The sequence below is a fragment of the Nostoc sp. genome (genome assembly GCF_036917375.1).
Classification (GTDB): domain Bacteria; phylum Cyanobacteriota; class Cyanobacteriia; order Cyanobacteriales; family Nostocaceae; genus Nostoc.
The window spans coordinates 1-57,671 of record NZ_JBALDN010000062.1; the positions used below are offsets into that span (position 1 = coordinate 1).

The window sequence follows — 57,671 nt, forward strand, 5'->3', positions numbered from 1 at the left end:
TGGTTCTTCTCTCACCTTCTGTCAAAAGGGGGCCTGTGTTCAATCAGACCTCCTCTTTTTTCTTTGATTTCGACGATTTAGTCTAAACTCCAGTTTGTTGAATTGAGCGGTAGATAAACCCAACAAAGTCTCGATAATGTTGAGTTAAGAAACGAAATCCAACCTACGTTAGTATAATTTTTAGTCTTAGCTAAACTGTATTGGAGCGTATTGGACTCTAGCTAATTTTCCAGCAGCGAATAAAATAAGACAGCAACATATCCTGCGAGGAAAATTTCATGAAAAATTATCGCTTTTTAAATAAGATTACTATAGCTATGATTGTAGCTGTCCTTTCTTTTTCCTGTAAATCTTCTGTTAGTAAAAATGCAGAACAGGCAAAAGCAACTGAGAAACCGAAGCCACAATCAAATCTTATCTATGGCGATTTAATTATCAAGGAGCAATCAGATTATCTGATGATTCCTGTTAGTCTTGCAGAGCAGTATGAAGATAAAGGAGTTGATTTAAACCTTTCACGCTCTTATGAAAAAGAAAGAAATAATCAATTGTATAACATCATCTTTTATCAAAAGCAAAGTGGTGAAGCTCATCTTTTATTAAATAAAAAAGCCATTATCGCTTCTTTCGATTTATTAGAAGTAAAAGCGGCAAACAAGCCCACTACAAGAGTTTGGTTATATAAAATCATTGACCAAGATACAAATATAGATAAAAAACTTAATATTGAAGATGCTACTATTGGCTATCTTTCTGATTTATCAGGTAAGAACCTCCAGCAAATTACCCCAAATAATACTCGAATCATCAGTTGGGTTGTTGTTCCAGGCCAAAATGCAATTTTTCTAAAAATTCTTAAAGACTCGGATAATGATAAAAAGTTTACAAAAGAAGACAAAACAAATTTTGTGAGGGTTAACCTCGATAAAATCGGTATGGGAACTGAGATTATTAGTGACCAAATAGAGCAAGAAATTAAATCTTACGTTTTTAAATAAGTTTGTTCGTAGTAAGCAGCTGAAGCCGCTTACTACAAACCTTTAATTATTCATGTTTACTTAGACAAAACCCAATCGCGCAAAAGTTGGTTTACTTTATCGGGTACTTCATCGTGGGGACAATGACCTGCTGTTAAGAAATGCTCTGTCAATCCAGGACAATATTGACGAAACTTTGGAGAACGTTCTCTAGTATTCATCCAAGGATCGGCTTCTCCCCACAACATCAATAAAGGACAAGTTAATTGTTTTAGTAGTACATCAACTTTTTCCCCTTGAGGACTGCTAAAAACTGAAACAAATACATCCAATGCACCCGCATCAAAAGCAGGACGAGAAATTTCTTCTACCAATTGGTCTGTAACTGCACTTTTATCAAGATATACCTTTTCTAAAGTTTGGCGAATTACCCAACGTTGTCGCACATATTGAAATAACAGAAACTGAGCTAAAGGTTGTTGAAACATCCATTTAACTGAGTCACCCAGTAATTTTTCTAAAGAAGAGGGTTGTTTGGGTGGCTGAATTTCGCTTTGCAAAGCTTCCGGTTCAGATGTCGGCTGGCTTTCGCTAAAAGGCCCGGCACTATTGAGCAACACTAATCCAGCCGCACTGTCAGGACGTTGGGCTGCAACACATAAACAAGCATAACCACCAAGAGAATTACCGGCTAATACTGCTTTTTGACCAATCACTTCGCTGATAAAATCATGGAGTTGGTCGCGCCATAAGTCGCCACTATACTGCAATTTTGGTTTTGCCGATCGCCCGAATCCCAAAAGATCGATCGCAAATACTTCAAAATCTTGACACAATCCTGTGATATTCTTGCGCCAGTGGTCTGTAGAAGCACCAAATCCATGTACCAAAAGCAAAGGCGGACGTTGCGTTTGTTTCTCTCCCGCACGCACATAGTAAATCTTGTGCCCGCGCCACTGCCAATATTTGCCAGGAATTGGAGTTGTAGAGGAGGCTGTAGTTGCCTGCATGATTTAAAGAAATGTTAAGGAGCTTTTAATAATTGTAGGCTAGGTGAGGGGATTGGGGCAGGGGAGCAGGGGGGCAGGGGAGAATAACTACTTACTAATGACAAATGACTAAAAAAATTACAGGCAAAACTAAGCTACTAGGGGTAATTGGGCATCCGGTGGAACATTCGCTGTCGCCAGTGATACATAATGCAGCGATCGCACAATTAGGATTAGATTACATTTATCTGCCTTTTCCGATTGAACCACAGAATTTAGAGGTGGCGATCGCAGGTTTTGCTGCTGTTGGGGTTGTTGGCTTTAGTGTGACAATACCTCATAAACAGGCAATCATTCCCTTACTCTCAGAAATTACACCCCTGGCTCAAACTATTGGAGCCGTGAATACTGTTAGCCGCCAAAATAACCAATGGGTAGGCACAAATACAGATATAGAAGGATTTATTGCTCCTTTGCAGACAACATATAAACAAGATTGGAGTCAGAAAATAGCGGTAATTTTAGGCAATGGTGGTGCAGCTAGAGCAGTTGTCGCAGGTTGTACTCAGTTAGGTTTTGCCCAAATTCATGTTGTTGGGCGCAATATGCAGAGATTACAAGAATTCCGCAATAGTTGGAGCAATTCAGCCCTTGCTGATAAATTCCAGGTTCATCAATGGGAGGAATTACCAAAGCTCATTCCTCAAGCAAATCTGCTGGTAAATACAACTCCGATTGGGATGTATCCCAAAGTCGATGAATCGCCTTTGAGTGTAGAAGAAATCGCAAATTTACCAACGGGTGCGATCGCTTACGACTTAATATATATTCCTAAACCAACGCAATTTCTTCAGCAGGCTGAAAAACAAGGCGCAATTGCGATCGATGGATTAGAAATGCTAGTTCAACAAGGGGTAGCAGCATTAAAAATCTGGTTGCAGCAGGAAACTTTGCCTGTAGAAGTAATGCGCCAAGCATTACAAAATCACCTGGGTTTGGGGAAATGAAACTTCTATAAGACTCCTACTTGATTTTTTAATAAAATTACAATTCAGCTTTATTTCTTCTTCCCTATTCCCTGTCTTTATGAGTAATTCAGGATTGAAAAAGGTAGGACGCAGAAGGAGTAATTCACTAGACCTCTTGGCATTTGTGCTTTTTGCATTCTTGGGGAAAAGGGTAAAGGTTAAAGGGACAATACAAAACCTTTTCCTCTTCCCCCTTTTCCCGACTTATGCAAGAAGTCTACTTTATAGGTTCAACCCCTCCTTTACAACAGGATGCTTATTTCGTTATGTAATTGATTCCTTATAAATCTCATTAGGAAATACCGTATCTACGGACGTGTAATTACTTGTTCAGCAAATCAAGAAAGTATAAAAAATCTAGTATATTTTCGCCTATCAATTCAGCATTAGCCCTAATAGGATGTAGCGGAATACATATCACTCGCCAGATTAACAGGTGCGTTCTGAGCTAAATGACCATTAAGAAACCTTTGCTAATCAAGCAACCGGAAGTTGGAAAGCTCATCCGTGAACTTCGTAGCATAACTGGTCTTACCCAAGAACTGTTTGCAGCATCTTTAGGTATAACTTACTCGACGGTAAACCGTTGGGAGAAAGGACATGCCAAGCCTTCATCTCTAGCTATGCAAAAGATTGAGGGGATGTTAAAGGAGATGGGTGAGCTGGGGCAGAAAGTGTCGGTGAAGTATTTGTCGAATTAGAAAGCAGCCAGAGAGGCAAATTAATTGAAGTTTCTTTCCCCCAATTAACAGGTTATCGCTACGACATAACCCCAAACAATTCAATTCTAATTTTAGCGATGTTTGCAGATATGCATATTTTGCGGATTACTCAACCTTTGAGTTTGAGTTTACCGTAGCCGATATTTTCTGCACTTTTAAAGGCGAGTTTAGCTTAAAAACGCGCAAAAACTCCCAAAATTCTTTTCTTAATTGAAGGCCAATATTTTTCAGTCAACCTTATCTAGGACTGTATAATGTTTGATTACTCTACCCCCGCTTTAGCTACATATCTTAATATTTCTTCGCCAAGAGCAGCTTGCACTAATGGCAGTAAAGTTGCGGTCATCAATACTGAAGGTGTATGGGAAGTAGAAAGTAATGGAACAAAAAAACTAATCCCAAACTCTAATTACGATGCTCGTGACATTGTAGCAATTGACGGCAAAACTTATGTCTTAGCTGTTCCAACAGGACTAGTAAAAATCAAAACTGACGGAACTAGGCAAAAAATAGTTAGCAATACAGCTAATTCAAAGACACGAGTAAAATTTTTGCAAGATTGGATTATTTACCAGTCTGCAAATACTCTATCAATTTATGACAAAAACCTCAACTTTAAAGCCAAACAGAGTTATGGCGTAACTGAGGTAATGGATTTTGAGTATAAAAACGGGTATCTCTACACTAGTGGCTACCAGCAACAAAAGAGGTTAGGTATTCCCGTCCAGGTAGCTTTTCTTTACCGAATGGTTTTCGACGGAGCAAAAATATTTGCTTTGGCAAATTTAGCAGGAAATAACCAAGGTAAGCTTTGGGGCTACAATTCTGCCGATCTTGCTCACGACATGGCAGACACAAGACTTAACCGATTGCATATTGTTGAAGACAAGCTTTATGTCCTCGGTTCAGTTTATGGGGGTAACTCAATCTACAGGTGGAATGGCAAAGACTTATTAACAAAGACTTTGATTACCACAGACAGCTATACCAATGCTGCACAAACCCGTGATGAGACAAAGGTTTATATAGGAACTGTTAATCTGACTAATTTTACTGTGGAGCGCGGACAGCTAAGTATTCCAAGAAAACCTACAACTGCGGGGATGGGAGACGGCAGTAGCAATTTCCCTAAAACTATTTACTCAGATGGGAGTAAAATTTTTGTGGGTTCCTCTGCTGCTTATGCGATCGCCAATAGAGATAATCAAACCTTCATGGGTAAACCCATCTCTCCTTACCGTGGAGATGCATCTCTTTTAGTTGTCTCCAAAAACCTAATGACTCGCCAGGCTTGGGTAACACCGGGAAATGGTGAAGTATTGCTATTTACTGATAAGTTTGCAGTAATCAAAACAGATAATAAAATCAATGACTTGGCTACAAATGTAGGAACTGCCCAACAATTACCAACAAATACTTATTTCGTTAAGTTTTAATTGAGCAACTAGATTGTAGAGAATCTCGTTTATCAATTCTTTCTTGCAGAAAACTGCCAGCCAATACAGTTTAGATAAACTCAAAACCCGGATGTAGAGATGCGATTTATCGCGTCTGGAAAGAGCAATTATCTACACCAATAACCCTTAAACCAAGCGTATTGAACTATAAGCAAGATTAATTATTAGTTTTGTTCGCGTAAAATATACGCGAACAAGTTACTTTTTTTATCCAAAGTATAATACGTATTTTACATAACTATAATATGCATAGCAAGCTTGTTAAGCTGAAAGTTATGCCCTGTCTCATCTAACTCTTATTCGATGCAGGATATATTATTTTAACCATTGAGGACAAGTATAGTTCTTGTCCTTTATTTTTTTGAGAAAGCTTTCGCCACAGGTTGCATTTTATTCAAGGTAATATCAATAAATTTTAATACCCTCTTGTTTTTTGGCACAATCTATGCAAATCTCATAAATGTATAGTACGGTAAATCGATGCACTTATCGTATTTTGTCAGAAAATTAGGTGGGTTAGCCAATAAACTCAAAATTTAGTGTCAAGTAAACTTTTTAGGAGATGTAATCGTGAGTACATATCAATCTGAGTCAGGCAATAGTTCGACTTCGCAAATGAATTTAGAGATTGATGTTCTAGTCATAAGCAGTGGTGCATCAGCAACTTGGAATGCTGCTGCTCAAGGGATAAGAGTGATATTCGTAGATAAAGGTTACTGCGGTACGAGTGCAGCAACAGCACTTTCTGGTACGGTTGCTTCGTAGATGACGAAGGGCGTCCTAATCGTCGCGCTATAAGAAGCTCATGATTATATACGCTTGATGCGGAAAAAGATTAGCAGAGCAGGCATGAAAAGACTTGACCATAGTCCAGCCTTAGAACCGCTGGTAGACACAGAAGGTTTAGTAGCAGGTTGATTCCTGACCCTGGATTTACATTTAATTTTGAGTAGAGAAATTGCTGATGATAATGCTCATGCGATTGCCTTCTTTTAACGAAGCATTGACCTTACAGGAAGCGATCCCATCGACAATATCTGTAATTAAAAGTTACTTAACGATGCACAAGTTAGAGATTTTATTAACAAGCAGTATTAAGAGCGAATACTACCTGTATTTTAGAGATAGCGAAAGAATGAAGAATGACAAATTTGTTACTTCGTCTTTCCTAAATTAGGAGTTACTAAACTTAAAACTGAACATTCGTGGAGGTAAAATCATGTTTTCTGGAAAAATTGAAAAAGAATTATTTGATGGAGAAATTTGGTCAATTTGGCAAACAACTAAATTACCAGATCATCTACAGTTATTAGTGGATCAAGAACTAGGAAAACGCGATATCTGGGAATTGCAGTCTCAAAAGCCTGACAATCAGCCTATTTATCCAAAGCTCTATGATGACTCTAGTCATTCAACAAATATTTAACAAAATAGGCAGTTCTTGCGTAGGGCAGGATAGCGTAGCGGTAGCGAGTCCGCGAGCGTCGGCTAGAGGAATACTACCCTACTCAAGAACTACTCTAGTAAATTACCGGCTGAAAGTAAGGGTTTAAGTTCCCTATCAAAATCTTCTCTTATTCCCACTCTTAAGCAAACTGGCTATGCAGTAAGACTATTATTATTAGTTCACTTTGGGCGATAAGATGGCACTCCGTTGCTTAATTTTCACTATGCTAAATTGAGTTCTGTGCGACTGGTAGAGAGATAAACGGGTTTAATCCACCAAATTTTGAATTTGCGGAGAGACTATAAAGTAAAGTGGTGGGTCTAAATTATCCAATGATTGCATTCTGAATTTTGACTTCTCTATTTAATTAATGCAAAATCGAATTCATGCTGTAAATCCCTCCCTAATTTATTTTACTTAGCAAGAGAAGGAATCAATATTAATGGCACATCTATTTGAACCATTCAAAATTCGTGAAGTTACCTTTCGCAACCGCATCGCCGTTTCACCGATGTGTCAATATTCCAGTACAAATGGATATGCTAATGATTGGCACGTTATTCATCTAGCTTCTCGCGCAGTTGGCGGTGCAGGTATAGTGTTCACAGAGGCGGCAGCTGTAGAGCCGCGTGGACGCATTAGCCCGCAAGATTTGGGAATTTGGTCAGATTCACACATCGAAACTTTAGCCAAGACTGTGGCATTAATTCATAACTTTGGTGCTGTTGCAGGTATTCAACTAGCTCATGCAGGTAGAAAAGCCAGCACTGCCAAACCGAGTAAGGGAGGGAAAGCACTAGATGAATCTCAGGAAGGTTGGCGTCCCTTAGTTTCGAGTAGTGCGATCGCTTTTAGCAAAGATAGCCCAATTCCAGAAGCTCTTAGTCTTGAGGGAATTCAAGAAATTATTGACGCCTTTGCTCAAGCTGCCAAACGTTCTCTACAAGCTGGTTTCAAGGTAGTGGAAATCCATGCTGCCCACGGTTATCTACTGCACCAATTTCTCTCACCCCTTTCTAACCACCGTCAAGATGATTATGGTGGCAGCTTTGAAAACCGGACTCGTCTGCTTAGAGAGGTAGTTCAAGCAGTCCGAGAGTTTTGGCCTCAAACACATCCACTCTGGGTACGCATCTCCGCCACCGATTGGGTAGACAATGGCTGGGACATTGAGCAAAGTATTGCTTTAAGCGACAAACTCAAGTCTCTAGGAGTCGATCTGATCGACAATTCATCAGGCGGTATCATACCGGGCGTTCATATCCCAATTAAACCTGGTTATCAGACTGAGTTTGCCGAACGCATCCGCCGCGAAGCTAATATTCATACAGGAGCCGTGGGCTTAATTACATCCCCCGAACAAGCTGACGAAATTATTCGTACAGAAGTCGCTGATATAGTGCTGTTAGGACGCGAACTACTCCGCAATCCTTACTGGCCACATCTTGCAGCCAAACAACTGGGACACGATAAACTCTGGCCTGTTCAATACGATCGCGCTTGGCTGTAGTCTTTTCTCGTTGTCATGCTCTGTAGATTGGTGACAACTTAAAGCGATGTCTACGACAATATACACCTACGCCAAAATGCCAAGCAGGGTGGGGACATAAGTCTAAAATGCTTCGGTGTCTGGATTTGGGTTGATATTTAACAAGGCCCAAATCCCGAATTAAAAAAAGCATGAGTACGAAAAAAACTTAAACCTAGACTCGCTAAGATGTACACATACAGCAGTTTTCTTTTGCATGAGGTACAAAGTCACTGGTTTTGAGGCAGGAGGAGAAGGCAGGAGACAGGAGGAAAAGACATTTTCATTGTTCCTTGTGAGCGCAGCTCATAAAGTCTCTTGCATAAATCCAAAAGAAGAACCCCACCCCGCCAAAGCTACGCTTTGTCTCCCCTCCCCGCTTGCCAGGGCTGATTCATTCCCCAAAGAGCTTTAAAAATCAAGGGTTATAGCGATTAAAAATTAGTTATTTTGTTACTGGCGTGCCGATGAAACCAACTATTTTACTGAGATTTCAGTGCTTAAATGTTCATTTCTTCGTCACGCTTACTGACATTTTTCTTGCTAACCATCTTGACAAATCCTGTTTGAAATGGAATGAATCAGCCCTGCTCTGATAGGTGTAGGTTTATTACGTAGGTGTGAGTATTCACAACTAAAAACGAGAAAATCAAGCATGAAGCTAGGTGTGTATTCAGAACTAAAATGCTGAAAAACAAGCATCTCAAAGAGTGGTCATGCATAGTTTCAAAGCAGATGCCACATTTATCAATGCCTCAAGCGATCGGGTTGGCAACGTGGAGCTTTGGCATGGTGAGGGTTATGGTTAGCGTTCGCCCTTGGCGTTGGCGCAGCCATCGCAGTTTCAACCCTATGGATGGTCATACTAGGTGGTGAAGCTGAAAATCAATCACCTCTTCCAGACTTGGAACAGGCTCAACTGCGACAATATTAACCTTACAACTATATCAACAAGCAAAAACTCTATAGATGCTTGAATACTAAAGATAGCCATCTATGGTATAGAAATGTATAGAATCTTGTAAAGATATAAAATATAGTCGTTAAATGCACACATTTCTCGCTTCTTCCTCAATGCAGCTGTCTGTACCACCAAATCACTTTCAGCCTATGAAGATTGTCGCACTGGGGGACAGCTTAATTTATGGATTCGGCGACCCGGAAAAAGGAGGCTGGATTGAGCAACTAAGGCGATGGTGGATGTTGCCGGATAGTGCCGGTCATATTCTTTATAATTTAGGGGTAAGAGGCGATCGCACCCAACAAGTAGCCCAAAGGCTGGAAGTTGAATTTCGCCACCGGGGTGAACTGCGAAATCGCGTTCCTGATTTGATTATTTTATCAGTAGGGGTGAATGACTCAGCCCGGTTGGCGCGTCCCGATGGTCGAAGTTACACAGATTTTACATTGTTTGAAAAGGAAATTGCGTCTTTGCTAGATTTAGCACAGCAACTTTGTCCTGTGTTATTTGTGGGCATGGTGCCAGTGGATGAAGCCAAAATGCCATTTTTAGATTGTTTTTACTATAATCATGCTGACCAGTACCGCTACAAAGAAGCAACTCGAATTGCTTGCAGCAAACGGCAGATTCCCTATTTGGATATTTTTGAACAATGGATGGAACGCGGTGAAAGTTGGCGACTCAAACGCTTGAGTGAAGATGGACTTCATCCCAATACGCTAGGTTATCAAGCTTTGTTAGAAGATGTAATCAATTGGGATGCCATACCTTCAATGAGCTTTGCCAATGCAGCTTACCATTCTAAATTTGATTATCACCTTAAACCATCCTAATAATAATAGTAATAGATGTGTTGGTGCTTTGGGGCTAGCTGATCTTCTCGTATTTGCCATCCTTACAAAAAGCACCACAATCTTGCTGACTTTTTAATGAAAGCGAATTAAAATCTATTTATAAAAACTCTAATTTTTCTATATTATTCATAACTCCTAACTCAGCACTCCTATGACACCAACTTTATTTGGTCGCTGGCAAACTCGATTATTATTACTGGCAACTGTCGGCTTACTCGTATCTTTGCCATTTGCAATGGGTTGGATTGGCCCTGGTTCTAACTCGGTTTATTTTTGGATACTTGCTTATGTCGCCATCTTTGGTTTAGGTTGGGATGTACTTTATGACTATCTACAAAAATCCCGTTGGGATAGAGATTGGCCCGCAGCTTATCAACTCTTAGCTGGTATATGGGAATTAATATTTATATTTTGTGGAGTTAAGCTATTTGGCTTCTTGCCAATACCTTTACCGAAAGAAGAACTTTCGCCAGGAGCTTTTTTATTACACTATAGTATCGTGTGGCTAGCAGTTTTTATTAGTTCCCAAAGCCTGATGCGAATTATCTTTCCTCGTTGGCGTTTCCGGGGCGGAGAGTGGTTGTAAAATTTTAAATCGAAACTAATTTAATCAAAAATTCTAGTAATTTTTAGTAATTCAACCGTAGGTAGGGACGTACATTTGTGCGTCCCTACAGTCGATTGTGCCTCAAATAGATAAAAAATGCTAGAAATCGCAAATTAACAAATCATAAAAAATCAGATATGGCGGTTTTAGTTTGGATGCAATATGTTGTATTGACGTACAGTTGTGTGCGTTCTTAAGAACAAGATAACTTTGGAAACCAAAGCAACGTATTGCTTGTTGTATCTCATCAAACTACAAACAGCTATCTTATGTTTACAAAATTGGCATTTGTGCTGATGTAATAATCATATATGAGTAAACAGGACAAACTTTAGAGTCTGGAGAGATTCTTCAATGCAGAGACGTAAATTAAGGAAGTGCAATGTCAAATTTTGATCTGGTTATTCGGCTATTTCTACAACTCACAGTTATTTTAGCAACTTGTCGCATTGTCACGATTATAGGACGCCGCTATCTTGGTCAAACCGATGTTGTTTGCGAAATGATCGCAGGTGTAATGCTAGGGCCATCACTTTTAGGATTAATTGCACCAGATTTTCAGCAATGGCTATTTCCTAAGCTTCCCATCATCACTGCTGTCGGACTCAAAATACCCAATCCATCGATGTCGATTTTATATGCTATTAGCCAGATTGGGTTAGTAATTTATATGTTTTTGATTGGTTTAGAGTTTAATACCAAACTCTTAAAACATCATATTAAAAGTGCAAGTTTGCTATCTGCGGCTGGGATTATCACTCCTTTTATTTTAGGAGCGATCGCATCTTTTTGGTTTTATCACAATGGCGATTTCTTTCAACCAAAAGTTATGCCTTGGTCAGCCGCTTTGTATCTGGGTGCGTCGATGACAATTACGGCTTTCCCGATGTTAGCTCGTATTCTTTACGAACGCGGTCTTACACAAACTCGCTTCGGTACTTTGGCTTTAGGTGCAGCATCAGTAGATGATGCAGTTGCTTGGTGTTTGCTGGCGATTGTGCTTGCTAGCGTGAAAAATTCTCTGAGCATAGCCATATTAGCAATTGGTGGTGGCATTTGCTATGTGCTATTTGCGATTTTTCTCGGACAACCTCTACTCAAAGCATTCACACGCATGACAAAACGCGAAGGTGTGAACAGACAAACCCTGACTTTAATGTTGATAATTTTGATGTTTTGTGCATGGTTTACCGATGTTACAGGTATCTATGCAATATTTGGTGCTTTTGTGTTGGGAGCAGTGACACCACGCGGAGAATTCGCCCAACAAATTCGCCAATATACTGAGTTTTTAACTACTTCTTTTTTGTTACCGATATTTTTTGTCTTCTCTGGATTAAACACTCAAATTGGATTGGTAAACACACCTACTTTGTGGGGAGTGACGCTATTAATTATTGCGATCGCAATTCTTGGCAAAGGTGTTGCTTGTATGTTGGCTGCAAAATTAGCGGGGGAAAATTGGCGCGAATCTGCAACTATCGGCGCTCTGATGAATGCTCGTGGTTTGATGGAGTTAATCATCCTCAACATTGGTCTAGAACAAGGTATAATTACCCCAACTTTATTCACTATAATGGTTATTATGGCGGTCATTACTACTCTTATGGCATCACCACTAATTGCCTTTTTATTGCACGGTACAAGCTATGAGAAATCTTCTATTTAAGCAAATTTAAATATTAGATTAATTAAGTATCTAGTACTTTACCAAGCTAGTTTTGAGAGTTTTTAGTAAGCGCTTTCGTCCTGAGAAAATGAAGGACTAAAATCCTTACTACGAACTTGCTTACCCATAACGGCTGCAACTGCATCGTAACAATAATTAATATAACAACGAAGCACAAATTCCTCTTAGTTATATTTAACAAGCTTGACATTTTGCAGTCTTTTAAAGAATTATCTTAGGAAAACCAGATAGTTAATTTTGAGGAAACCATGCACATAGTTATTCTCGTTCTGGTTGAGGTGCTGATTGTTATTGGGCTTTCACGGCTAGTAGGGCTAGCATTCCGTTCCATTAAGCAACCGCTAGTAATTGGTGAGATTGTCGCCGGAATTATGCTTGGACCATCTTTATTTGGTTTAGTTGCTCCCCATCTAGCAGTTAGCTTGTTTCCACCAGAAACTTTTCCTTTTCTGAATGTTTTGTCTCAGGTGGGACTAATATTTTTCATGTTTCTGATTGGGCTAGAACTAAATCCCAAATATCTTGGAGGGCAATTAGAAGTAGCAGTTTTAACTTCTCATGTCAGCATTTTGGTGCCGTTTTCTTTAGGAACATTGCTAGCGGTGATACTTTATCCCCTAGTTTCTAATGCAAGTGTATCATTCACCGCCTTTGCTTTATTTTTGGGGGCGGCGATGTCGATTACTGCCTTCCCAGTGTTGGCGCGAATCATTACTGAAAACAATCTGCAAGGAACGCGTTTAGGAACGTTGGCGTTAACTTGTGCAGCAGTGGATGATGTCACAGCTTGGTGTCTATTAGCAGTAGCGATCGCAGTTGCTCGAACTGGTGACTTTGCTGATGCTGTACCCACAATTATCACCAGCATAGTTTACATCGGCTTGATGTTGACAGTCGGTCGTTGGTTCCTTCAACGCCTTGCCAAACACTACCTCCGTGCAGGAAGACTCAGCCAATTACTGCTAGCTGGGATTTATATGGGCGTGGTTGCATCGGCACTTATCACCGAACTAATTGGGATTCACTTAATTTTTGGTGCATTTTTGCTGGGAGCAGCCATGCCCAAAAATGAAGATTTAGTGCGGGAATTGGCAGTAAAAACAGAAGATTTTGTCCTAATTTTTTTGTTGCCCATATTTTTTGCCTACAGTGGTTTAAAAACGCAGATTGGCTTGCTCAACCGTCCCGAATTGTGGCTTTTGTGTGCGTTGGTTTTAGCTGTGGCGATCGCAGGCAAATATGTTGGTACTTATGTAGCAGCGCGTGTCAGTGGCATTAGTAAACGGGAAGCCTCGGCACTCGGTTGGTTAATGAATACTCGCGGTTTAACCGAACTGATAGTGCTAAACATTGGTTTAGAGTTAAAGGTAATTTCCCCCTTAATATTTACCATGCTGGTAATTATGGCATTGGTAACTACCTTCATGACCTCGCCACTGCTGGAATGGACATATCCGAAAAAGCTGATCAGGTTAGATGTTATGGAACCGGAGTTGGAAGCAGAAACAGGTATAGACACCTCTACTGGAAGTGAAACTTCCCCTCATCCTTTCCGAATTTTGGTGCCAGTGGCTAATCCAAATACCCAAAAAGGTTTAGTACAGTTGGCAGTAGCGTTGGCGCAGCCCGCCGTAGGTATCGCTCTCAATTACCGCTATCCTGCCATTGTTAATCCTCTTAGCCTGATTGAATTTCAAGAAGACTATGCCTTTGAAAGTACCCCAGTTGAAGCAGACCGATTAATCACCCAGCGTCGCCAACAGCTACAAGAGTTAATTAATACTCTCGAACCGCCAGAAACTCGTTCTTGTGTGCATCCGATCGTTCGCATATCTAGCAATGTTGCCCGCGAAACAGCACAGATTGCCACATTAGAACAAGCTGATTTAATTCTCGTGGGTTGGCATCGGCCAGCTTTTAGTAGTAATCGTTTAGGTGGACGAGTCGGACAAATGCTTACCACCGCACCAGTTGATGTAGCAGTGTTTGTAGATAAAGGCAAAGAGCAATTAGAAAGTTTATTAGTACCTTATTCTGCCAATATCCATGATGATTTAGCACTAATACTAGCTTTAAGACTACTAATCAATCGTGAAACTTGTATCTTGCAGATATTACAAATCGTAGCAAATCAGGCTAAGGAAGAATTGAATTACGAACTAAATACGATGATGGAGCAATTGCCCACCAGTGTACGCGATCGCATTGAAATCAAAATTATTGAAGCTCCAGAACCAATCCAAGCCGTAATTCAAGCCTCAGAAGGTGTTGATCTAACTATTGCCGGCACTAGCCGCGCTTGGGGGATCGAGCGCCAAACCCTGGGAAGATATACAGATCAACTAGCTATCCAATGTCGTTCTTCCCTGCTGATTACCCGCCGCTACAGCCAAGTCACCGCTCACCTTGCCTCTATGCTTCCTGATGTTAGCAGTCAAGAGCCAACATTGAGGAATTGAGAACATGAATCATTTCAACTTCAAATCTTTAAGTTTTTACGGAGTAGCAATAATTTCAGTGCTACTGTTGTTTAAAACTGTCACTGTTTACGGAGAAAACAAACTCAAGGCTCCTCCGCCAGTTAACGGTCGCTATCGTCTAACCCTAGCGGATAATTTGCCTAACTGTGAAAAATCGGATACTCTGACGTTAAACATTGAGCAGTCAGGTATTTACTTAAATGCCTCTGTATTACCGGCAAACGCTAACGCCGACACTGACGAAAAGCACTCTCTGGCAGGCATCTTCAAAAATCAACAATTAAATTTATCTGGGAAAGTTGGTAAATCAATCCTTTGTAATATTCCTCACCCCCAAAACGATCCTCTAACCTCAGTCACAATTCAAATGCAACTTGTAGATAAAGGTAATATGACAGGTCAATTAACCGTACAGGGCATTCCACAAGCTCTAAGATTTACTGCTGTGCCCCAAAAAGCTAATTGAATTGAGGAGTGGGAAAAAACGCGATTCATGGCGTTTGTAGAGACGCGATTCATCGCGTCTACGGGATTGAAAGCGCGAAGTAAACAGCAGTGTGAGTGCATTGTATGGGTTTTATGGAGCAAATAACAGAATGGATCGGAGACTAAAGACTAAGCAATATTACCAATGGGGCAAGCAGTTATTTAGCATCAGTATATTAAGTTTTTATGCAGCGATCGCCCTTGAAACTTTCACTACTGCTGCTACACCAGGGGCAAAGCTAAATAATTGGCGTTTTTCTCCCAAGACACAGCAACTCGAAATCAATCTCTCAGCAGGCACAACCCCTCGTTATTTCTACTTAGCACAACCCTCTCGTCTGGTTGTAGATTTACCGAATACTAAGTTGGGCAAAGTTACCACGCAACAAAATTATTCAGGAGCAATCAAAAGCATTCGTATTTCTCAGCTAAACGCAAACGATACACGTATTGTCTTAGATTTAGCAACAGGGACTGTTTTTAATCCCAAAAAGGTACAACTGCAACCCGTTTCCCGAAAAAACTCCACTCGCTGGGTATTCCGTCCGGTTTTTTCTAGTAAAACTACTGCCGTAAAATCAGGAAATTCCCCTCCTTCAGCTAAGAAACAACCTCAAACACCCCAAAAGCCACCTAGTAAACAACCCGTAACCGCTACTAATCAACAATCCCCCTTACTTACAGTTCCGCCCCCATCCAATGAACTGCCCTCAACAATTACTACTAACTCAGGGCAGCCTTTTGTCACCGTACCTGCTTTAAATCAAAATACATCCTCTCAACAACCTGCTTTGAGTCTTCCCCCTCCTTCTTTCCCAAATCAACCCAGTAATTTAAATAACATTCCTTCTTTAGGGGTGTCGGAATTTCCTATTCCAACAATCCCCAACGATTCCGAACCCCAGGTAATCGAGTTTGGTCAACCTTTACCCAAAACTAAATAAAAATTGGGAATTGGGTATGGAGAAGAGGCAGAGGGGCAGAGGGGCAGCACTTCGGCTACGCTCAGTGACCGAGGGGCAGAGGGGAAAGACTTACTGCCACTTCTCCCCTACTCAATACTTGTCGGGTTTTGGGGAAAAAGGACTCATGTTAAAGGGGAAAAATCTTATATATCAAGCCTTCCAATCCTTTTACCTTTACCCTTTACCCCTTACCCTTTGCCCTACAATGCCAAGAAGTCTAATGAATTACCTTTTTCCAACTAACTCCTTCACCTTGTTGATGATGCCGACTGGATCGATACCTTGATATGGGTACTGTTCCCACAAACCGCCGCAACCTTCTTTGTAAGTTCCAAGATGGGCATATTTGGGAGTCAACCCCCGCTCTAGCAGCCAGGAACCGAAACGGCTGCCTAAGCCAGTGCGACGGTTGAAGGGTTCTACTACCAGCACAAAAGGAGCATTACCAACTTTGGTAATTATTTCTTCATCAATGGTGTTTAAAGTTGGTTTGTTAATTAAACCAACGTCTAACCCTTCTTGTTTCAAACGCTCTACAGCATCAACGGCACGGTAGAGAGCATCGCCAAAACTGATAATGTAACCTTGCGTCCCTTCTCGTATAACTTCATCTTTACCAGGAACAAATTTATAGCCACTTCCAAAGAAGTCATTGCCGTTGCTGTCCTGAATATTGGGCACTTTGGAACGGGTAGAGAAAATAAACCGCAGTCCAGGGTCAAAAAACACAGCTTCTACACAAGCTATCATTTGATTATTATCTGCCGGGAAGTACAACTGTGTTGGGTAGCCATCATCCAAGCCATTGTCGGCAAACATATTATTTATACCAAAGTGGCAGCTGTTATCTGCCATGTCATCTATACCCGCATGGGAAAAATGACACAGAACATTGGAATAGTTTAGCCTTGCCATCGTGATTTCTGAGATACACATTTCTAAGAAGGCGCTGAAGGTCGCAAAAATACCTTGCTTACCCTCGTCCATCCCGAATCCAGCCGCAGCAGAGAAGTTGCTCCGTTCCATAATGCCGGAGGAAATAAATATTTCTGGGTATGTTTCATGAATTTTCTTCAAACCGCAGGAGCCTTCTAAGTCGCTATCAATGACCTTGACTTTTTCTTTACGCTCCGTCTCACTCAGGCGACTGAGGACACCTACCACGGCTTCCCCAAACACACTGCGGTTAGCGCCCCATTTGTCACCGGAACCCAAAAATGTATATGTTTGTTTGGGTTTCTCAATACTTTTAAGGTATTCGACAGCCGCAGTTTGTCCGCGAGATTCTAGATACTTAAGTGCTAAATCTACAGAAATTACATCATGGCCATGAATGGAACCTTCTAAACCTTCAATACCAGGACACATCGGGCGTTTATTGATAATAGCGATCGCTCCGGGAGTATTTACAGCTTCGCAAATACGATGGTATAAATCGTCTAAGTCTTCCCCGTCTCCCTGAAGTACTTTTAACCCGTGCCCTTCTAAGGTTTTGGCGACACTAAAACCAGGTAAATATTTAGAAGGATGTCCAGCGATCGTGACATCATTATCATCAATAATCAGCTTGACGTTGAGATGTTGAGCAACAGCCAAGCGAGCAGCTTCAGCATCATTGCCTTCTTGCTGCGAACCATCAGAACCGAGACAGAAAACAGCCTTGCCTGGATTCGCCATTGCCACACCATTGATGTAAGGCCAAATATGACCCAGGCGGCCAGAACTAAATTTCACACCAGGAGTTAGTTTTAGTTCCGGGTGTCCCGGTAAATTAGAATGTGCTTGCCGATAACGTAAAAGTTGCTCGGCAGGTAAGTCACCATGCAACGTTGCCATTAGATATTGGGTGGCGACTCGATGTCCTGCCTCATCAAAGAAAATCGGTACAAATTGCTCCGATGCTCCCCGGAAAAAGGCATCGAGGATCATTACCTCTGGTACTGTATCGTATGGCCCGCCAGTATGGCCGCCGACTCCGCTAGCCGCGCCAGTCGCCGTAAAAAAGACGATCGCATCCCGGCAGAGTTGAATATTCGCTTTTAGAGTCTCTCGCTGTTGGGCGGTAAGGCTGGAATTTGCTGGATTGAGCGCTAAAAATTGGTAAGCACCGAGATCGATCGGAAATTGGGTATTAATAGTAGTCATGGTTTATTGATTGAATAAAAAACAATTTGAACAGATAGGATGCGCGATCGCACTACAAAAAAATTGTTAAAACCCTGATTGGGCAACAATTATCCAAGCTCAAGTTAACCACTTGGAACCGTTGTGGAACCGTGTGATTTCATCAAATGCCAAAATCAATACATGCAATTGTGCATGAATGTGCTTGAATTCAATTGAAGTTACGGATTACCGTACAAGAACTTGCATATCAATAAGTATAAACTCACAAACACGCAATTTCAAGTCCAAAAACGCAATTTCAGGAAAATTAATTATGCTAACTGCTGAACGACGACAATTCATCTTAGAAATTCTGCGTCGTGATAAAAAGGTACTTTCGACAGAACTTAGTGCTGTTCTCAAAGTTTCTGAGGATACGATTCGCCGGGATTTGCGAGAACTAGCAGAAACGGGACTATTGCAACGCGTTCATGGGGGAGCGCTCCTCAAATCTCCAGCCACCGCCAGTTATGCCGATCGCCAAAAGCAAGCGCCAAAAGAAAAGGAAGCGATCGCTCGGACAGCAGCAAAATTAGTTTGTACGGGACAGGTGGTGATTTTAGATGGAGGTACAACAACTCTCCAAGTAACCCGTCATTTACCTCTAGATTTGCACGCAACAGTGATCACAAATAGTCCGCCAATAGCAGTTGCTTTAGCAGAACATCCCCATATAGAAGTTGTGATGTTAGGTGGACAACTCTACAAAAAAGCCTTGGTGAACGTGGGTACTGTCACTATTGAGACATTACGGATGATTCGTGCAGATTTGTGCATGTTGGGAGTTTGCAGTTTGCATCCAGAAGTTGGAATTAGCGTACCTAACCTAGACGAAGCCCACGTAAAACGAGCGATGATTGCTGGATCGGCTGAGGTAGTAGGATTAGTGACAGCAGAAAAATTAGACACGGCTGCTCCTTATCTAGTGGAGTCTATTCATGCCCTGACTTACCTAGTAACTGCACCCACAGTATCTAATAATATGCTGAGTGCCTACAAAGCTTTAGGTTTGACCATTATACGTGACGAGTACGAATGATCTGATTTTGAAGATGCGATCGCTGGGGAGCAGGGGAGGAATACTGCTCGGTTAAAGGGAAAAGGGTAAGGGGAAAAGGATTGGAAGGCTTGATGATATATAAGGTTTTTTCCCTTTTAACATGAGTCCCTTTCCCCCAAAACCCGACAAGTATTGAGTAGGCGAGATGTAACAGTAAATTTTTCCCCTCTGCCCCTCTGTCACTGAGCGTAGCCGAAGTGCTGCCCCTCTGCCTCTTATACCCAATACCCAAATCTAAAATCTATCCGTTTCCTGAGGTGTTCCAACTGCTCCCGGTTGAGCCGTGAAGAAGTTTTGAGCAGCTTCATTCTGATATATACATCTAATATCAGGTTTGTCACTGTCCAAATTACCTGTAAAACCAAAGGTGTTCAGGCGATTTTTGCACTCATTTACCTGCTCAGATGTCACCAACTTGCGGTTCTCTAAAAGCGCCCAGTTATTTTGCCGGATCACACATCCAGGACGCATACTAGGCTGGGCAACATAGACATTGAAGGGGTTGAGAGTGACGAACAGTCTAGCGTCCATCACCATCGCGCTGGCTCCGTACTGCACGCAAATTTCAGGATTCGGTGCTTTGGTGTCTATAAATTCACGGGAAGCTACATTTGATGGAGCCAATGTAGTTGTAGAACTAAAAGCAATGCCAATCCCAATTCCCAAAATCAACACCCCTCCCATAATTGCGATGGTGGTGAAGTTAAATAGAGGGGATTGGAAAATAGAGGGTTTAGAAGTAGTAGCCGATCTACCAGTAGATTTACGTCTCATTGTTGCTTAATCACCTTCACGCCGATTTGGGAGGGAGTAGTCTAAAGTTTTTTCTCCCTCTTTCAGTATGCCTATTCTTGACTGTAATTGCCTGTGATTTTCTCTGCGATATTCTTGTTTAATGAGAAAAATACTAGTTTATCCAGATATTGGGACAAAATTTTAATACTTTTAATTGTTATCAGATATGGCTAATTTACTTTTCACAATTGATCCAGTCAGAATGCTTAAACTATCTAACTTTTGTTGTTAATTTTCAATTTTTCGGATGAAATATTTTTGTTACCCCTAGTAATTGATGTGTAAAACAATGTAAATTAAGATTTAATGAAATTTTAATAATTAATTGAAAACAAGTGACATCTCAAAGAGCGCTACCTTCGGGCAAGAGGTTCAAAACTTCGCAACTTCAAATCTTCCTGGCTGATAGTCTGACTATTTTTTGGGGAGATTGGCTAGATTTACGCGTGAGAATTTTACCAGTTGCGGCATCAGGCTTAATATCGCCACTGATATATATTTTAGCTTTTGGCTTGGGTTTAGGTAGTTCCATCAAACCCGGTTCGGGAATTAGTGGTAACTATAACAACTATTTGGAATTTATATTACCGGGAATGGTGGCGCTGTCGTCGATGACAGTTAGCTTTGCTGGAACGACATTTTCAATTTGTGGAGACAGACTATTTACTAAAACCTTTGAAGAATTGTTGTTAACTCCCATAAATCCCTTAGCGCTGTACATCGGTAAAATGCTGGCGGGAGTCGTGCGGGGTTTGATGACTTCCGGTTCCGTGATTTTGGTAGCGCTGCTGTTTAGTGGAAACTGGAATTTTCTCAACCCACTGTTTTTACTGTTAGTGGTGCTCAATTGTGCGGTATTTGCTGGATTAGGGGTGATTGTAGGGTTGAGTGTGCGATCGCTCGAATCAGTGGGACTTTACAATAACTTTATCATTATCCCCATGTCGTTCTTAGGAGCGACTTTCTTTGACCCTGCTACATTACCAGCGGCTCTTAAAGTTTTAGTTTACCTGCTGCCACTAACCTACGCCAGTATTGGATTGCGTGCAGTTGCCCATTTACCCTTGTCTCAGTTTCCTTGGTACAGCATACCGATTTTGTTGGCGATCGCGATCGCTCTTTCTCTCTGGGGTGGTTATAAGTTTGCTCATCAGCAAGATTAAAGCGTTGATTACAACCTGTGCTTTAACTGTTGAATTTTCTGTAAAACTTTTTCCCGATGCTGCGTTAGCTCGATCCATCGGGGTAGGCGACTGGCAAGACTGCCATTGTGCCAGCCTAATGACTCATCTGGCAAACGTTCTCGCAACCTCGATCGAACATAGCTTTCCAGGAAGTTCAAATGTGCCTCATTATAAGCCCATAGCACCTGACCGCAACAAGAGATTTGTAGCCACAGGGGTAAGCCAAAAAAATGGTCTAATATTCCATAGCGAGAATTTTTTTTATTCCTGTAATTGTTCTGCCACAGTACCAATGCGGCTTTTCGATTGCCATCTTTTGACTGTTGTTTTGTATAGCTACAGTGCTGACAGGTAATTCTTTTGATGGAACTGAGACTTGATTGCTCAGAGCTTAGAGTCAATACCTTGGCAAGGCGATTGCATCGGGGACAACATACTAAAATTTCTTGCTCAAAATCAGTAAGCCGTTTGCCATAGTCTCTAAATCTTATAACCATTTCATCTCAACCCTGCTACGTAGCGTCCCGCTAAGACAGCAATGAACCAATTATTTATGTTTCACATATTGTCTAATCTGTCAATGCATAAGTTATAATTTGGATTTTTTATAAAGATTGCGTGAAATTACTAGTTATCATGATAAAGCATTACAAGAATTGCTTTATAAATCAACCTATGAGTAGATATCAACTCAGTGAGCAAGCACACATTAACCACTATTTATCTAGCAGATAGATAGCGGTTGAAAAGCGAGTTTTTGCTGTTTGATTTAAACCATGCGGTGTAGCATTCTGCGAATCAATATCAAAAGGACACAAATATGACTAGAATTGCCACAAAAATAGCCTTGTCTGTTCTAGGAACAGCAGGAATTAGTTTTTTGTCTTGGACACCAGCAAGAGCCGTCATTTTTGTAGAACCCATTGTGACGACTAAAAATCAAGCCATACTCGATATAAAAAAACCAAGAACCCTTAAAGACTATCTACCAGGGCAAGTAATAGAATATGGTGTTCCAGATGTAGCTAATAACTTTCTAAATGCCACCGGGAAAGATATAAATAGCTTGGTCTTTGATTTAAAAACTCTGTCCTATAGTAATCCGAATTCGACTCCACCATTTGATAATGAAAAAGTGGAATGGGGAGATGTTAATGGAGATGGGAAGATTGGTAACTCTGTTAATCCCGATCTCAAGGATATTTTTAAAGACATTACCATTGCTGGTAGTACTGTCACTTTTAGTGGTGGCGTCATCCCAAACGGAACCTTGTTTTACAATCCATTCGCTACCCTGCCTAATCTAGCGCCAGGTGCTGGAATCATTCCACCAATTCCAGCAGAGCAAGAAGATAAAGATGGGCCGATCAGAGTCGCTGCTTATTACACCGCTGTTCCTGAATCAACTAACCTTTTGGGCGTACTGGTTTTCGGTGCTTTAGGCGTAGCTTTAAAATTAAAGCGATCGCTCTGTTAAGGGGACTAGGGAAGAAGCAGGGGAGCAATACTGCTCGGTTAAAGGGAAAAGGGTAAGGGGAAAAGGATTGAAAGGCTTGATATATAAGGCTTTTTCCCCTTTAACATGAGTCTCTTTCCCCCAAAACCCGACAAGTATCGAGTAGGAGAGATGTGGCAGTAAGTTTTTCCCTCTGCACCTCGGTCACTGAGCGTAGCCGAAGTGCTGCCCCTCCGCACCTCTGCCTCTTGTGCCCCATACCCTCATTCTGTAATTAACTCACGATACACTGTCATTGTTTCCTGATGGACGCGGGCAACACTCAGCCTGTCTAGGTTTTTCTTTGCCCGGTGTTTCCACTCTTGCAGCATCTTGGCATTACTCAGTAATTGCACTAAAACCCCAGCTAAAGCATGACTATCTTTTGCTGGTACTAAAAGACCTGCTCGCCCGTTGTCTAAAGCTTCAGGAATCCCGTCTACCTGAGTGCCGACGATCGCAGTTCCAGTTTCCCTAGCTTCCGAAAGTACCAAAGGGCAAGGGTCGCGGTGAGAAGCCAGCACAAATATGTCACAAGATATTAGATAGCGTTGAGGTTCTGGTTGGAAGCCTTCAAAATGAATGCGTTCTTTTACAGAAGTTGCTTGTGCCTGCGCCTCAAATAGCTGTTTATCAGGGCCATTTCCTACCAAATAAAGATGGACTTGGGGAAAATCTGAGGCAACTTTTTCAAAGGCAGCAATTAACTCAGCAATTCCCTTGCGTTGATACATCCCGGCTACAGTGGCGATCGCTGGATGTTGTAATGGTAAAGGTAGATAATCTTGGATTTGTCGGGTGCGGGGACTGCCTAAAGTGCCGTTACATACCACCCGCAATTTGTGTTCTGGAATACCACGCCTAATCATAGAATCTTGCACAGCTTTACTGACAGCAATTACCCTGTCAGCTAAACCCATCAACAGGCTGGCACGCTGAAATTCGTTGTGGACTGTAGAAACTAAAACATATTTGTTTCCTTTAAAAATGCGTGCTAATATTACCCCCGTCATCATGTGGGCATGAACAATATCCGGCTGAAATTCAGCTGCGATCGCTCGGTAACGTATAGCTGCTTTAATCGTATTTATCGGTTTTCTGCTTTGGTTCAAATGGTAATGTTTGACACCACAAAGCTCTAGTAAAGCCTCGTATTCTCCACCAGCAGAAACAACCGCAACCTCATAACCAGATTTTGCCTGTAGACAAGCCAGATCCACAGCCACATTCACAATACCGTTACCTATTTCTTGAACGTGGTTCAAAATATGTATGATTCGCATAATCTTTGAGATGTATATAAAAAATAAAGATAAGTAACCGAGTATAAATCAGCCAACATAATTATTGAGGTCTTCAGCGACAACTCAAAAGTAGTCAGTAGTGCGTAAAATTAACCACTTTCTACTGATTAAGAGCGCTTATTACCAGTTACTTAGCTTAAAGACTTATTCAGTAACGGCTCGATAAATCGGGGTAAAACTTCAAAATTCTGAAGACTGAATCTGTTATCTCAAATTTTATATTTCCCAATACCTAGTATCGAAACTCTAGTACAGCACACCAGCCAAACCACAGAATAAAAGTTTTTTTAAAATAATGGTTTATCACAACAGCATTTTGCTTGATGATAAAGAAGGGAATTAATGGTAACAAATAATTCATTATTGCTGTTAATAATTGTGTGAAATCCCAGTAATCATAAAGCTTCAGTCAGTTTTAGTTGAACTCATAACCTTAGTTTGAGGTAACAAAATGGCAACGTTACATACTCCACACTTCTAAATCAAATTCCAAAATTACCAACTCATATACACATAACCTGGTCTGATGGCAAAATATAATTTTTGCAATCGGGTACTTCTACAGAAGTTAAAGTTCTTGGTTATTATCCTTTTTACACCTTGGCTACTTTGGATAATTTCACCGCGACAAATCTGGTAATTGGTAGTAAGGTCCTCGTCTAGTGCTGAGAGTTCGACTGAACGCTCATGGGCAAGTCCACCAACGGTAGAGAATCTAATTCTAAATTCTGAAGACTGGCGCTTTTATTCTGGGAATTTTGCCAGACATCATAGTAAAACTCAATCAATACAAGTTTACGAATTTGAGAATTGTTTCCCTGAGACCGACGTGATGAAATAGCAGTTAGCAAAAACTTCCAAGACCGAGGAGAAAGTATAGATAAATCTATCATTGAAAGGAAACTCTTGAGATTTTTTTGCTTCAGTGCGACTAAAATCCAATGGAGTTTCAGGTAATTTTTGATATCCTGAAAGGCGGGAATCTTTGAGCGATGTTGCTCATTTACCAAGGCGTAAATTTTCTCCTTCATCAAAATATTTGTCGCCAACCGCTGAGACAAAGAGAACTTTTGATTATAAGCACCCGGCCAGATAGTGCGGTAAGCAAGACACTGGTTGAAGAAAATAGCATCGCCAAACTGAGCAATCCGAATCCAGGAATCGATGTCATCACAGTTAGCATCGAGTGTGGAGTCCCAACCACCACTTTGTAGAAAAGCATCGCGTCGACAAGCTACTTGTACAGGTGTACCAAAGGGTACAACCTCTAAAAGCATCCCGTAGTGAATATCGGCTTGAGGGATATAAAAAGCTAAACCGGGGCCAACTTGGGGGGTGCGAGAGAGTTCAACTTCATTACCATCCACCTGAGCCGCCACACAAGAGCAGATTACAGCATCAGGACGAAGGGCGATCGCCTTTGCCATCTCTTCTATGCAGTTGGGCGCTAAATAGTCGTCATCATCTAAAAACTTAATCCAGTTGCCGCTAGCTTTAGCAACTCCAGCATTTACCGTTGCTGCATGACCAACGTTTACTTCGTTGCGATGGTAAACAACCTTATCCCCTAAGCTTTTGAGATAGGTTTGGGTGTCATCAGAAGAACAATCATCGGCGACAACCACTTCACACTCAATTGTTTGGTTACAAGCCGAATCAATTGCTCTTTTGAGCAAATTCAAGCGATTATAAGTACTGATGACGATACTAAATTTCATAAATTTTTCCTTTGTAGTACGGCATTCTGCAATATAGCTTCGATCTTTAGGCTGTTGTATCAGTACAATTATCAATCCTAACAAGTAGACTGAAATAGGATTATCGATTTATCATTGATGATCGTGAGTTTTTTTTAAGCAGACAGAAAGACTATGAACGCTCAAGAGATTATCCGCTCCATTGAAGCGGAACAGATAAAATCGAATCTGCCCGACATTTATGTGGGCGACACTGTAAAAGTGGGAGTGAAAATCAAAGAAGGCGAAAAATACCGCGTGCAACCCTACGAGGGAGTTGTGATTGCCAAGCGCAATGGCGGCATCAACGAAACTATTACAGTTCGTAAGGTTTTTCAAGGCGTGGGCGTTGAGCGGGTATTTCTGTTGCATTCTCCCCGGATTGACAGCATTAAGGTGTTACGTCGCGGTAAAGTCCGCCGTGCTAAACTATATTATCTCCGCGATCGCGTAGGTAAAGCAACCCGAATCAAGCAACGGTTTGACCGTCCTTTGTGATTCGTCCTTCAAAAGTATGGGAGAAATCTCAAGCTGCAAGCGGCATCTGCCGCTGACTTGTTTTAAGGGCAAAATTAAGGTATGATATAGATGGCATATTGCGTTAAACTGAAATTTAGTTCAGCGCAATCACTGAATCAAAAACAGCTTGTGCGCTCTTAGTTCAGTTGGTAGAACGCAGGTCTCCAAAACCTGATGTCGGGGGTTCAAGTCCTCCAGGGCGCGCTCAAGAGCAAAAAAAACAAAGCCCGAAATAATTACGCAGCTGCTAATATAGCAGTTAGCGCTAATAATTTCGGGTAAACTTATTGTATTTGCAGTTGTTTTGCTTCCAGTAAGTGAAATAGAGTCGAAACTGCAAAACCTAGATGACAATTAAGCAGGATCTAGTATAAGAAACGGGGGATAAACGGTCGTGGCCAAAAAAAGTGAAGCAGAATTGCCAGAAACCACAAATGGGTTTAGCTTTGGCAACTTCATACAGGGAACCAAAGAAGAACTTGAAAAAGTAGTTTGGCCCAGTCGGAAACAGATAGTGAGCGAATCCGCTGCTGTGTTGTTAATGGTGGCACTCTCCGCATCTTTGATATACTTGGTCGATGGATTGTTTCATTGGGCAGCAAAACAGGTGTTCTAATGAGTTTTGCAACAGATGAACCACGCAACTCAATGTTGCAGTCAGAGGAAACAGCAGAAGCAGCAGAAGCAGCATCAAAAGAAGCACGCTGGTATGCAGTACAAGTAGCTTCAGGCTGTGAAAAGCGTGTAAAGACTAACTTAGAGCAACGCATTCAAACTTTTGATGTCGCTGACAAAATTATCCAGGTAGAAATTCCGCAGACGCCAGCGGTGAAAATCCGTAAAGATGGCAGTCGCCAGCATACAGAAGAAAAAGTTTTCCCTGGTTATGTGCTGGTGCGGATGATGATGGATGATGATACTTGGCAGGTGGTACGCAACACCTCTCATGTAATTAACTTTGTCGGCTCAGAACAAAAACGTGGTAGCAGTAAGGGTCGCGGTCATGTCAACCCCATACCACTGAGTTCTTCAGAAGTCGAACGTATATTCAAACAAACTAGCGAACAAGAAGCTGTTGTCAAAATTGACATGGCTACTGGTGATAAGATAATGGTGCTTTCTGGTCCATTTAAAGACTTTGAAGGCGAGGTAATTGAAGTGTCTCCAGAGCGGAGTAAACTTAAAGCCTTGCTCTCAATTTTCGGCAGGGATACACCAGTAGAATTGGAATTTAATCAGGTAGAGAAACAGAGTTAAATACAAATGGCGAAGAAAGTAGTGGCGGTCATTAAACTGGCCCTGAATGCTGGAAAAGCCAACCCAGCACCGCCAGTTGGTCCCGCCTTGGGTCAACATGGTGTCAACATCATGATGTTTTGTAAAGAGTACAACGCCAAAACAGCAGACCAAGCTGGAATGGTGATACCTGTAGAAATTTCGGTTTTTGAAGACCGGAGTTTTACATTCGTACTCAAAACGCCACCCGCATCAGTACTGATTCGGAAGGCGGCGAAAGTTGAAAAAGGCTCGAATGAACCCAACAAAAAGAAAGTTGGGTCAATAACCAAAGCACAATTGCAAGAAATAGCCCAAACCAAACTCCCCGACCTCAATGCCAACGATATCGAAGCGGCAATGAAGATTGTGGCAGGAACGGCTAAAAATATGGGTGTAACAGTTACGGATTAGTCATTAGTCATTGGTCATTAGCAAAAAATCGACAAAGGACAAATGACAAGGGACAAATAACTAAAAATTATCGGGGGAGAGGCGAGGCTTCGGAATTACCCCAGGAGAACAAATGCCAAAAATATCGCGTCGTTTGCAGGGTCTGCAAGCAAAAGTAGAAGATAAGGACTATCATCCCTTAGAGGCTTTAGCCCTTCTTAAAGACACAGCAACAGCTAAATTTACCGAAGCTGCGGAAGCGCATATCCGGTTAGGAATTGACCCCAAGTATACAGACCAACAGTTGCGGACAACGGTAGCACTGCCCAAAGGTACAGGACAAATCGTCCGGGTCGCGGTGATAGCCAGAGGCGAAAAGGTAAATGAAGCTAGCAGTGCTGGTGCTGATTTAGTTGGGTCAGAAGAACTGATTGACGAAATTCAGAAAGGTAGACTGGATTTTGACAAGCTGATTGCCACACCCGATGTGATGCCACAGGTGGCAAAGCTGGGTAAGTTGCTTGGGCCGCGTGGTTTGATGCCATCGCCCAAGGGTGGAACCGTAACATTTGACTTAGCAGGTGCGATCGCAGAATTCAAAGCAGGTAAATTAGAATTCCGGGCCGATCGAACTGGTATTGTCCATGTTATGTTTGGTAAGGCAACCTTCTCGCCTGAAGATTTGTTAGTCAACCTGAAGGCATTACAAGAGACAATTGACCGTAACCGTCCTTCAGGAGCTAAAGGTCGTTATTGGCGCACATTTTATGTGTCAGCCACTATGGGGCCATCAATTAAAGTTGATATCAGTGCCCTAAGAGATTTGAAACTCAGCCAAGCAAGTTAATAAGAGTTATGAGTTATAAGTTAGGAGTTAAGAATAAAACTTCTAACTCCTAACTACTCACTCCTAACTTTAAATTAAATAGGCAAAGCCGGAGACAGCAGGTGCTAATAACTTAATATCCTGCCGAGGTTAAAACTCTAATTGTCAGAATTGCCACCTATAAAGGTGTGATGACTATGGCGTAAAGAGTCTTACTACTCAACCCCGGCTATATTAGCTGGGGTTTGTTGTTTGGGTTCGGGTTGAAAAAAACACACAACTGGGGCACTTCCCTGATTGTTTTAAGGAGGTGAGATTGGAATGGGTAGAACACTAGAAAATAAAAAAGAAATAGTAGCTGACCTCAAAGAAACTTTGAGTGAGTCAACTCTGGCACTAGTAATTGATTATCAGGGGCTAACAGTTTCGGAAATCACAGACTTACGGCGGCGGTTGCGTCCCAGTGGCACTGTTTGTAAGGTGACGAAGAACACCTTAATGGGCATTGCCATCAAAGACGATGAAAAATGGCAGCCTTTGTCAGAATTGCTCAATGGTTCTTCCGCTTTTTTGCTGGTAAAAGAAGATTTTTCATCGGCAATTAAGGCATACCAAGAATTCCAGAAAGTCACCAAGAAGACAGAACTTCGCGGTGGTGTACTGGAAGGTCGTCTACTCAAAGAACCTGATGTCAAGGTACTAGGAGACTTGCCATCTAAGGAACAACTCATTGCACAAATTGCTGGGGCTATCAACGCTTTGGCTACCAAGATTGCTGTGGGTATCAACGAAGTTCCTGGTTCGCTGGCTCGTGCTTTGCAGGCTGTGGCCGACCAAGAGCAAAGTGGTGGTAGCACCGAAACCGCTACTGTCGAAGATAGCAGCACTGAAACTGCTGCTGAATAGACTTCGTGGTTCATCAGTCAAAAGTCAAAAGTCTATAGTTAAAGACCAATGACCCATGACAAATAAATAATCAAAATTACAGGAGTTATATCAATGTCTGCTGCAACCGATCAAATTTTAGAACAACTAAAAGGTCTTTCTTTGCTGGAAGCTTCTGAGTTAGTCAAGCAAATTGAAGAAGCTTTTGGTGTAAGTGCTGCTGCACCTGTTGGTGTATCGTTCGCAGGCCCTGGTGCTGCTGTTGCAGCTCCTGAAGCCGTAGAAGAGCAAACTGAGTTTGAAGTGGTTCTCGAATCAGTCCCAGCTGATAAGAAGATTGCCGTACTGAAGATTGTCCGGGAATTGACCGGTTTGGGTCTGAAAGAAGCTAAAGACTTGGTGGAAGCTGCGCCCAAAGCAGTTAAAGAAGGTGTTGCTAAGGATGCGGCTGAAGATGCTAAGAAGCGCATCGAAGAAGCTGGCGGTAAGGTAACTATCAAGTAGTCAAATTCTATTACCAGTTTTTTATTAAGGAGCCTAAGTCAGGCTCCTTTTTTTTATCGTAAAGTCTTCTGTTGCAGATAAAAATACTATTAAGTATTACAACGTTCATTTGTTGTTAAAAAATCAAGGGTTACATTAAGTTGGGTTGATTTGCTTTCTTACCCATTGACGAAATGCTCTAAGCGTTGCGCTTCTACCTAAAGTTCGGCTTTGTTCGACAAACCGGGGAATTTCTTCAACAATTGGCAAGTTGGGAAAAGTAGAACTAATTTCAGACTCAATGTATTTGCCATCCTGAAGAATATTAATTTGTAGCTTGCCATTTTCATATCGCCACAGTTCAGGAACTCGCAATGCTTGGTAAGCATCTAGTTGAGTTTTGGAAGTAACATCAACTTCAATTGCTAAATCAGGTGGCGGGTCAACCGTCAAGTCTATTCGCTCTTTACCAATCATTTGAGCATGATTTTGAATGTAGAAAGAGTCATCAGGCTCTACACCAAAAGCCATATCTTCACGCTTGAAAGTGGTTGAGCCAAATGTTTCACAGTCAATCTCTAACTCTTCCAATAGAATTTTCACCAAATCTCCAATGATGACTTTGGCTTTCTCATGCTTTGGTAATGGCATTCTCATCTCCAAAGTTCCCTGGCTGTAAGCCAACCGAGTGGCTCGATGGTCGCCAAGTTCTTCTAAAATTGCCTCAAATTCTTGCCAGCTAACATCGTGGAGTATTACTCTATGTCCCGGCGGAACACTTAATTGTCGTAATTGAAGTGTTACCATTACTTACCATTACTTACCATTGAAATTTCATGTTGAAGCTTGCAAAAGCCAATATTAAGTTATCGTAGAGCAGAAAATTCACACTAGTTATAGATTGGGTGGACTTAGTATAGCTTTGCGTAAAACTTTAGGTTTTAAACGCAGAGGAACGCAAAGTAAGCGCAAAGGGATGTAAAGTATTACCAAATTTAATTTACTACGAATCAATGAAATGCTCTACTCAGGAAATTCAAAAAACGAGTTTTCAGATGCTGAGTGTCGCTCTACTCGAATCAATCTACAAGCATTAGCTATTAGTACATAATAAATCTAGCCCAGGTAAAGAAAAAACACCACTTGTACTAAATATAGTGTCCCAAAATATTTCTAGGTTCAGTTCACCTCTTTGCAAAGCACAAAGGGCGTTATAAAGCTGTATTGTTGTAATTAGACATTGCTCAGATTTTTTTGCAGCTTGAATACAGTTAAGCGGGAAAGGCTCACCTCGATTCCCTAAAGGTTCATTACGGAATGCATTTACAATTAATATTCCTTTACTTTCCCAATCTTCATCAATAAGCGCATCGCGTACCCACTGATCAAGTTGACGCACCTCGCGTAGCTTTAATTGGTGTGTTAAGCCTTTGATTTCTAGCATTCCTCTCCGCTGCTTAAGATCAATTAATCGTCCATCTTCTTTACCTGGCTGTTTTGGTTCATCAACCTGAGCATCTAATTCCCTTAGCACATCACGCACAACTGGTTCTAATGCAGCTTCACCTTGTTCGTAAAGTAATTTACGAAATCGTGACTCTTCTCCCAATCGGATTGTAGCTGCTGTAAGTTCCTTTTCCAATTGTTTAATTGCATCTTTACACCGATCTATCTCAGCTTCAATGGGCAACTCGTGAGGAAGTTTGTATGCTTCTATCCATGCTGGTGGAGTTGACTCAAATTGTAACTTATATCTTTCTTGTAAAATTAGATCAACTGCTTCCTGGGCAGAAATTTCTGTTGGTATGGGAAGACAAATGACATCACCTGATATTCTAAGAACTGCTAGAGGTTTCTGTGAATCAATAAAGTTTCCTCCAGCTACACCCAATGCTTGAAACTTCATTCGGAAAGCAATATCTTCTTGAAATCGGGTTTGTGCAAGTGAATGATATCGAATTCCTAGATCATCAGCTTGAGGATGAACTAAGTTTAAGTAATGAGTCCAAATGTATTCGTTAGGAATATAATTAGAGGTTCTATGAAAGAACCATCGACGCACATACTTGAAGTAATAGGTAAACTCAGGGTCAATATTGCGGATTTCTTCACCCGAATCAACTACCAACTCTGGAAGTAATGGTGGTAGCCACATGGAAATATTAATACGAGGATTTTTTCCAATGTAGATTGTAGGCTGTCCAATAATAATCAGTTCGCTTCCTTGGCTAAATACAAGTTTAGCAAAATGCTGCCAAGAGGGAAATCTCTCTATATTTATGTTGTCAGCAAAATTCTGATCCAAAAATGGTTCTAGGTTAAGAATAACTACATCATAATCAGCAACATTCAGGGATTCGGGCAATCTATCCCAAGCATAAGAGCTTATCTGTCTTGTATGAGGTGCTGAACCAAGCACAAGAATTCTCTTTTCTAAACGTTCTTCGGCACTATTTAGATCAAAATTTGCTTTTGCTTCAGACACTAACGTTTTTCTCCTTGAGTGCGTGCTTAGTGGTAGTGCTTACCTACTACTTCACATCATAAATATAAATACTTAATCTAAAGTGATTACAAACATCTTACACAATTTTTCATATTTTGTGTTACATACACTACAAAAACAGATTCTTTATGTCTAGTTGTAGCAATTTAGTTTACATAAGGAAACTAAAAATAAAATTATGTTTTGAAGTGTTAGGTAGAACCAAGTGGTACCTAATCGCTAAAATTTAGGACAATCTATAAAACTAGGAACACCCTTTATGAGTGTCCCTATATAGAAAATCAACATGGATTCTAGATAAATCCAATTACTTGCTGTTGCCGTTACCACCATTGCCATTGCTGTGAATGACACGTTCGGCAAGCTTTTCTGGCACTTCCTGGAGATGGTCATATTCCTAGTGGAAAGAACCACCGCCGAGAGTGAGCGATCGCAAATAATGTATAGTGTATACTGCATACAATTAAAATTATGTCAAACCATTGACCCGATAAAAAAATTTAGGGCTTTGAGGTTCCTGTTTATGGCTGGATCATAATAGGTACTGCGCCTTTTTCAGAACCAATAATTACCAGCTTAGAATTATTAGATTGAGCTAGCTTTTCTGTGGCTTCAATCGCTCGTAATTGTAGTACTTGGTTACTAAGTCCATTTGAGAGAATTTTTTGGGAATCAGCTATACCTCGCGCTTCAATCAGCTTTCGTTCTGCCTCTTGACGCTCTTTCTCTAAAACAAATTTCATCTGCTGATTTTCTTGCTCTGTTTTGAGTTTGTTTTGAATTGCAGCTTGTAGAGTATCAGGCATTTTGATGTTTCTTAAAAGAGCTTCCTCAACGATGAAACCCAAAGCTGGTATCTCTTGGGTGAGTTGTTGGTCAATTTTTTGGGCGATTTCTTGGCGTTTGGTAGAGTAAATAGCATTGGCTGGGTAATTTGCCGTGATGGCACGGACAGTAGAGCGGAATCTGGAAATCACCAGTTGTGTTTCATCAGTTCCAATTGTTTTATAGACTGTAGCTGCCTTTTGCGGGTCAAGCTTGTACTGAAGACTGACATCAAGATTTAGGCTCAAACCTTCTTGGGATGTTGCATCTACATTTTCTTTTATATCCTTAAGCCGAGTGGAAAAATTCACCACCTTGCTAAAGGGGTTAAGCAAGTGGACACCAGGATTAAGAGTAGTTTCTGAAACCTCACCAAAGAAATTGACGACACCGACATTACCAGGTGGGACAATCACTAAAAGCCTAGAAAAAGAATTCAGTACTGCAATACTGCCAATTAATATCATAATTGTGCGTATTGCTAAACGCGACCTTTCACTAGATATCTTATCTGTATTGAGATAAACGAGAATTGCAATTAGGCTAGTTACAAGAGAGACTATAAAGCCCATGAGTTTTTTGTGTGTAGTTAAGACGAATGTACTTAATCACATAATTCCCAAACGCTTTTATGAAACTCATATCATTTCAGACAAGTTAGAGGTTTACGAATCTTTTTATAGATTAAAAAAGATTCCCGACTTTTCTCAGAAGTCAGGAATCTCAGCCTTGGAGCATTGCCTACGCTACTCTACAATTAATTCAAAATTCAAAATTACTTGCCGTTGCCGTTACCACCATTGCCATTGCTGTGAATGACACGTTCGGCAAGCTTTTCTGGCACTTCTTGCAGATGGTTATATTCCCAGTGGAAGGAACCAACGCCCAAGGTGAGCGATCGCAGCTCTACAATAAAGTTTTGCATCTCTGCTTGTGGCAAGTATGCAGAGACATTATCCCAGCCTTGCCAATCGTTTCTCCCCTCATAGCCTAAAATTTGCCCCCGTCTGCCGCTCAACAGTTGCAGCACTTTGGAGGTAAATTCGCTCGGTGTAGTCACTTCCACCCGCAAAATCGGTTCTAACAAGGTAGGTTCCGCTTGGGGTATCCCCGTTTGCATTGCTAATCGAGCAGCTTGCTTAAAAGCTTGTTCGGAACTATCAACGTTGTGATACGAACCATTAGTCAGAGTTACCGCCAAATCCACTATTGGGAAGCCCAAAGGCCCGTGTGTCAAAAATTCCCGCACGCCCATTTCCACCCCAGGAATGTACTGTTTGGGAACCACGCCGCCGACAATGGTTTCATTAAAGTTAAAACCTGTACCGCGTGGTAGGGGTTTGATTTCGAGAAAAACATCGCCAAACTGTCCGTGACCACCGCTTTGGTGTTTGTAGCGCCCATGAACTGAAGCCACTGTTTTGCGGATGGTTTCTTTGTAAGGCACTTGTGGTAAGTGCGTTGTCATTGGCAAGTTATATTTGCGGCGCAGTCTGTCTAAGGCGACTTGTAAATGAATCTCGCCTTGACCCCAAAGAATAACTTCGTGGGTATCACCGTGTTGTTCCCAAGCAAGTGAGCAGTCTTCTTCTAATAACTTAGTGATGGCACTGCTGAGTTTAACTTCATCGTTGCGCTTTTCTGGTGTAATGGCGAGAGCATACACTGGTTCCAACTCTACAGCTTTGGGTAATTTTATTGCCGACTGCTGTTCTATAGAGATTGTATCCCCTGTCTTGATTCCTTCTAAACGGCTCAAGGCAACAATTTCACCAGCACTAACTTGGTTAACTGACTGCTGTTGTTGTCCCATGAGGCGGTAAATTCCACCAGTGCGAATGCCATTGAGGACGATGCCATCAGTTAATTTGCCCCGCCAAACACGCACCAGAGAAAGTTTGCCACCTTGGGGAGTGTAGTAAGTTTTTAATACCTGCGCTAAAGCTGTATCACCTTTTATGTTTTTTAAACGACGTTCTGCTGTGGTTTCTGGTTCGGGGGCTTCTCGTAACAAGGCTTCTAATAGAGGTCTAACACCATAATCTTGTTCTGCCACACCAAAGAAAACGGGCACTACCAAATCTGCCCCTAATTCCATTTTTAAATCTTTGAGGATTTCCTCTTGAGGTGGCTCAATGTCTTCTAAAAGTTCTTCAAGTAAATGGTCGTCAAAATTTGCTAGGGCTTCGAGCATTTCTGCCCGTGCTGTATGTTCTTCTTCTTTTAAACTTTCGGGGAAGGGAATGGGATCGGCAGGTGCGCCTGGATGATATTGATATGCCTGTTCGCTCACCATATCGATAAAGCCGGTGAGTTGTTCCCCATTCATGATCGGATATTGATGTGCTACCAGGGGACGGCTAGATACTGCTTTCAGGGCGTGCAACGTTTCTAGAACGTGAATATTTGCCCGATCCATTTTGTTGACGAAGACGAGGTGGGGAATTTCCCAATCGTCCAGGAATTTAAATAGAGGGGCAAGGGTGAGGACGCGATCGCGGATGGGTTCGCAAACTACAATTGCTGCATCGACTCCGATTAAAGCATTGTAAGTTTCTTGGGCAAATTCTACGCTTCCCGGACAGTCAATAAAGGTGAAGCGAATATCGTTATACTCAGTGCTAGCGGCGCTGACTTCTACACTCATGTGGCGATCGCGCGACTCGGCTGCACTATCTCCCACTGTATTGCTGTCCTTAACACTCCCTTTGCGAGAAATTGCCCCTGTGACAAATAACAAGCTTTCTAGTAAAGTGGTCTTTCCACTTAAATAAGGCCCGACAATTGCAACGTTCCGCGAACCCGATTTTACTTTTTCGTTCATAAAACCTCCCTTGCGGTAAGTCTTTTATAACCGCATGATTCTGTATATATCGAGGGATAAAAAATGGTTCTCTGGAGTCAAAATTACCCCTTCTTTAATTCGTTATTATCCTCCCTTTAATTGAAAGTTAAAAAAATTGTAGCCTGTCGTAAGATTTAGCTTAAGAAAAATTAAGCATCACAAATTTTTATACCGAATCAAAAACTTTTGTAAAAAACTTTTTCTCAAGTAAATTTAACTGAAAGTGTTGCGAGTCAGAAAATCAATGAGATTATCATTCTTTAAATATCGCATGGCAGGGTTAATAAGTTTGACTTTGCTAATTGTTAGCATTTCCTTCCCCTCTCTTGCTCTATCTCCTTCTGTCGCCTCAAAACTGGCACAATCTAATCCTAAAACTGCCGTAGACTGGTTGAACCAAGGCTTACAAGCAATTCAGGCGGGAAGGGTACAAGATGCGATCGCCGCCTTTAAACAAGCAGCTAAATTAGATCCGGCATTGGCACCAGCGCACTATAATCTGGGGTTAGCGTATCGACAAACGGGACAATTACAACCCTCTGCGGATGCATTTTATCGAGCAACGCAAGCCGATCCGAAATTTGCTCCAGCTTTTGCTAATTTAGGTGGAGCATTGTTAGAAGGGAATAATTTAAAGTTAGCTAACGATTACTTGCAACGTGCCTTAGAACTCGATCCCAAACTTGGATTTGCCCACTATAATTTGGGGTTAGTGCGAGAACAGCAACGAGATTGTAAGCAAGCGATCGTATCTTTTAAAAAAGCTGTAGAATATAGTAAAAATGCACCAGAACCTCCTTACCATATTGGGATGTGTTATCTCCAAGAAGGTAAACTCGATCCAGCCAGAAGTGCATTTTATCAGGCATTGAAGATTAATCCCAAGTATCCAGAAGCTTACTACAATCTCGGCTCAATTTTTTTTCAACAAAGCAAATTACAAGAAGCATTAGAGGCTTTTAGAAAATCAGCCGAAGCTAACTCTAACTATCCCAACGCTTATTATGGTGCTGGGTTAGTTTTTATGCAGTTACAGCAATATGGCGATGCAGTACAAGTATTGCAATTTGCTAGAGATTTATACAATGCTCAAAAAAATCCCCAGTGGGCGAAAAATGCCGAGCAATTGTTGCAACAAGCACAAAATTTAAATTACCAACCTCGCTGAGGCGGAAAAACTTAATATTGCATAACATAAAACTATTGGGTTGACTCGCTGGTGTTGTCTGAACTTGTCCCGATTGGAAAAATGTACATGCAAAAGCGCCAGAAAAGTCGATTTTTATTTAGCGATCGCTGGCTCGATCGGCATTCAATTGTTCGCAATATGGAAGCCTTTCAAGACTTAATTGTGATTGTTTTGTGTTTGGGTTTGTTCGCCGTCATGCTAATCCAATTGTGGGGGATAGCTATCGCCCTCATGCAGCCACTAGACTATAAACATGTGACTGCAAAAATACTATTTGTGTTGATTTTAGTCGAGTTGTTTCGACTATTAATGGTCTATTTGCAAGAACATAGTATCTCTGTAGGAGTAGCAGTTGAGGTAACAATTGTATCTCTACTGCGAGAGGTAGTAGTTCACGGAGCGCTGGAAATTTCTTGGGTTAATACGCTTGCAATTTGTGGTTTGTTATTTGTTTTGGGTGGACTACTCGTGGTATGCGCTAAAACGCCACACATGGATTGTATGAGCGCTAACACTAAGTTTTGTCCGGTTGTGTATAGGGGAGGTAGGGAACGACAAAACGAGTTGGAATTACAGTATTCACGTCAATGTGATGAGAATCAACCCCTTGGATAAATTGTTATGAAAATGGGGAGTGGAAGAGACGTGATTAATCGCGTCTGTACTGGGGAGTGGGGAAAAGTATTTTCTCCACTCCCCACTCCTTTGTGTGAGGCTGTATCAGGAAATTATTTTTGCAAGGTACTTCCGACGTATTGAAATATACTCTTTTTGGAAGATGAATCGCTCTTTCAGGGTGAATATAACGTTAATTAGAAATTCTAAAAGAGGTTCAAGCAATGGCTACAAATACAGGTAACGGACAATCTCAAACAGCGATTAGCGACTTGGAGTATGATTTTGTCACCGTTTTGCACAACAAAGCTGAAGCTGTTAAAGCTTACGATACTTACATCAAAGATGCAGAACAAGTAGGTTCTCAGCCTTGTGTAGAGTTGTTCCAAAAATTGCGGCAATCTGATATTGAACACGCACAAGAGATTCGTCAACATCTACAACAAGTGCTGCAACACGGTAAGATGTAACCCAGGTTTTAAGTTCGTAGGCGTAAGCCTGTCGTAGACATCGCTTCTGGTTTAGTTAAAACAAAAAGAGGCGATGTCTAAAACAGGCTATTCGGTGTCACACTTGCTGATTGCTGATTAAAAAATTAAAGGCAAGCACTGCTCACTATTAGATAGACTAATTCTGGGCTGCTTGCTCTACTTGCGCCACCGTTAAATCGAGAGCCACTGCCACTTGCTCTACACTCAATCCCAATGCCAACAATCGGGGAATAGCTTCTAACTTAGCTTCCTGGCGACCTTCCTGGCGACCTTCCTGGCGACCTTCCTGGCGACCTTCCTGGCGACCTTCCTGGCGACCTTCCTGGCGACCTTCCTGGCGACCTTCTTCTAAGCCATCTTCCTTGATTGATTGATACATCCGTGTTTTTTTGAATTCGTCGTCTATACCCAACATTTCTGCTAACTCCTCTCGGCTTAACCGGGTAAATTTGTACAACAGAATAGTCTCTATCAATTCTACAATTTGCTTGCTGGTAGATTCATCTGCCAGTTGTTGCCTTGCTTGTAAAATCAATTCTCTACCTTTGTCAACGGCTGTCTCTTCTCTTTCGATAATTAATTTAACGATCGCAACTTGAAGTGAGTTCTCCCTCGTATCTAATTCATCTAGATAAATGCGTTGCACTTGTGAACTGTCTAGCAGCAATTGATATGGTAGGCGATCGTTTGGATCTAAACTTCGTTGCGGATAGATGACAACAGCACGCCAAAAATTGACTGATTCGTTTTGACGTAAGTAAAGAAAGATTTCGGCAAAGAAGCGTCTATAAAAATTTGCGTCTAATTGAAACTGGACTTCAACAAAGTAAAGTGGTTGGTTTGTGGTTTCATTTGTGGGGATGAATACCCCATCAATCCTAAAAGCAGTTTCTTTTAGCTCGACTGAAACAAATTGATAGGCGTTGACATTAGCAGTCGTGTCGCCAATTATTGCAAAAAATATGCTAGGAAAAGCTTGAAATAAGCTATAAAATATTTTGTCAGTTTGCACCTAGATTTAGTCAAGGGAACATTGGATATTGAAAGTCTATCAAAAATAGTGTAAACGTGTCTGTTTCAACATAAAAAAGCAGATAGGAATAACCATCTGCTTTAATAAAAGATTCATTCTTTAATTTACATAGATACCAACTGATTCACTGGAGCAATTCCAGCCAAATCTAAAATTGGCGCGATCGCATCTTCTCGCTTCACTGCCATCATGTGAACTCCTTGACATAATTGCCGCGCTATCTGCACTTGCTCGGCGGCAATTTTCATACCTTCCTCAAAAGGGTCTTTGGCTTTTGCCAATCTATCAATAATATGTTGGGGAATATCTACACCCGGAACACATCTATTAATAAACTGAGCATTTTTTGCTGATTTCAACAGAAATATTCCTGCCAAAATTGGTTTTTTATAACCAGCAGCAATGGTATCCATAAACTTTTCTAGCCGCTCAAAATCGGTAATCAACTGACTTTGAAAAAACTGCGCTCCGGCTTCGATTTTGCGTTCAAATCGACTTTGTAAACCCGACCAACTTTTACATTGCGGATCTACTGCTGCACCAACAAATAAATCTAAAGCTCCGTCAGTCAAGGGTTTTTCATTACAATCAACACCTTGATTCATCTTCCGAATCAGTTGCAGCAGTCGCACAGCTTCTAGGTCAAACACTGCTTTGGCATCTGGATGATCGCCTGCTTTTACTGGGTCGCCAGTCAAAGCTAAAATATTGCGGATACCTAAAGCATGAGCGCCCATCAAATCAGCTTGTAAACCGATGCGGTTGCGATCGCGGCAAGCAATTTGACAAATCGGCTCTATACCATTTTGTGATAAAATCACTGACGCCATTAATGAAGACATCCTTAACACGGCGCGGCTACCATCAGTTACATTGACGGCATGAACTCTCCCCTTAAGAGTCGCCGCCATTTGAATCATGTGCGCTGGATCTCCCCCCTTCGGCGGTGCTACCTCGGCGGTAACTAGAAATTCACCTGCTTGTACAGCTCTGCGAAAGTCATTAAAGGCTGTGGGGCTGTGGGTGTGATGCATAACATTAAGCTTTTCAATTTCTTAAATGGTATAACAAATCACACCTAAAGGGGAAAACTTATAGAGGTAGAGAGTAGCCTAAAGCAGCTTTTACCTGTGATAAAGTTTGATTTGCGATCGCTCTAGCTTTTTCCCCTCCATCCCGCAACACAGACTCCAAATAGCTTTTATCCGCCGTTATCGAGTGATATTTTTCTTGGATTGGTTTTAGGGCTTCAATAATTGTGTCTGTCAACAATGGCTTGAACTGTCCCCAGCCCATATCCTGACACTCAACTGCCACATCTTCCTTTTTCTTTCCAGAAAGCAATGTATAGAGCGTTAACAAATTATTACACTCTGGACGCGCTGGATCGTCAAAAGTCAGCCCACGAATCGGATCGGTTTTACAACGCTTAATTTTGTATTGAATCTGTTCCGGTGAATCTAGCAAACTGATTCGGCTTAACTCCGAAGGATCGGACTTCGACATTTTGCGTGTACCGTCCGCCAAACTCATCACCCTTGCCCCTTCCTTGCGAATCAAAGGGTCTGGTAACTTCAGAACTGGTTGATCTGGTTTACCAAACTGGTGATTTAACCGAGCCGCAATATCCCGTGTCAATTCCAAATGTTGCTTTTGGTCTTCACCCACTGGCACTTTATCCGCTTGGTAAAGCAAAATATCCGCTGCCATCAGCACAGGGTAATCCAATAAGCCTGCACTCACATTTTCTCCTTGTTTAACAGCCTTTTCTTTGAACTGGATCATATCTTGCAACCAGTTTAGAGGTGTAATGCAGTTGAGCAACCAAGTGAGTTCACTGTGAGCCGAAACGTGGGATTGTACAAAGATAGTAGAGTGATTTAAATCAAGACCACAAGCTAAATAGAGAGCAGCAAGAGTGTAGGTATCAGCTGCCAACTGTTTTGGGTCGTGTGGCACTGTAATTGCGTGTAAATCAGCCACAAAAAGGTAATTTTCGTATTCGCTCTGACCTTCTACCCAGTTGCGAATGGCTCCCAAGTAGTTACCTAGATGGTAATTGCCGGTTGGTTGAACTCCAGAAAGAACACGTTGCTTGCCCATAAATTTCAACTTAGTTATCTCAAATCCGCGCTATGTCAAGTGGCGATGTCTGGCGACAAATTGCTTGCGCCTACGCAAAACTCATTTAATTTTGACATTTTCCAAGTCAACTCGCCGTTATGGGATGAGAGATTTTAACTCAACTCCGATTGCTATAGAAACTCTTCACAAAGGAAAACGACAACTTAAGGACTTGCGAAAAATAAATTATCCCAAATTATTTCTATCTTTGTAGGGGTGCAAGGCCTTGTGCCCCTAGTTTCGACTTATAAAGTGGGCATTGTAAAGCTTGACTGTAATCTGTTGTAAATAAAAAGTCGATACAATCGGATTGCAAAAGGTTGCGTTTACATAACACGGTGATAGAAATACTAACCTGCAAAACGCCCTAATTAAAGCTTTTGCTCTTCATCAAAGCAGTTTATGTACTTTTGATTTACAAAAATAGATAAAATTTAAATTTTTTTCAGAGAAAGTAGCAGTAATCTCAACATTATGAGTTAATTTTTTCACTCAGGAGAGCCTGCTGATGAAAGCTTTACTACTCTGACCTATAAAAATGCTCAATTATTTCTGGATTTACTAGCAGACGATTGGTCTGGCAGTTTTTTGTTGCATAAATCCGCCATTATATTTTATGACAATGGCGGTCATCCTGCTAACTGACTAAAAAATTATCTTTGCTGATGCAAATGTCTATCTAAAAATAGATAGAGCAAAAATACAGCTAGTAGGATCGTAGCATTATCTCTGCAATGACCATCCAAAACTCGGATTTGTCAAAAGTAAAAAATTTTTCAACCAAAATTTAATTAGAGGACTACAGCAATGAAAGTACTCTTACTTTACCCCCGCTTTCCTAAAACGTTTTGGTCTTACGACGAATTTATGAAAATAGCGGGACTTAAAGCATTTATTCCACCGCTAGGGATTCTGACTGTTGCCGCTATGCTACCAACAGACTGGGAAATTCGGTTTTATGACCGCAATGTTAACCAAGAAACAGATGCTGATTGGCAATGGTGCGACATCGTGATTCTTTCTGCCATGCTTGCACAGAAAGAAGACTTTCTCGCCCAAATTAACAAAGCAGCGCAACTGGGGAAAAAAGTTGCTGTGGGTGGCCCTTATCCAACCTCAGTGCCAGAACCTGCCCAAAAAGCAGGAGCTAACTATTTGATTTTAGATGAAGGAGAAATTACAGTTCCGCAATTTTTAGATGCGATCGCCAAAGGTGAAGAACAAGGAACCTTTCGCGCTCTTGAAAAACCAGATGTAACCCAAAGCCCCATCCCCCGCTTTGATTTACTCAAGCGAGATGATTACTTAATGATGGCAATCCAGTTTTCTCGCGGTTGTCCTTTTGAATGCGAATTCTGTGACATCATCAATCTATACGGTCGCAAACCACGCACTAAAGAACCCAGTCAAACCCTAGCAGAACTCCAAACCCTTTATGACTTAGGCTGGCGCGGATCTCTGTTCGTAGTGGATGATAACTTCATCGGCAATAAACGCAATGTAAAACGTCTCTTACAAGAGTTAATTCCGTGGATGCAGGAACGTAATTATCCCTTCACCTTCCTGACTGAAGCTTCCGTCAACCTAGCAGAAGATACTGAGCTATTAGAACTAATGGCTAAAGCTGGCTTCTATTCAGTCTTTTTGGGTATTGAAACACCAGATCAAGACAGTCTGCAAGTGACTCGTAAGTTTCAAAATACCCGCAATCCTCTGTTAGAAGCCTGTCGTACTATCAATGAAGCCGGATTGTTAATCTATGCAGGATTTATCATTGGTTTTGATGGAGAAAAGGCTGGCGCTGGAGAGCGAATTCAAGCTTTTATTGAAGAAACCAGCATTCCTCAACCGATGCTAGGTATACTGCAAGCTATTCCCAATACTGCCCTCTGGGAAAGACTAAAACGAGAGGAGCGATTATTAGAAGGATTTGGAGGTACGGAGGTGGGGGATCAGAATTCCTTAATGAATTTTGTTCCTACCCGTCCGATAGCTGAAGTTGCTAAAGAATATTTAGAGGCAATTTGGAGAATGTACGAACCCAAAAACTATCTCCGACGTTGTTTTGAACAATGCCTGAAGATTACACCTAATCCCCAACTACAGCAGACAATGTATTTTCCTCCTGGTAAAGGACTGCGACTACTTGCAAACTTGCTCTGGCGTCAAGGTTGGCAACGGCAAGAAATTCGCGGTCAATTTTGGCAACAGCTTTGGGCTATTCTCCGCACCAAGCCGCAATTCGTGAATATGTATTTGGGTTTATGTGCTGCTGGCGAGCATTTTTGGGAATACCGCCTTTTAGCCAGAGAGCGCATTACTGAGCAATTAGGATTTGATCCCCTGACTACGCCTACACCTGTTGAAAAACCATTAGTCACAATTTGAGATTAGTTGATTGTTGAGCGATCGCTAATGTGTTTTTATTGTGTTTTTATCAATAGCGATCGCATTAATTTTGTTCACAAAAACCAAACTCTTAAATTCGATTTACCTTTTAGCCAAACCTACCTGTCCGCCAATTAGCCCTAGAAATCCAGTTCCAAAGTGCTGAATCTCTAAAAAGCTTGCTTGCTCTGGTGAGGTTTTGTAAATTCGGAATGTCTTCATAATTCCTAAAGTGGCAGCACTTTCTAAAGGCCCGACAAAACTAATATCTCGATCAAGAAAATAGGTTTGATTAGCCCAGTAAGCCATTTGATTTGCATTTAAAAAGTAGCAGCCTGCGTGAGGATTGAGGGCACGACGAAAGGTAATTGGTGCATTCATAATTGCACCATTTAGTTCCTGTTGCTCCTGCACATTTTGAAAAGGAGCAGTTACTCGTAAAGCCAAATCCCCATCAATATAAGCTTTGTTAACCAAACCGTGGAGAGAGACTTCATAACGATTTGGCTGGAGCAAATTTAAATCACCCGCTTGTTGGGTAAACCAGTTTAATTTGATAAAAAACCAAGGGTCATGAATAATTAAGTCATCTTCAAGAAAGCAGTAATAATCGTACTGACCGAGACAACTTTGCAGAACAGCTTGACACTCAAATCCCAAAAGTAGAGGTTCTGCATTGCTAGAATGATGCCTAAATAAATGGGATGGTAAGGGAAGCTGATTCAGAAGATGATTATCTTTAGTTGTAGAAATAACAATATCTAATTCGTGAGACTGCGGTTGATTAGCAGGAAAAGCTAGTCGTTGAGCAATGTTGATAATACTTTGAGATTTACCAAATAATTCATGTAAAGCAGTAATGCTTTTAGTTAACGCCTCCAAACGGGGTTGCGGGTCTTTGCGTTGGGAAGCATGACGACCCTCATCGCTAGGTTTGAAAAAATGGGCAATGGTAAAAATAATTCGCATTTTACATATCGATTTTGTATTTATTAGTCATTAGTCACTTGTACTGAGCGTAGTCGAAGTATTAGTCATTTGTCATTTGTACTAAGCTTAATCGTTGGTGCAGCCTCTCCAAAAGTTATATTGGTCATTTATCATTTTTTATTGACCAATAATTATCACTCATGAATTAATATGCTTCTCGCAAAAGTTTTGCTTTTCAGGCTTTTATTTGCACCTTCGCTTTCAAAAATATTTACGCAAGTGACCAATGACCAATGACTAATGACCAAAGACCAATGAGCAATGACTAATTTTTACCAAATCCTTTAGAACTTGGACGTTTTTTCAAACTATCAGAAGTTTTACCAGAGAACATCCATTGCAAATGCTGTGGTAACAGTTTTGCCAAATCATAACGCTTGATAATTGTCTCTCGCGCATTTGCACGAATTGCTTTCATCTCTTGAGGATTATTCAGCGCCTCTTCAACCCGATTAGCAATATTATGGGGAGAAAAGAAATCTACCAGCAGTCCATTCACCCCATCCTGTACGACCTCCAAGACTGGCGAAGTCTTAGAAGCTATTAGTAAACATCCTGCTGCCATTACTTCTAACATTGACCAAGATAATACAAAAGGACGGGTTAAATAAACATGGGCAGAAGAAGCTTGCAAAACCTGAAGGTACTCATTGTAAGGAAGCCTATCTGTAAAGTGCAGCCTCGATAAATCCAAAGATAATTTTTCTAGCATTAATTGTTTATAAGTCTGGCCATCGGGGAGATTTTTACCATAAGCAACTCGGTCTTCTCCCACGACTACCACGTGGCACTTAGGTCGTCGCTGCTGAAGTAGCGCTACCGTTTCCATAAACTGCGGAAAACCTCTATAAGGTTCCATTCCTCGTCCTACATAAGTTACCAACTCTTCCACATGAGAAAGATCCAGATTTATTCTTGGTAAAACTAACTTTGCACCTGGTTTGGGGACAAAATAATTGGTATCGACACCATCATGAATTACAGTGAGTTTGCTATGATATTCTTTGGGAAACTGCTGACGCTGCCAATTAGTTGGAGAAAGACCGCGATCGCAGCTATATAAATCAGTTAAAATCGGTGCATTTTTCACGCGGATGCGGCATTCATCATCAGCATTCAGTGGTTCATTGGGATCGAAATCTGCATCGGAACCGTGAGCGTGATAAAACCACTCGAAATAACACAATAATTCTGCTTTGGGAAAAACATCTTTCATAAATAAAGTCGGCCCCCAACCAGAATGACCATAAACTATATCTGGAAAGAAACCCTCGGATTTTAATTTTTCCGCCACGCGATAGACAGCCTGAGCTGTGAGAACAGCATTTTCCAGGTTGCGAACGTAGTGGTGAGTTTGAGGCGCTGCTTCACGAGAAGGAGTGTAAATAGCTTTAAAAACGCCAGGTATTTCCCCTTCTCGACGATTTGTACCAAAGACGACTTGGTGATTAGGATCTTTACCTAAAACTATCGCTAGGTTGCGAAATTGTGAGGGAAAATTTGGATGTAAAAATAAAACTTTCATTGGAATAATTTTGATTAATTTATTGTGAGATAAAATAAATTAAAACAATCTTTTTAAGATTATAAGATTATTTATCACGATTTTTAGCAAGTAAATTTAGATAAATGCTTCCCCGGAAATGCGAAAATAAGCGCAAATTCGTGTTATTACCATGAAATTTATTGGCATTGATTTAGGCTGGCGATCGCAACCAAGTGGACTATGCTGTTTACAATGGATAGATGGACAACTGCAACTACTCGATCTAGACCGCAAAGATGCCATTGCAGACATCCTCACCTGGATCGATCAAAGCGTCCAACCAGGTGAACCAGCCATCATCGCCGTAGATGCACCTACCCTCATACCCAACAGTACCGGGAGTCGTCTCCCCGACAAACTCAGCCACAAGTACTTTGGCAAATATCACGCGGGATGCTACCCAGCTAATCAAAACCTACCCTTTGCCGATCGCACCATCAACTTTGGCTTAGAATTAGAATCACGCGGTTTTGCCCACGCACCCACCATTGAACCGCAAAAACTCAGCAGATATCAAATAGAAGTCTTCCCCCACCCAGCAATTGTTAACCTATTCAACTTAGAACGCATCATCAAATACAAAAAAGGACGCCTTAATGAGCGCCGCCTAGAACTAATCAAACTCCAAAATTATCTTCTCGATATCCTCCCCTCCTTCTCTCCTCCTCTGCGTTCTCTGCGCCTCTGCGGTTCCTTTCCTTCCGAAATTCCCACTACAGGCGCAACCCTTAAAGCAACTGAAGATAAACTAGATAGCTTAATTTGCGCTTACGTTGCTGCATACTGGTGGTATTGGGGAGAAGAACGTAATTTAGTATTAGGCGATCGCACCACTGGCTACATTGTCATCCCTCAGAGAATATTATCCTAAAATTGTAATATCTTAAGATTTAGCTCAAGGAGTTTTGATGCAAGGAGTTAGTTCTAATTTGAGTTTAAAACAACTTTATGAAATTGACGATCATCTCTGGTTAGAGGAAACAATCAAACTCTTGAAAGCTAACCATTTAGAAGAATTAGATTTAGAAAATTTAATTGAGGAGCTAGAAAGTTTGGGTCGTAGAGACAAAGCCAAGGTTGCTAGTTTATTAGAACAAATTATTAGATATCTTTTGCTGCTGCAATACTGGACACAAGAATCTCAATATAATTCGGGACATTGGAAAGCAGAAACTAGAAGCTTTAGGAATCAATTAAAACGTCACTTGACAACGAATTTATATCGATATTTAGAAAATGAATTAGCATCAATTTATGATGATGCTTTAGGGTATGTAATTGAGAAAACTGAAGGTAAACTAAATAACTTCCCTCAATATTGTATTTATACGTTAGAACAGCTCTTAGATATTAATTATCTACCTGAAAACGTGTAATATACCTCTTGCAAAAGTGCTTTTTGCAAGAGGTCGGGAAAGGGGGAAAGCTTAAAGGGGAATGTTAATTCTATCCCTTTTCCCTTTAACCCTTACCCTTTACCCGACTTATGCAAGAAGTCTAATATAAAAGGCGTTGCTAAACTTAAATCAGCAACGCCTTTTCTTGAGTATTCAATAACTACTCAACACTCTTATTCTGCCCAAGCAATCAACCTTGGTTCATAAGGATTAGCCAGATTTTTGTTTTTCGGCAATACACGCAAAGACAAACCTTGTAAGCCAGAAGCGGTATAGATGATATTACCAGTGTAAATACTCAATTGCTGTCCATCTTCGCCTTGGTAATCCATGACTACTGGTACAGCGTTGACAATCTCACCATTGGCGTCGATCGCACCTTGATATAGCTCCACCTGTACATCATCATTGGTCAAAGTTGCCAAGTCAACTTTGGCTTTGACTGCAACAGTTTGGTTAACTTCAATGTCTGAAGCTGCCGATACGTCAACATCTTTGATTCTGATGTTAAACCAGCGTTCGCTGAGTTTTTCTTTCCAAGCGGCTAGTTCTTTGGCTGGTGCATAGTTATCAACAGTCAGGGTATGATAGCGATCGCTGGCTGGGAAATAAGCCCTTTGTGCATATTCTCCGACCATCCGCGCTGTATTAAAGAAAGGACAATTCAACCGAATTGCATCCTTCATTTTGGCAACCCACGGACGGGGTAAGCCATCACTATCACGGTGTTCATAAAATAACGGCACAACTTCCTTTTCTAACAATTCATAGAGAGCATTTGCTTCTACTTCATCTTGGTAGTTAGGATCGTCGTAATTCTCTCCATGTCCAATCGCCCAACCTGTGCGGACGTAATCAGCTTCATCCCACCAACCATCTAGCACACTTAAATTTGGCAAGCCATTCATTGCGGCTTTCATGCCACTAGTACCAGAGGCTTCCCGCGGACGACGCGGTGTGTTTAACCAGATATCGCAACCCGCAACCATCAACCGGGAGATGTGAATGTCGTAATTGGGAACAAACACTACCTGTTTTTCTAAATGCTGTTCGCGGATAAAGTGATTGATCTCGCGGATCAGTTCTTTACCGGGAATATCTTTAGGATGTGCCTTACCAGCAATCACAAATTGCACTTTCCGGTCTTTATTAGCCAGCAGAAGCCGCTTAATCCGATCCAAATCGCGCATCCAGAGGGTGGCGCGTTTGTAGGTGGCAAAGCGACGAGCAAAGCCAATGGTGAAAGCGTAAGGATCTAAAACTTCTTGGGCTTGGACAATTTCGGAAGCGGAAGCGCCGCGATCGGTCAAATGCTTAACTAAATGCTCCCGCACATACAAAATCATATCCAAGCGGCAGCGTTCGTGGTTGCGCCACAATTCTTCATCGGGTATGGCATCCATCCGCTCCCACAATGGGCTATCTGGTGGTGCTGATGACCAATTTGGGCCGAGGTAGCGATCGTACAATTCTTGAGTCGATTTCGCCACACAACTCCGAGCATGAACACCGTTGGTAATTGCCGCGATCGGCACTTCTTCCACTGGCACTTTCTGCCACAAGCCTTGGAACATTTGCCGCGACACCACACCATGCAGTTGTGCAACACCGTTAGAAAATGTTGCCATTTTCAGTGCCAGCACCGCCATACTGAAAGGCCCAGATAAATCGCCTGTATTCTCGCGCCCCAGTCCTAAAAATTGCTCTTTGGGCAACCCAAATATCTCTGCGTAATATCCCAAGTAGTGCAGCATTTTCTCAGGAGCGAACAAGTCAATTCCTGCCGGTACTGGTGTGTGGGTGGTAAAGATATTGCTGGAAGCGACCACCTGTCTAGCTTGGGCATAATTCAGTCCCTCTTCCTGAATTAGCAAGCGGATGCGTTCTAGGGCAGAGAAGGCGGCGTGGCCTTCATTCATGTGGTAAGCGGTAACTTTCAGCCCCAAAGCTTTGAGCATTTGCACACCACCGATCCCCAGCATGATTTCCTGGTGGATACGCATATCGATGTCGCCACCATACAGCTGATCTGTGATGTCGTGATCGTAAGTGTTGTTCGGTTCAATGTTGGTGTCCAGCAGATACAGAGGTACAGTTCCTACCTGTACGCGCCAAACTCTGGCATATACCTTACGTCCTGGATAATCTACAGCAATCCGCAGTTCAGAACCATCGGCATTGCGCTCCAGATGCAAGGGCATATTATAAAAATCGTTGAGCAGGTAGCGTTCTTGCTGCCAGCCATCAGCATTGAGATACTGGGCAAAGTAGCCTTGCTGATACAGCAAACCTACACCGACAAGCGGTAAACCCAAGTCACTGGCAGATTTGAGGTGATCCCCCGCCAGAACGCCCAAGCCTCCAGAATAGACGGGCAAACAATCTACAAGTCCAAATTCCGCCGAAAAATAGGCGTAGCATTCTTTGGGTTTCTGCTCCCGTTGTTTCTGATACCAAGTGCGCTCTTGCAAATAATCGTCTAACTGACGGTCAGCTCGATCCATTTGCGCTAAAAAGCCTTCATCTTCAACAACTTCCAGAAGCCGCGATTGAGAGATTGTACCCAACATTAACACCGGGTTATGATGGCTAGACTCCCACAAGTCAGGGTCTAAACGACGAAATAAATCTTTAGTATCAACGTTCCAATCCCAGTGCAAGTTATATGCCAGCCGCCGTAGTGGTTCGAGTCGCGGCGGTAGTGAAGGAGATACGTTAAATGTGCGAATTGGCTGCATAGGTTGGCAAAACTCCAAGTTTAGCTATGGTTATTGTTTACTCTCTTTACCAATGTTGCCAATTCTTTATACAGCAGTTTGTGAAAAAGCTATGACTTTGTTAAGCATTGAGAATTATTTTTAACCTCGTTGCTAAAGTTTACACCAAGGTGTTTCTAATTCTATGCCTTACTCTGAGCCATGTACTTGGTATATTAAGATTTAATCATTTACTGGTATGTATCACTGAAAAAAATTTAGTTTTGAATAAATAATTTATATTTATTTTAGTATTGCTTCCGGGGATCAATGGAGAGTCTGTGCTGAATGTAAAAATTCCCCATAGCTGTGTCCAGTAAAGTTAAATTTTTTAATTATTTTTTCATAAAATTGGCCTGTCAAAGAAGACAATCCCGATGAAAGGAGTTTCAAAAGCCTTGCATGAAAATCTTCTCAAGACAGGGATTTTTACTTAACCTGGCTAACGCCCCGCTATGCATATACAGCATCTTAAGCCAGAAGGCAGAAGGGAAACCCTATAAATAATCGGATGAAAGCCCTACCAAGCAGTTAATCAAGAAAAGCGATACCTGGGGCGGGCTACACCTACGCTAACTACTTGGTATGAAATATTTGCACTAAACCAGGAAATAACTTATAAAGGTGTTATTTTATGCACCTAGTGAAGGCTGATCTTTAGTATTTTTTGTCATTGTCAGAGCTACAGCTGCTGCATAAGCGAGTTCTGCTGCCATTTGATAAGCAAGTTTGATACTTGATGAGGTGTCCTTGGCTTTAGGAGATGGGGAAGCTTTTTTTCGGCGCGACTCAAGTTTGACATCACCTGCTGCAATAGCTCGCTGTAAAATGATCCAGGCATCTAGGTCTTCTGAATCATAATTACCTTGAAGCTGCGATCGCAGTTGATCTTCGGCTACAACACTCAAAGAGCCGATAGTTAGAGCTTCTTGTACAATTTCTTTAATTAAAGCCATAATTTGAACCAAGTGTGTGAGTTAAAACCGATACCTCAATTTGGGAAATTAGATATTTTTTTCTAGATTTATCTCGAAACTAAGCTACGTTTTAGCTTTCTTTAAATAAAATTTATAACGAGTAGTACCAAGCACACATCACCCTTTTGGCTCACCCGAATGGGTGATTTACAATATTTTAGATAGTAAGTATGTGGACAAAATAAATATTTTGAGCTAATTTGGCTTTTTAACGAAGAGGGTGTCACAAGTATAGTAGATATCAATCTAAGTTGAAAGCTCAATCATAAAATTATTTTGTTCGGTAACGAGATAAATATAGGCAAAAATGCCAATATTTGCTGACAGCATTTTTTAAATCTCCCTCTTTAATACATTTTATCTAAGTGTATAAAAATATTTGCAAGTAGCTTAGTCTTTACCAGCCGCAGGCATTGATCTAGTAAAAAAGTTTACTTATTTCCTTCATTCTCATCAACAATAAACGCTGGAAATAAACTTATTTTATGAGAGTGTTCCACTAAAAATAAAATGTGTTATCGTTAAAAACAATTGTTATTAAAAACCATTCATGTCATTACAAACGTGAATTGGCTAGTCTGTAAATCATCCGTGTGCAACATGATTGGAGCAGCATACTCTAGAAATTCGTTGCAAGAAAGCCGTCATAGCAGTCGGGGAAGCGCTTACTTGTTTGCACCGATGGTTAACTTCAATGTGATGGCTGATGTGGGAGATAATCCACCCTAATTGGATTTTATTTGGGCAAAAATACCCAGTAAAATCCAACAATAATTACATTGTTATGCTAGGCAGAAATTTTATCTAAACTTTGAATATAGTCTAGTTAAATGTATTTTTTGTTGCAAAACAGCTTGTGAAACTGAATTGTTTCAAAAGACTAAAACCGCTTGAGAAGAATAGCCTCAACACAAACAACACTATCCCTATTTTTTTTAGGAGTGCTGTTAGCCGTAGCAAGCTTGTCAAATTTGCCAGAAAACCAAAACAGTAGTCTATCTAAACCAGCCAATTATTCCATCAGAGAATTTAGAGCCTAAGTTTTGACACAGCAATGCACTGAAATTGTTTTGTTAATTGATTTTGTGAAATATAAGCCAAAATTTTACGTGCATATAGTACAAAATCTGCTAGCTACTTAATGCAATTGTGCATATTACTTGAGTAATTCTACACACCTAACCTCAAGAGTTGCTTGCATAGTCAAAGCCAGACTCTGGTTTTTCAAATGTTGGAAAACCATCTAAAAATCTTGGGGAATTTTGGTGATACTGCTACCTTAGCTCATGTATTAATACACACAGAGCCTATTGGTATTGGCAGGAGATTAGAATACAGCCAAAACAACTTTAAACACTGTCAACAACAATTGATTAACGAGATATGTAGCCATGCAGAACGAGCAATATTTTTCCAAATTGCAGCGCGTGCAAGAACTTTTAGTAACTACAGTGTTAGGAGATATTCCAACACTTCTTCTCGGCCCAAAGTTGCGTAATTTAGGATATCGTAGTATTTTTGCCCAGATAGACAGCCCAGTATATATTCAAAATGGTGTTGAATTTAACGGTACTTCTTGTATTGAGATCGGCGCAGGAGTCTATATTTTCAAGGGTGTGCGGATGGATGCGAGAGGACACAAAAATAATAGAATTCATCTAGGAGATAGAGTTGCGATTGAGCGTAACGTTGATATCGGGTCTTTGGCAGATACGTATATACATATTGATGAAGACACCTTCATTGCTCCCAACGTGTGTATTGAGGGGCCAGGAAACATTAAAATTGGTAAACACTGCATGATTGCTGCCCATTCAGGGATATATGCCAATAATCATAATTTTGCCGATCCGATGGAGCTGATTAAATACCAAGGTGTTACTCGCAAGGGAATTGTGATTGAGGATAATTGTTGGCTAGGACATGGAGTAACAGTATTAGATGGCGTTATTATCGGCAAAGGCAGTGTTATTGGTGCGGGAGCAGTTGTTAATAAAGATATTCCTGCTTTTTCCGTTGCTGTCGGTATACCTGCACGAGTAATCAAAAACCGAATTGGCAAAGATATAGCAAAACTTCAAGTTGAGAAATAGGGTATGGGGTATAAGAGGCAGAGGGGCAGGGGAGCAGAGGAGCAGAGGGGCAGGCGGGCAGGGGAGCAGAGGAGAAATAATAACTGCTAACTCAGCACTCCTAACTCAGCACTCAGCACTCCTGAAGGGCATGGGGAATAGTTACTATTCCCTGTAACCTATTGCCTTTTTTGGGAAACCTTTGCCATCAGTTAGCGTCACAAGGGTAAACGCCTCTGAGTTATCTCTCTTAAGGGCATCTACAAGTCAGACAACTGACATCTTGTACATTATCAATAACCGTAGGGTAGACATTGCTAGTCTTGAGTCCCCAGAGTCCTCTAAAAAAGGGACGAGATTTGGGTAATATAAAGTAGCTATCTTTTCTGCATTGCAGATACTGAAAGAAGAGCTTTCTTTGTTTTACCCGTTGGAGATATTTCTATGCTGACTTTAAAAATCGCTGTTTATATTGTTGTTGCCTTCTTCGTAACTATCTTCATCTTCGGATTTTTGTCGAACGATCCAGCTCGTAACCCCGGCCGCCGGGACTTAGAGTAAAAGGGCGATAAATTATCCGCGACTTTGGAAGGCGGAAAATACTAAACGCCACGGAAACTTACTAAGCGAAAATTTAGTAAGTTTCTTTCTCCAAGTAGCTTGCTGTAGGTAGCAGAAGGCGACAGTCGGAAGGCAAAATGTATGTTTATCCTTCCCTTTGTCATTTGGCTGTTTGTTAGCCCGATTTTGCTCACTTATGCTTCATCCAGTTCTGCCACCTAATCCACCTCCTATCCTTGAATCTTTACAAACTGTAAATCCCGCCTCATCTGCTAGTCATACAAAGTTTCTTTCAGGTGTAGATACTGGAATACACGAAAAAACAGATAAATCCAAGCAGCCAAAGGATTTGCCTCAGTTGGCAATTGTAGGCAACACCAAGAGCGATCCTTCATTGCCAACTCGGATCGAGTCAAATCAAGATGACTTGGTAGTTGCTGAAACGTCCTCTGTACCTCATTCACCAGAAACCTTCCCACCAGAAAGTTCCCCACTCATTGGTTCTGCAAATGCTGGGCTTTTGGGGCAGCCATTGGTCGCTGGTTATCCCACGCAGGAGGTTACAACCTCTAATCGCCAAAATAAAGAAGACACAAAGACAAATCCTAGTGGCGGAGTTCGGCGCTCGGAACTTCTGCTTATGTCGGCGCTGCGTAAATGGGAGATGCAAAGAGAAGCCGTTGCCTTGCAAAGAAAAGTTGGAGCAGAGGCTTTAAACCAAGACGCAAAAAGCGAACCTTCTCAAAAACTCAGTCAGCGATGTCTGACGACAAGCCGCTTTGCGTCTACGCTAAATCCAAACTCTAATGGTGCAGCAAAATCAACCTTTTTGGACTCTTCTAGCTTTAGCTATAAAGTTCCTCCCAGCCCACTTGTCGCCCAATCTCCACGCCCTCTTCAAATCGCCCCCACTGTCACAAACAGCAACAAGTTAGGCAAATCCAAAGCAGAAATTTTAGCTGAGAAGTTAACTCAACAAAAACAGCAACGCGATATTACTGCACAACAGTCTCTAAAACAAGACAATATCTCTGTATCTGCTGCCGATCTAGCACCTAGTTCTCAATCAGTACAAAATTTTATAACATTCAAGTCTCGTAAACCCACAAACCAACTCTCAGCGCCCATCACTGTAGAATTTAAGTCCCCATTCCAGCAACAAAGCCAAGTACCAACGCCTACACCACAAGTAAATACCACTCAGCCACAAGCTCAACCATCTGGTACAACTGCGCCAGCTACCACACCGCCAGCCGGGCCAAGAACTGTAGAAGTCACTTCAGATCGGCAAGAGTATGACGAGAAACAGCGAATTATTACAGCTGTAGGTAATGTAATTGTGCGATTTGATGGGGCAGTGGTGGATGCCGATCGCTTACAAGTCAATTTGGACAACTTGATCGCTGCGGGTGAAGGCAACGTCACCTTAACACGGGGCGATCAGATACTGCGCGGACAACGCTTTACCTATAACTTCGTTCAAGATCGTGGGGAGCTGGAAAATGGTAGAGGAGAAATTTACGTACCTTCAGCACAAACGGATTTTGCTTTTTCACCCACGGCTGTAAGTGCTGGTGGAGTTTCAAAACGTCCGCCCAGCGATCGCATTCGAGCCAATCAACCCCTTTCCGGTGTGAGTAGCCCTGGAGGAATTAATGTGGCATTTGGTGGTCAGGCAGATGCTAGCAACATCCCGCGATCGAAAACAGGGGGTGTAGTCAATCGGCTCAGATTTGAAGCTGAACAAATTGATTTTTATCCGCAAGGCTGGCAAGCAAGCAATGTCCGCATCACCAACGATCCTTTTTCGCCGCCTGAATTGGAATTACGCGCAGATAAAGTAACTTCGACGCGAGAATCACCCTTGGTAGACCGCATCAGGACAGAGAAACAGCGTTTGGTATTGGATCAAAGAGTCTCCTTACCAATTCCGTTGAATGAGCGCACTATTGACCGCCGAGAGCGGGACGTTACACCTGCAATAGTCTCCCCTGGCTACGATGGAAAAGATCGGGGTGGTTTGTATATTGAGCGTGGCTTTCCACTAATCGATACAGAGCAAACACGCTGGACGATAACGCCCCAGTTATTATTACAGAGAGGTGTGCAAGAAGGCACAGGTGACTTAGGCTCACTGTTTGCTGTGAAAACCAAGATAAATTCTGTTTTGAGTCCACGGACGATAATTCAGGGAACTGGAGAGTTAACTAGTTTTAACTTGAACAATGTGGAAGACAATTTGCGAATGAATTTAGGATTGCGCCAGACATTAGGCACTTCTCTTCCTCACACATTGAATGTGCAATACAACTACCGCGATCGTCTCTACAACGGTACTCTGGGTTTTCAAACTGTCCAGAGCAGTTTTGGCGGCATTATTACCTCTCCTGTGATTCCTTTAGGAAAAAGTGGCATCAACCTCAACTATCAGGCAAGTGCCCAGTATATTGATGCCAACACCGATCGCCCAGACTTACTAGAACCAGTGCGGGAAAACGATCGCATTTCACTTGGTCGTTTACAAGGCAGTGCGACTCTCAGTAGAGGGCTTTTGCTGTGGCGGGGAAAACCATTACCACCCACTGCCACTGAGGGATTACGATACACCGCTACCCCTGTAGTTCCTTACTTGCAAGCGATCGCTAGCCTCACAGGCACTACCAGCTATTACACCAATGGTGATAACCAAAGCACTCTAATTGGTACAATTGGTTTACAAGGGCAAATTGGTCATTTTTCGCGGCCTTTTTTCGACTATACCGCCTTTAATGTCAGTTACTCTCAAGGCTTTAATAACGGATTATCACCTTTTTTGTTCGATCGCTCCGTTGATAACACAGTATTGAGTGCTGGAATATCACAGCAAATCTACGGCCCTTTTCGCTTAGGCTTTCAAACATCTGTTAACTTGGATACTGGTAAAGAAACTAGTACCGACTACATTTTGGAATATAGCCGTCGCACCTATGGCATTACCTTACGTTACAATCCGGTGCTGGAGTTAGGCGGCTTTAGCATCCGAATTAGTGATTTTAACTGGGGTG

50 protein-coding genes, 1 tRNA gene and 1 other annotated feature (1 of these 52 running past the window's edge) are annotated in these 57,671 nt (G+C 41.6%); of the genes, 34 read left to right on the forward strand and 17 right to left on the reverse strand.

Translation table 11 applies throughout. The annotated features are described in order from the left end of the window. The first annotated feature begins 278 nt into the window (after positions 1–278). A complete protein-coding gene (locus V7K45_RS16595) occupies positions 279–998 on the forward strand; it encodes a hypothetical protein (protein ID WP_335005265.1) in 720 nt (239 codons plus the stop codon). A 56-nt stretch (positions 999–1,054) separates the two neighbouring features. Here V7K45_RS16595 and V7K45_RS16600 read toward each other — a convergent pair whose 3' ends face one another. Next, complete coding sequence (locus tag V7K45_RS16600) at positions 1,055–1,987, reverse strand: alpha/beta fold hydrolase (RefSeq protein ID WP_335005267.1); 933 nt, start codon at positions 1,985–1,987, stop codon at positions 1,055–1,057. A 104-nt stretch (positions 1,988–2,091) separates the two neighbouring features. Here V7K45_RS16600 and V7K45_RS16605 point away from each other — a divergent pair, with 104 nt between their 5' ends. The 12 genes from V7K45_RS16605 (at position 2,092) to V7K45_RS16660 (ending at position 16,170) form a co-directional block, all read left to right on the forward strand. Continuing rightward, positions 2,092–2,973 carry a shikimate dehydrogenase gene (locus V7K45_RS16605; RefSeq protein ID WP_335005269.1) on the forward strand — a complete coding sequence of 294 codons (882 nt, stop codon included), beginning with the start codon at positions 2,092–2,094 and terminating at the stop codon, positions 2,971–2,973. 473 nt (positions 2,974–3,446) lie between these two features. Next, on the forward strand, positions 3,447–3,695 hold the full coding sequence (locus V7K45_RS16610; RefSeq protein WP_335005271.1) for a helix-turn-helix domain-containing protein: 249 nt from the start codon (positions 3,447–3,449) through the stop codon (positions 3,693–3,695). Positions 3,696–3,970: 275 nt separating this feature from the next. Beyond that, on the forward strand, positions 3,971–5,152 hold the full coding sequence (locus V7K45_RS16615) for a hypothetical protein (protein ID WP_335005273.1): 1,182 nt from the start codon (positions 3,971–3,973) through the stop codon (positions 5,150–5,152). 591 nt (positions 5,153–5,743) lie between these two features. Continuing rightward, positions 5,744–5,938 carry a hypothetical protein gene (locus V7K45_RS16620; RefSeq protein ID WP_335005275.1) on the forward strand — a complete coding sequence of 65 codons (195 nt, stop codon included), beginning with the start codon at positions 5,744–5,746 and terminating at the stop codon, positions 5,936–5,938. Positions 5,939–6,392: 454 nt separating this feature from the next. Further along, positions 6,393–6,599, forward strand: coding sequence for a hypothetical protein (locus tag V7K45_RS16625; RefSeq protein ID WP_335005277.1), 207 nt, complete (start codon positions 6,393–6,395; stop codon positions 6,597–6,599). A 463-nt stretch (positions 6,600–7,062) separates the two neighbouring features. Then, on the forward strand, positions 7,063–8,130 hold the full coding sequence (gene namA, locus V7K45_RS16630) for an NADPH dehydrogenase NamA (protein ID WP_335005279.1): 1,068 nt from the start codon (positions 7,063–7,065) through the stop codon (positions 8,128–8,130). 1,065 nt (positions 8,131–9,195) lie between these two features. After that, entirely contained in the window at positions 9,196–9,942 is a 747-nt protein-coding gene (locus V7K45_RS16635) for a GDSL-type esterase/lipase family protein (protein WP_335005281.1), read from the forward strand. Positions 9,943–10,114: 172 nt separating this feature from the next. Then, positions 10,115–10,549: a hypothetical protein gene (locus V7K45_RS16640; RefSeq protein WP_335005283.1), complete on the forward strand. Its 435-nt coding sequence runs from the start codon at positions 10,115–10,117 to the stop codon at positions 10,547–10,549. Between the two features lie 403 nt (positions 10,550–10,952). Next, positions 10,953–12,239 (forward strand): cation:proton antiporter, encoded by a 1,287-nt coding sequence (locus tag V7K45_RS16645; protein ID WP_335005285.1) that lies wholly within the window; start codon positions 10,953–10,955, stop codon positions 12,237–12,239. 269 nt (positions 12,240–12,508) lie between these two features. Continuing rightward, complete coding sequence (locus tag V7K45_RS16650) at positions 12,509–14,719, forward strand: cation:proton antiporter (RefSeq protein WP_335005287.1); 2,211 nt, start codon at positions 12,509–12,511, stop codon at positions 14,717–14,719. 4 nt (positions 14,720–14,723) lie between these two features. Next, positions 14,724–15,206, forward strand: coding sequence for a hypothetical protein (locus V7K45_RS16655; protein ID WP_335005289.1), 483 nt, complete (start codon positions 14,724–14,726; stop codon positions 15,204–15,206). Positions 15,207–15,336: 130 nt separating this feature from the next. After that, the gene (locus V7K45_RS16660) at positions 15,337–16,170 is read left to right on the forward strand and encodes an AMIN domain-containing protein (RefSeq protein ID WP_335005291.1); all 834 of its coding nucleotides are present in this window, start codon (positions 15,337–15,339) and stop codon (positions 16,168–16,170) included. A gap of 246 nt (positions 16,171–16,416) precedes the next feature. Here the strand turns inward: V7K45_RS16660 and V7K45_RS16665 are convergent, their stop codons facing one another. Next, the gene (locus V7K45_RS16665) at positions 16,417–18,336 is read right to left on the reverse strand and encodes a transketolase C-terminal domain-containing protein (protein ID WP_335005293.1); all 1,920 of its coding nucleotides are present in this window, start codon (positions 18,334–18,336) and stop codon (positions 16,417–16,419) included. 295 nt (positions 18,337–18,631) lie between these two features. On the opposite strand from V7K45_RS16665, the gene V7K45_RS16670 reads away from it, so the two are divergent. Further along, positions 18,632–19,396 carry a DeoR/GlpR family DNA-binding transcription regulator gene (locus V7K45_RS16670; protein ID WP_104906232.1) on the forward strand — a complete coding sequence of 255 codons (765 nt, stop codon included), beginning with the start codon at positions 18,632–18,634 and terminating at the stop codon, positions 19,394–19,396. 255 nt (positions 19,397–19,651) lie between these two features. Here V7K45_RS16670 and V7K45_RS16675 read toward each other — a convergent pair whose 3' ends face one another. Further along, positions 19,652–20,191, reverse strand: coding sequence for a DUF3172 domain-containing protein (locus V7K45_RS16675; RefSeq protein WP_335005295.1), 540 nt, complete (start codon positions 20,189–20,191; stop codon positions 19,652–19,654). Positions 20,192–20,547: 356 nt separating this feature from the next. Between V7K45_RS16675 and V7K45_RS16680 the strand changes: the two genes are divergently transcribed. Continuing rightward, positions 20,548–21,375, forward strand: a complete 828-nt coding sequence (locus V7K45_RS16680; RefSeq protein ID WP_335005297.1) for an ABC transporter permease — start codon at positions 20,548–20,550, stop codon at positions 21,373–21,375. An 8-nt stretch (positions 21,376–21,383) separates the two neighbouring features. Here the strand turns inward: V7K45_RS16680 and V7K45_RS16685 are convergent, their stop codons facing one another. After that, entirely contained in the window at positions 21,384–21,893 is a 510-nt protein-coding gene (locus V7K45_RS16685) for a hypothetical protein (protein WP_335005299.1), read from the reverse strand. A gap of 323 nt (positions 21,894–22,216) precedes the next feature. Between V7K45_RS16685 and V7K45_RS16690 the strand changes: the two genes are divergently transcribed. Then, positions 22,217–22,873: a hypothetical protein gene (locus tag V7K45_RS16690; protein ID WP_335005301.1), complete on the forward strand. Its 657-nt coding sequence runs from the start codon at positions 22,217–22,219 to the stop codon at positions 22,871–22,873. Between the two features lie 242 nt (positions 22,874–23,115). On the opposite strand, the gene V7K45_RS16695 is transcribed toward V7K45_RS16690, so the two are convergent. Both V7K45_RS16695 and V7K45_RS16700 read right to left on the reverse strand, forming a co-directional pair. Continuing rightward, positions 23,116–24,174 (reverse strand): glycosyltransferase, encoded by a 1,059-nt coding sequence (locus tag V7K45_RS16695; RefSeq protein WP_335005304.1) that lies wholly within the window; start codon positions 24,172–24,174, stop codon positions 23,116–23,118. Between the two features lie 680 nt (positions 24,175–24,854). Then, on the reverse strand, positions 24,855–25,913 hold the full coding sequence (locus V7K45_RS16700; RefSeq protein WP_335005306.1) for a glycosyltransferase family 2 protein: 1,059 nt from the start codon (positions 25,911–25,913) through the stop codon (positions 24,855–24,857). Positions 25,914–26,066: 153 nt separating this feature from the next. On the opposite strand from V7K45_RS16700, the gene rplS reads away from it, so the two are divergent. From rplS to rplL, 8 genes are all read left to right on the forward strand, one after another. Further along, entirely contained in the window at positions 26,067–26,429 is a 363-nt protein-coding gene (rplS, locus tag V7K45_RS16705) for a 50S ribosomal protein L19 (protein WP_094348921.1), read from the forward strand. 152 nt (positions 26,430–26,581) lie between these two features. Beyond that, positions 26,582–26,654 (forward strand) — tRNA-Trp (locus tag V7K45_RS16710). 190 nt (positions 26,655–26,844) lie between these two features. Further along, positions 26,845–27,066: a preprotein translocase subunit SecE gene (gene secE / locus V7K45_RS16715; RefSeq protein ID WP_292734334.1), complete on the forward strand. Its 222-nt coding sequence runs from the start codon at positions 26,845–26,847 to the stop codon at positions 27,064–27,066. Then, on the forward strand, positions 27,066–27,707 hold the full coding sequence (gene nusG, locus V7K45_RS16720; RefSeq protein WP_292734337.1) for a transcription termination/antitermination protein NusG: 642 nt from the start codon (positions 27,066–27,068) through the stop codon (positions 27,705–27,707). Before secE ends, nusG begins: the two co-directional genes overlap by 1 nt. 6 nt (positions 27,708–27,713) lie before the next feature. Further along, the gene (gene rplK / locus V7K45_RS16725) at positions 27,714–28,139 is read left to right on the forward strand and encodes a 50S ribosomal protein L11 (protein ID WP_099102703.1); all 426 of its coding nucleotides are present in this window, start codon (positions 27,714–27,716) and stop codon (positions 28,137–28,139) included. A gap of 112 nt (positions 28,140–28,251) precedes the next feature. Further along, entirely contained in the window at positions 28,252–28,965 is a 714-nt protein-coding gene (gene rplA / locus V7K45_RS16730; protein ID WP_335005309.1) for a 50S ribosomal protein L1, read from the forward strand. A 70-nt stretch (positions 28,966–29,035) separates the two neighbouring features. Further along, positions 29,036–29,203 (forward strand) — a sequence feature (ribosomal protein L10 leader region). 62 nt (positions 29,204–29,265) lie between these two features. Beyond that, positions 29,266–29,850: a 50S ribosomal protein L10 gene (gene rplJ, locus V7K45_RS16735; protein ID WP_335005311.1), complete on the forward strand. Its 585-nt coding sequence runs from the start codon at positions 29,266–29,268 to the stop codon at positions 29,848–29,850. Between the two features lie 93 nt (positions 29,851–29,943). After that, positions 29,944–30,333 carry a 50S ribosomal protein L7/L12 gene (rplL, locus tag V7K45_RS16740; protein ID WP_335005313.1) on the forward strand — a complete coding sequence of 130 codons (390 nt, stop codon included), beginning with the start codon at positions 29,944–29,946 and terminating at the stop codon, positions 30,331–30,333. Between the two features lie 135 nt (positions 30,334–30,468). On the opposite strand, the gene V7K45_RS16745 is transcribed toward rplL, so the two are convergent. The 4 genes from V7K45_RS16745 to V7K45_RS16760 all read right to left on the reverse strand — a co-directional run bounded on the left by V7K45_RS16745 (position 30,469) and on the right by V7K45_RS16760 (position 36,467). Next, on the reverse strand, positions 30,469–31,119 hold the full coding sequence (locus V7K45_RS16745) for a Uma2 family endonuclease (protein ID WP_335005315.1): 651 nt from the start codon (positions 31,117–31,119) through the stop codon (positions 30,469–30,471). A gap of 286 nt (positions 31,120–31,405) precedes the next feature. Continuing rightward, the gene (locus tag V7K45_RS16750) at positions 31,406–32,797 is read right to left on the reverse strand and encodes a hypothetical protein (protein ID WP_335005317.1); all 1,392 of its coding nucleotides are present in this window, start codon (positions 32,795–32,797) and stop codon (positions 31,406–31,408) included. Between the two features lie 542 nt (positions 32,798–33,339). Further along, the gene (locus tag V7K45_RS16755; protein WP_335005319.1) at positions 33,340–34,215 is read right to left on the reverse strand and encodes a prohibitin family protein; all 876 of its coding nucleotides are present in this window, start codon (positions 34,213–34,215) and stop codon (positions 33,340–33,342) included. 203 nt (positions 34,216–34,418) lie between these two features. Beyond that, positions 34,419–36,467, reverse strand: coding sequence for an elongation factor G (locus V7K45_RS16760; protein ID WP_335005321.1), 2,049 nt, complete (start codon positions 36,465–36,467; stop codon positions 34,419–34,421). Positions 36,468–36,732: 265 nt separating this feature from the next. Between V7K45_RS16760 and V7K45_RS16765 the strand changes: the two genes are divergently transcribed. From V7K45_RS16765 to V7K45_RS16775, 3 genes are all read left to right on the forward strand, one after another. Continuing rightward, a complete protein-coding gene (locus tag V7K45_RS16765) occupies positions 36,733–37,656 on the forward strand; it encodes a tetratricopeptide repeat protein (RefSeq protein ID WP_335005323.1) in 924 nt (307 codons plus the stop codon). Positions 37,657–37,743: 87 nt separating this feature from the next. Beyond that, positions 37,744–38,292 (forward strand): phosphate-starvation-inducible PsiE family protein, encoded by a 549-nt coding sequence (locus V7K45_RS16770; RefSeq protein ID WP_335005325.1) that lies wholly within the window; start codon positions 37,744–37,746, stop codon positions 38,290–38,292. A 224-nt stretch (positions 38,293–38,516) separates the two neighbouring features. Further along, positions 38,517–38,762: a hypothetical protein gene (locus V7K45_RS16775; RefSeq protein ID WP_190960961.1), complete on the forward strand. Its 246-nt coding sequence runs from the start codon at positions 38,517–38,519 to the stop codon at positions 38,760–38,762. 157 nt (positions 38,763–38,919) lie between these two features. On the opposite strand, the gene V7K45_RS16780 is transcribed toward V7K45_RS16775, so the two are convergent. The 3 genes from V7K45_RS16780 to trpS all read right to left on the reverse strand — a co-directional run bounded on the left by V7K45_RS16780 (position 38,920) and on the right by trpS (position 41,919). Beyond that, positions 38,920–39,795: an Rpn family recombination-promoting nuclease/putative transposase gene (locus V7K45_RS16780; RefSeq protein ID WP_335005328.1), complete on the reverse strand. Its 876-nt coding sequence runs from the start codon at positions 39,793–39,795 to the stop codon at positions 38,920–38,922. A 125-nt stretch (positions 39,796–39,920) separates the two neighbouring features. Then, positions 39,921–40,850, reverse strand: coding sequence for a methylenetetrahydrofolate reductase (locus tag V7K45_RS16785; protein ID WP_335005330.1), 930 nt, complete (start codon positions 40,848–40,850; stop codon positions 39,921–39,923). A gap of 58 nt (positions 40,851–40,908) precedes the next feature. Continuing rightward, entirely contained in the window at positions 40,909–41,919 is a 1,011-nt protein-coding gene (trpS, locus tag V7K45_RS16790) for a tryptophan--tRNA ligase (protein WP_335005332.1), read from the reverse strand. 828 nt (positions 41,920–42,747) lie between these two features. Between trpS and V7K45_RS16795 the strand changes: the two genes are divergently transcribed. Further along, the gene (locus V7K45_RS16795; protein ID WP_335005334.1) at positions 42,748–44,328 is read left to right on the forward strand and encodes a B12-binding domain-containing radical SAM protein; all 1,581 of its coding nucleotides are present in this window, start codon (positions 42,748–42,750) and stop codon (positions 44,326–44,328) included. 102 nt (positions 44,329–44,430) lie between these two features. Here V7K45_RS16795 and V7K45_RS16800 read toward each other — a convergent pair whose 3' ends face one another. Both V7K45_RS16800 and V7K45_RS16805 read right to left on the reverse strand, forming a co-directional pair. Beyond that, a complete protein-coding gene (locus tag V7K45_RS16800; RefSeq protein ID WP_335005337.1) occupies positions 44,431–45,297 on the reverse strand; it encodes a calcium-binding protein in 867 nt (288 codons plus the stop codon). A gap of 286 nt (positions 45,298–45,583) precedes the next feature. After that, entirely contained in the window at positions 45,584–46,843 is a 1,260-nt protein-coding gene (locus tag V7K45_RS16805) for a glycosyltransferase family 4 protein (RefSeq protein ID WP_335005339.1), read from the reverse strand. Positions 46,844–46,994: 151 nt separating this feature from the next. Here V7K45_RS16805 and V7K45_RS16810 point away from each other — a divergent pair, with 151 nt between their 5' ends. Both V7K45_RS16810 and V7K45_RS16815 read left to right on the forward strand, forming a co-directional pair. Continuing rightward, a complete protein-coding gene (locus V7K45_RS16810) occupies positions 46,995–47,735 on the forward strand; it encodes a DUF429 domain-containing protein (RefSeq protein WP_335005341.1) in 741 nt (246 codons plus the stop codon). Between the two features lie 37 nt (positions 47,736–47,772). Then, positions 47,773–48,240, forward strand: coding sequence for a DUF29 domain-containing protein (locus tag V7K45_RS16815; RefSeq protein WP_335005343.1), 468 nt, complete (start codon positions 47,773–47,775; stop codon positions 48,238–48,240). A gap of 194 nt (positions 48,241–48,434) precedes the next feature. On the opposite strand, the gene glgP is transcribed toward V7K45_RS16815, so the two are convergent. Then, a complete protein-coding gene (glgP, locus tag V7K45_RS16820) occupies positions 48,435–50,999 on the reverse strand; it encodes an alpha-glucan family phosphorylase (protein WP_335005345.1) in 2,565 nt (854 codons plus the stop codon). A gap of 650 nt (positions 51,000–51,649) precedes the next feature. Then, positions 51,650–51,973 (reverse strand): hypothetical protein, encoded by a 324-nt coding sequence (locus V7K45_RS16825; protein ID WP_322671054.1) that lies wholly within the window; start codon positions 51,971–51,973, stop codon positions 51,650–51,652. Positions 51,974–52,585: 612 nt separating this feature from the next. Between V7K45_RS16825 and V7K45_RS16830 the strand changes: the two genes are divergently transcribed. The 4 genes from V7K45_RS16830 to V7K45_RS16845 form a co-directional block, all read left to right on the forward strand. Then, positions 52,586–52,723, forward strand: coding sequence for a hypothetical protein (locus tag V7K45_RS16830; RefSeq protein ID WP_174707946.1), 138 nt, complete (start codon positions 52,586–52,588; stop codon positions 52,721–52,723). 662 nt (positions 52,724–53,385) lie between these two features. After that, positions 53,386–54,087, forward strand: coding sequence for an acyltransferase (locus V7K45_RS16835; RefSeq protein ID WP_335005348.1), 702 nt, complete (start codon positions 53,386–53,388; stop codon positions 54,085–54,087). 423 nt (positions 54,088–54,510) lie between these two features. After that, positions 54,511–54,627 (forward strand): photosystem II reaction center protein I, encoded by a 117-nt coding sequence (locus V7K45_RS16840; RefSeq protein WP_041566417.1) that lies wholly within the window; start codon positions 54,511–54,513, stop codon positions 54,625–54,627. Between the two features lie 196 nt (positions 54,628–54,823). After that, positions 54,824–57,671 carry the 5' portion of a DUF3769 domain-containing protein gene (locus tag V7K45_RS16845; protein ID WP_335005350.1) on the forward strand. It continues 62 nt past the right edge of the window, so only the first 2,848 of its 2,910 coding nucleotides appear in the window; it begins with the start codon at positions 54,824–54,826; the stop codon falls past the right edge of the window.

What these genes read in the sequence shown, in the direction of transcription:
- V7K45_RS16595 (WP_335005265.1), top strand. Translation starts at nt 279, where the DNA reads ATGAAAAATTATCGCTTTTTAAATAAGATTACTATAGCTATGATTGTA.
- V7K45_RS16600 (WP_335005267.1), bottom strand. Translation starts at nt 1,987, where the DNA reads ATGCAGGCAACTACAGCCTCCTCTACAACTCCAATTCCTGGCAAATAT.
- V7K45_RS16605 (WP_335005269.1), top strand. Translation starts at nt 2,092, where the DNA reads ATGACTAAAAAAATTACAGGCAAAACTAAGCTACTAGGGGTAATTGGG.
- V7K45_RS16610 (WP_335005271.1), top strand. Translation starts at nt 3,447, where the DNA reads ATGACCATTAAGAAACCTTTGCTAATCAAGCAACCGGAAGTTGGAAAG.
- V7K45_RS16615 (WP_335005273.1), top strand. Translation starts at nt 3,971, where the DNA reads ATGTTTGATTACTCTACCCCCGCTTTAGCTACATATCTTAATATTTCT.
- V7K45_RS16625 (WP_335005277.1), top strand. Translation starts at nt 6,393, where the DNA reads ATGTTTTCTGGAAAAATTGAAAAAGAATTATTTGATGGAGAAATTTGG.
- namA (WP_335005279.1), top strand. Translation starts at nt 7,063, where the DNA reads ATGGCACATCTATTTGAACCATTCAAAATTCGTGAAGTTACCTTTCGC.
- V7K45_RS16635 (WP_335005281.1), top strand. Translation starts at nt 9,196, where the DNA reads ATGCACACATTTCTCGCTTCTTCCTCAATGCAGCTGTCTGTACCACCA.
- V7K45_RS16640 (WP_335005283.1), top strand. Translation starts at nt 10,115, where the DNA reads ATGACACCAACTTTATTTGGTCGCTGGCAAACTCGATTATTATTACTG.
- V7K45_RS16645 (WP_335005285.1), top strand. Translation starts at nt 10,953, where the DNA reads ATGTCAAATTTTGATCTGGTTATTCGGCTATTTCTACAACTCACAGTT.
- V7K45_RS16650 (WP_335005287.1), top strand. Translation starts at nt 12,509, where the DNA reads ATGCACATAGTTATTCTCGTTCTGGTTGAGGTGCTGATTGTTATTGGG.
- V7K45_RS16655 (WP_335005289.1), top strand. Translation starts at nt 14,724, where the DNA reads ATGAATCATTTCAACTTCAAATCTTTAAGTTTTTACGGAGTAGCAATA.
- V7K45_RS16660 (WP_335005291.1), top strand. Translation starts at nt 15,337, where the DNA reads ATGGATCGGAGACTAAAGACTAAGCAATATTACCAATGGGGCAAGCAG.
- V7K45_RS16665 (WP_335005293.1), bottom strand. Translation starts at nt 18,336, where the DNA reads ATGACTACTATTAATACCCAATTTCCGATCGATCTCGGTGCTTACCAA.
- V7K45_RS16670 (WP_104906232.1), top strand. Translation starts at nt 18,632, where the DNA reads ATGCTAACTGCTGAACGACGACAATTCATCTTAGAAATTCTGCGTCGT.
- V7K45_RS16675 (WP_335005295.1), bottom strand. Translation starts at nt 20,191, where the DNA reads ATGAGACGTAAATCTACTGGTAGATCGGCTACTACTTCTAAACCCTCT.
- V7K45_RS16685 (WP_335005299.1), bottom strand. Translation starts at nt 21,893, where the DNA reads ATGGTTATAAGATTTAGAGACTATGGCAAACGGCTTACTGATTTTGAG.
- V7K45_RS16690 (WP_335005301.1), top strand. Translation starts at nt 22,217, where the DNA reads ATGACTAGAATTGCCACAAAAATAGCCTTGTCTGTTCTAGGAACAGCA.
- V7K45_RS16695 (WP_335005304.1), bottom strand. Translation starts at nt 24,174, where the DNA reads ATGCGAATCATACATATTTTGAACCACGTTCAAGAAATAGGTAACGGT.
- V7K45_RS16700 (WP_335005306.1), bottom strand. Translation starts at nt 25,913, where the DNA reads ATGAAATTTAGTATCGTCATCAGTACTTATAATCGCTTGAATTTGCTC.
- rplS (WP_094348921.1), top strand. Translation starts at nt 26,067, where the DNA reads ATGAACGCTCAAGAGATTATCCGCTCCATTGAAGCGGAACAGATAAAA.
- nusG (WP_292734337.1), top strand. Translation starts at nt 27,066, where the DNA reads ATGAGTTTTGCAACAGATGAACCACGCAACTCAATGTTGCAGTCAGAG.
- rplK (WP_099102703.1), top strand. Translation starts at nt 27,714, where the DNA reads ATGGCGAAGAAAGTAGTGGCGGTCATTAAACTGGCCCTGAATGCTGGA.
- rplA (WP_335005309.1), top strand. Translation starts at nt 28,252, where the DNA reads ATGCCAAAAATATCGCGTCGTTTGCAGGGTCTGCAAGCAAAAGTAGAA.
- rplJ (WP_335005311.1), top strand. Translation starts at nt 29,266, where the DNA reads ATGGGTAGAACACTAGAAAATAAAAAAGAAATAGTAGCTGACCTCAAA.
- rplL (WP_335005313.1), top strand. Translation starts at nt 29,944, where the DNA reads ATGTCTGCTGCAACCGATCAAATTTTAGAACAACTAAAAGGTCTTTCT.
- V7K45_RS16745 (WP_335005315.1), bottom strand. Translation starts at nt 31,119, where the DNA reads ATGGTAACACTTCAATTACGACAATTAAGTGTTCCGCCGGGACATAGA.
- V7K45_RS16755 (WP_335005319.1), bottom strand. Translation starts at nt 34,215, where the DNA reads ATGGGCTTTATAGTCTCTCTTGTAACTAGCCTAATTGCAATTCTCGTT.
- V7K45_RS16760 (WP_335005321.1), bottom strand. Translation starts at nt 36,467, where the DNA reads ATGAACGAAAAAGTAAAATCGGGTTCGCGGAACGTTGCAATTGTCGGG.
- V7K45_RS16765 (WP_335005323.1), top strand. Translation starts at nt 36,733, where the DNA reads ATGAGATTATCATTCTTTAAATATCGCATGGCAGGGTTAATAAGTTTG.
- V7K45_RS16770 (WP_335005325.1), top strand. Translation starts at nt 37,744, where the DNA reads ATGCAAAAGCGCCAGAAAAGTCGATTTTTATTTAGCGATCGCTGGCTC.
- V7K45_RS16775 (WP_190960961.1), top strand. Translation starts at nt 38,517, where the DNA reads ATGGCTACAAATACAGGTAACGGACAATCTCAAACAGCGATTAGCGAC.
- V7K45_RS16785 (WP_335005330.1), bottom strand. Translation starts at nt 40,850, where the DNA reads ATGCATCACACCCACAGCCCCACAGCCTTTAATGACTTTCGCAGAGCT.
- trpS (WP_335005332.1), bottom strand. Translation starts at nt 41,919, where the DNA reads ATGGGCAAGCAACGTGTTCTTTCTGGAGTTCAACCAACCGGCAATTAC.
- V7K45_RS16795 (WP_335005334.1), top strand. Translation starts at nt 42,748, where the DNA reads ATGAAAGTACTCTTACTTTACCCCCGCTTTCCTAAAACGTTTTGGTCT.
- V7K45_RS16800 (WP_335005337.1), bottom strand. Translation starts at nt 45,297, where the DNA reads ATGCGAATTATTTTTACCATTGCCCATTTTTTCAAACCTAGCGATGAG.
- V7K45_RS16805 (WP_335005339.1), bottom strand. Translation starts at nt 46,843, where the DNA reads ATGAAAGTTTTATTTTTACATCCAAATTTTCCCTCACAATTTCGCAAC.
- V7K45_RS16810 (WP_335005341.1), top strand. Translation starts at nt 46,995, where the DNA reads ATGAAATTTATTGGCATTGATTTAGGCTGGCGATCGCAACCAAGTGGA.
- V7K45_RS16815 (WP_335005343.1), top strand. Translation starts at nt 47,773, where the DNA reads ATGCAAGGAGTTAGTTCTAATTTGAGTTTAAAACAACTTTATGAAATT.
- glgP (WP_335005345.1), bottom strand. Translation starts at nt 50,999, where the DNA reads ATGCAGCCAATTCGCACATTTAACGTATCTCCTTCACTACCGCCGCGA.
- V7K45_RS16825 (WP_322671054.1), bottom strand. Translation starts at nt 51,973, where the DNA reads ATGGCTTTAATTAAAGAAATTGTACAAGAAGCTCTAACTATCGGCTCT.
- V7K45_RS16835 (WP_335005348.1), top strand. Translation starts at nt 53,386, where the DNA reads ATGCAGAACGAGCAATATTTTTCCAAATTGCAGCGCGTGCAAGAACTT.
- V7K45_RS16840 (WP_041566417.1), top strand. Translation starts at nt 54,511, where the DNA reads ATGCTGACTTTAAAAATCGCTGTTTATATTGTTGTTGCCTTCTTCGTA.